Genomic DNA, 57671 nt, shown 5'->3' with positions numbered 1-57671 from the left:
TTTACATGGGCCAGCACGTTCAGGTTGAAGGCGGCGGTGACGCCGGCCGCGTCGTCGTAGGCGGCCTCCAGCACCTCCACGTCCTTGCGCAGGTCCACGCCGACCAGCAGGCCGCCGTCGGCATCCACCAGCGAACGCAGGTTCGCCAGCAGCTGCCGCGCCTGGAGCGGGTCGAAGTTGCCGATGGACGAGCCCGGGTAGAACACCAGGCGCTTCGCGCGAGGGATGTCCAGCGGCAGCACGATGGGCCGGGTGATGTCGCCGGCAACCGCCTGCGCCTGCAGGCCGGGCATGGCCGCACCCAGACGGGCCACGCCTTCGCGCAGGAAGTCTGCCGAGATGTCCAGGCCCACGAAGCGCTCGGGCCGCAGCAGCTCGCAGAGCCGGCGCGCCTTCTCGCAGTTGCCGGCGCCGGGCTCGATCACGGTGGAACAGGTGGCAATGGCACGCGCGATCTCCTCGCCGTGCGTCTGCATCAGCGCGGACTCGGTGCGGGTGGGGTAGTACTCCGGCAGGCGCGTGATCTCCTCGAACAGGCGCGAGCCGCGCTGGTCGTAGAAATACTTGGGCGAAATGCTTGCGGGGTGGCGCGCCAGCCCCTGGATGATGTCGAGATGCAAGGGGTAGTGCATGGTGGCAGGAGCTGGTTGCGGCAGGCGGGCCTGCGGTATGCGGCGGCGCGCAAGTCACCGGGCCGCCACGGATGAATCATCAGTGCAGAGGGACCAAGCCCACGCCGCCCGAGAATTGCAGAGTGGCCGTGCCGCAGCTGTAGGACGGGCCCGCGAACCGCCCGCGCGTGGCGCCCAAAGCACGAATGGCGAGCCATGGCACGCGGGCGCGCCGCAGCCCTCTGGTATGTTGGCCGCATGGATTCACTCACGCAGATCGCCCTGGGCTCGGCCGTATCGATCGCCGCCCTGGGGCGCCGCACCGCCGTGTGGAAGGCGGCCCTCTGGGGCGCGGTCGCCGGCACGCTGCCCGACCTGGACACCTTCATCGACCACGGCGACGCCATCGCCAACATGGTGCTGCACCGCGCCGAAAGCCATTCCCTGCTCTACCTGAGCCTGCTCTCGCTGCCGCTGGGCGGCCTGGTGGCGCGGCTGCACGGCGAGACGGCCCTCTGGCGCCGCTGGTGGCTGGCGATGTGGCTGGCGCTGGTCACCCACCCCCTGCTGGACTGGATGACGGTCTATGGCACGCAGCTGCTGCGGCCCTTCGACGACACGCCGCTGGGCGTGGGCAGCATCTTCATCATCGATCCGCTCTACACCCTGCCGCTGCTGGCCGGCGTGCTGCTGGCGCTGCTGCTGCGCGGCGGCCGGGGGCTGCGCTGGAACGGCTGGGCGCTGGGCGTGAGCACCGCCTACCTGGCCTGGAGCTTCGCGGCGCAGCAGTCCGTGGCCGGCGTGGCGCGCACGGCCCTGGCCGCACGCGGCGTGCAGGCCGAGCGGGTGCTGTTGACGCCCACGCCGCTCAACACCCTGCTCTGGCGCGTGGTGGCCGTCACGCCCACGCAGTACCTCGAAGGCTTCTACGCCCTGGCCGACGGCGGCCGGCCGATGCAGTGGACCGAGCACCCGCGCGGGGCCGAGCTGATCGCCCGCTACGGCCAGCACCCGCAGGTGCAGCGCGTGGCCCATTTCAGCCGGGGCTTCTGGCGGCTCTGGCAGGACGATGCGGGCCACATCCACGTGACCGACCTGCGCATGGGGCAGGAGCCGGCCTACAGCTTCGACTTCGACCTGGGGCCGGCCGCTGCCGTGGCCCAGGGCGGCGGCAGCGTGGTGCAGCAGCCCATGCGCATCGACGTGGCCACCGCCCTGCCCGCGCTGGGGCGGCGCCTGCTCGGCCATGGCGGCGGCAGCGGGCCCTTCGGCGCGCAGCCCGCGCCCTGAACTTCAAGGCATTTTGGCCGCTGGCGCGCTCCCTGCCTGCGCAATCAGCTATATTTTCGATAGCAAAAGAAAAAGGCCGGCGCAGGGGCCGGCCTCGTTGTCTGCCTCCACCGCCCGCAGGCGGCGGCGCGCGTCAGAAGCGCCAGCCCAGGCCCACGCCGGCCAGCACCGGATTGATCTTGAGCGTGCCGACCTTGTTGCCGGCCGAGAACACGTCGGTCTCGATGAACACCTTCTTCACGTCGAAGTTCAGGTAGAGGTTCTTGGACAGGGGAATGTCCACGCCCACCTGCAGCGCGGCGCCCCAGCTGCTCTTGTCGATGGTGGGGCTGAGCGCGGCCTGCACGGCCGGGTTGAAGCGCACGCTGGAAAAGCGTGTGTAGTTGATGCCGGCGCCCACGTAGGGCTTGAAGCCGTTGAACTGGGTGAAGTGGTACTGCGCCAGCAGGGCCGGCGGCAGGTGCTTGAGCGTGCCGATCTTGCCCAGGCCGTCGGCGCGGATGTCCTGCTTCTGCGGCACGGTCAGGATCAGTTCGGCCGCGATGTTGGGGCTGAAGAAGTAGGTGAAGTCCACCTCGGGCAGCACCTTGTCGTTGATCGACAGGCCCAGGCCCGTGGAATCCTTGTTCACGCTGTCCAGATGCACGGCGCGCGCACGCACCATCCAGCGGCCTTCGGCAGCGTCTTGCGCGAATGCGGCGCTCGAAGCCAGGGAACACAGAACGGCCAGGGCCAGCCAGGTTTTTTTCATACGGAACTCGTTGCGGTTGACCGGGGACGACCCCCGTGAACGCATTGGGCCCCTGCGGCGGCACGCCCGCCTTGCCGCACATCAAATCGGCGCACCCTGCCCCGGCGCGCACCGGGCGAATCCATGATCCAGCGCAAACTTCGGCGCAACCTCTCGTCCGAATGCGCCGTGCCGCCGTCAGTGCTTCGCGGTCTGCCCGCCGCCCCGCAGGCGCTGCACGCCGCTGACCACCCCCAGCACGATGGCACCCGCCACGACGCCCACCAGCGCGTTGAGCACGTGGCTGGCCAGGAAGGCCCACACGCCGCCCGCAGCGCCCTGCTCCAGGCCGGCCGCCCAGCCCTCGATGGCATGGGCAAGCGCCGGCACGCCATGCACCAAGATGCCGCCGCCCACCAGGAACATGGCGGCCGTGCCCGCGACCGACAGGCCCTTCATCAGCCAGGGCGCCGCCGCCACGATGCCGCGCCCCACGGCCTGCGCCGCGCTGCTGGCCTTGCGGCTGAGCCAGAGGCCCAGGTCGTCGAGCTTGACGATGCCGGCCACCACGCCATAGACGCCCAGCGTCATCACCACGGCGATGCCGACCATGACCGCCACCTGCGTCATGAACGGCGCGCCGCTGACCGTGCCCAGGGTGATGGCGATGATCTCGGCCGACAGGATGAAGTCGGTCCGCACAGCGCCCTTGACCTTCTGCTTCTCGAACGCGGCGATGTCCGTGGGCCCCGCGCCTGCGGCCGGTATGGCGGGCGCGGCCGGCGCAGGCGCGCTCTCGGCCTTCGCCGCGTCCTTCTCGGGCTCGCCGCGGTGCAGGAACTTGTGGGCCAGCTTCTCGAAGCCCTCATAGCAGAGGAAGGCGCCGCCCACCATCAAGAGCGGCGTGACGGCCCAGGGCGCGAAGGCGCTGATGAGCAGCGCCGCGGGCACCAGGATGGCCTTGTTCACCAGCGAGCCCTTGGCCACAGCCCACACCACGGGCAGCTCGCGGTCGGCGCGCACGCCGGTCACCTGCTGGGCGTTGAGCGCCAGATCGTCGCCCAGCACGCCGGCCGTCTTCTGCGCGGCGACCTTGGTCATGACGGACACATCATCGGCCATGGCCACGCTCTTGCGCGCCGCCACCTTGGTCATCAGGGCCACGTCGTCGAGCACGGTGGCGATATCGTCAAGCAGGGTGATGAGGCTGGCACCGGCCATGGCTACGCTCCGAAAGAAAGGGAAAGAGCCCGGGATTGTGAAGGCCCTTCCGGATAGCCTCTGACTGCCTGTCCCCCGAGTCCTTGCAGGACAAAACCCTGCGTGCGGGGGGACAATCGGAGGGCCGATGCACTTCGTCACGCTAGGTTACATTGCAAGCATGAACGGGGGCTCTTGGTCGTCTCCGTGCCATTCCCATCCCCTTTTCTATGTCCAACTCCAGATATTCTGAAGCGGAGCGACTTGCCACACTGAGGGCCACGGGCCTGCTGGACTCCCCGCCCTCGGAGGAGTTCGACCGCATCACACGGCTGGTCTGCAAGACCTTCGATGCGCCGATGGCCATCATCGGCTTCATCGACGCGGACCGTCAGTGGTTCAAGTCCGAGATCGGCATGGGCGTGCGCGAGACCTGCCGCGAGGATGCGTTCTGCAACCACACCATCCGCCAGCAAGGCGTGATGGTGGTGGAAGACTCGCTCAAGGACCCCCGCTTCGCCAACAACCCGCTGGTCACCGGCGCACCGCACATCCGCTTCTATGCGGGCGCGCCGCTGCGCCTGCTCAACGGCCACACCCTGGGCGCGCTGTGCGTGCTCGACCACCGCCCCCGCCACTTCAGCGACGAGGATGTCCGCCAGCTGACGGACCTGGCGGCCATGGTGGTCACGCAGATCAACCTGCAGTGCTCGCTCGCGCGGCTGGACGAAGCCACCCTGCTGCCCAACCGCAACCAGCTGCTGGCCGACCTGGCGGGCCTGTGCGTGAGCGAGCCCGGCGGCGAGCGCACGCTGGCGCTGGTGGAGCTGATGTCCACCGAGGTGCTGATGGACGTGCGGCGCGCCGTGGGCACGGATTCGATCGAGCGGCTCTACCACCAGGCCGGCCGCCAGATCGCCCAGTGGGTGGGCGACACCACGCGCGTGTACCGCACCGATTCCAGCCATCTGGCGCTGGTGCTCAAGGGCAGTCCCGCCACGGAGACCCGCGCCTTCGCGGAGACGCTGCTCTCCAGCCTCGACCAGACCCTGATGGACCTGGGCGACGGCAAGCACCCCGTCATCCACCAGCGCCGGCGCATCGGCCTGGTGCCGCTCAGGCTGGAGCCGGCAGACGCGGGCGACGCGCTGCGGCGCGCCAGCGTGGCGCTGTTCCATGCCAGCGGGGCCATCGACGACATCACCGTCTATGACGCCGCGGCCGACGTGCGCCATCAGCACGCCTACGAACTGCTGGCCCGCGTGCCCCGCGCGCTGGAAGCGGGCGAATTCCGGCTGGTCTATCAGCCCCAGTTCGAGCGCGCCTCCATGCAATACACCAGCGTCGAAGCCCTGCTGCGCTGGGACCACCCGATGCTGGGCCCCGTGTCGCCGGGCGACTTCATCCCGCTGCTGGAAAAGACCACCTACATCCAGCCGGTGACGCACTGGGTGATGGACACGGCCCTCGCGCAGATCCGCGCCTGGGAGGACGAAGGCGTGCGCGTGAACGTCGCGATCAACGTCTCGCCGCGCAACCTGGAGCAGCCCGGCTTCATGGACCGGCTGCGCGCCAGCTGCGAGCGCCACGGCCTGGAGCCCTCGCGCCTGGAGATCGAGTGCACCGAGAACGCCGTGCTGACCGAAGGCCCCACGCTGGACGCGGTGCGCGCCCTGCGGGCCCTGGGCGTGCGCGTGGCGCTGGACGACTTCGGCACCGGCTACTGCAACTTCGGCTGCCTCTACGGCCTGCAGGCCGAGGTGCTCAAGCTCGACCAATCGCTGATCCGCCCCATCGGCACCGACGCCCGCGCACTCGACGTGGTGCGCGCCATGGTGCATCTGGGCCACACGCTGGGCTACCGCCTGCTGGCCGAAGGGGTGGAGACGGCCGAGGTGTTCGACCAGCTGCTGGAGATCGGCTGCGACCAGGCCCAGGGCTACTACCTGAGCCGGCCCCAGCCGCCGGTCGAAGCCTTCGACTTCATCCGGCGCTGGAACGGCCTGATGGCGCCGAACTGAGCACCCTCAGGCAAGCGCTGCGCAGCCCGTGGCAGGGCCGGCAGCAGGTGCCGCACAGAACCGGCGCACAGCGGCCACAGCGCCGCACGCACGGCCCTTCGTGCGTGAGCGCCAGGGCCCTGCCGGCCCCGGGGCGGGCGATCAGCCCACCCAGCGGCGGGCGTTGCGCCAGATGCGCAGCCAGGGGCTGGCCGCGCTCACGTCGCCGCTGGTCCAGCTCATCTGCACGTTGCGGAACACGCGCTCGGGGTGCGGCATCATGGCCGTGAAGCGGCCGTCGGCCGTGGTCACGGCGGTGAGGCCGCCCGCGCTGCCGTTGGGGTTCAGCGGGTACTGCTCGGTGGCCGCGCCGTGGTGGTCCACGAAGCGCATCGCGGCGATGGCCTGGGCCGCGTTGCCGCGGCGGCTGAAATTGGCATAGCCCTCGCCGTGCGCCACGGCGATCGGCAGGCGGCTGCCCGCCATGCCGGCGAAGAACAGGCTGGGCGATTCCAGCACTTCCACCTGCGAGAGGCGCGCCTCGAAGCGCTCGCTCTGGTTGGTGGTGAAGCGCGGCCAGGCTTCGGCGCCCGGGATGATGTCGGCCAGCTCGGCGAACATCTGGCAGCCGTTGCACACGCCCAGGCCGAAGGTGTCGCCCCGGCCGAAGAAGCCCTGGAACTGCGCCGACAGGCGATCGTTGAAGGTGATGGAGCGTGCCCAGCCGATGCCGGCGCCCAGCGTGTCGCCGTAGCTGAAGCCGCCGCAGGCGACCACGCCCTGGAAGGCGGCGAGGTCGGCCCGGCCCGATTGCAGATCGGTCATGTGGACGTCGAAGGCCTCGAAGCCAGCTTCGGTGAAGGCGTAGGCCATTTCCACATGCGAATTGACGCCCTGCTCGCGCAGGATGGCGACCTTGGGACGGGCCAGGTTCAGGAACGGCGCGGCCACGTCCTCGGCCGGGTCGAAGGTCAGCGCCACGTGCAGGCCCGGGTCGGCGGCCTCGCCGGCGGCGGCATGCTCGGCATCGGCGCAGGCGGGGTTGTCGCGCTGCTGGCAGATCTTCCAGCTCACCGCGTCCCAGACCTGGTGCAGGTCGGACAGCGTGGCGCTGAACACGTTCTTGGCATCGCGCCAGACCTGCAGCTCGCCCTTGCCCACGTCCATGGCGGACGACTGCGGGCGGGTCTTGCCCACGAAGTGGCTGAACCTGGAGAGGCCGTGCTCGCGCAGGGTCTGCATGACCTCGTTGCGCTCGGCCGTGCGCACCTGCAGCACCACGCCCAGCTCTTCGTTGAACAGGGCCTTGAGCGTCAGCTCTTCGCGGCGCGCGCTCACCTGCTGCGCCCAGTTCTTGGCGTCGCCGGTTTCCATGCGGCTGTCGCTGATGCCGTCGCCTTCGGTGACGAGCAGATCGACGTTGAGCGCCACGCCCACATGGCCGGCGAAGGCCATCTCGGCCACGGCCGCCAGCAGGCCGCCGTCGCTGCGGTCGTGGTAGGCCAGGATGCGGCCCTGCGCGCGCAGCGCGTTCACGGCGTTCACCAGGTTGACCAGATCCTTCGCATCGTCGAGGTCAGGGGCGGCGTCGCCGCTCTGGCCCAGCACCTGGCCCAGGATGGAGCCGCCCATGCGGTTCTGGCCCCGGCCCAGGTCCACCAGCACCAGGGTGGTGTCGTCTTCGGTGGCGTTCAGCTGCGGCGTGAGGGTGCCGCGCACGTCGGCCAGCGTGGCGAAGGCGCTCACGATCAGGCTGACGGGCGAGGTGACTTTCCGGGCGGCGCCGGATTCGTCCTTCCACTGCGTGCGCATGGACAGGCTGTCCTTGCCCACCGGAATGCTGATGCCCAGCTGCGGGCACAGCTCCATGCCCACGGCCTTGACGGTGGCGTAGAGGTCGGCGTCTTCGCCGGGCTCGCCGCAGGCGGCCATCCAGTTGGCCGAGAGCTTCACGCGCGGCAGATCGATGGGCGCGGCCAGCAGGTTGGTGATGGCTTCGGCCACGGCCATGCGGCCCGAGGCGGGCGCGTCGATGGCGGCGAGCGGCGTGCGCTCGCCCATGCTCATCGCCTCGCCGGCGAAGCCACGATAGTCGGCCAGCGTCACGGCGCAGTCCGCCACCGGCACCTGCCAGGGGCCGACCATCTGGTCGCGGTGCGAGAGGCCGCCCACCGTGCGGTCGCCGATGGTGATGAGGAAGCGCTTGGAGGCCACCGTGGGGTGGGCCAGCACGTCGATCACGGCCTTTTGCAGCGGCACGCCGGTGAGGTCGATGGGGGCGAGTTCGCGGCGCACGGTCTTCACGTCGCGGTGCATCTTGGGCGGCTTGCCCAGCAGCACTTCCATGGGCATGTCGACCGGGAACTTCTGGTCGCCCGCCCCCACGGCCGTGTCTTCCAGCACCAGCTGGCGCTGCTCGGTCGCGGTGCCGATCACGGCGAAGGGGCAGCGCTCGCGTTCGCAGAAGGCGCGGAACTGCTCCAGCGATTCGGGCGCGATGGCCAGCACGTAGCGTTCCTGGCTTTCGTTGGACCAGATTTCCTTGGGCGCCAGGCCGGATTCCTCCAGCTGCACGGCGCGCAGGTCGAAACGCGCGCCCCGGCCGGCGTCGTTGGTCAGCTCGGGGAAGGCATTGGAGAGGCCGCCCGCGCCCACGTCGTGGATGGCGAGGATGGGGTTGGCCGCGCCTTGCGCCCAGCAGTGGTTGATGACCTCCTGCGCGCGGCGCTCGATCTCGGGGTTGCCGCGCTGCACGGAGTCGAAGTCCAGCTCGGCCGCGTTGGCGCCGGTGGCCATTGAGCTGGCGGCGCCGCCGCCCATGCCGATGCGCATGCCCGGGCCGCCCAGCTGGATCAGCAGCGCGCCGGCGGGGAATTCGATCTTCTGCGTCAGGCCCGCGTCGATGATGCCCAGGCCGCCCGCGATCATGATGGGCTTGTGGTAGCCGCGATCGACGCCGCCCACGGTCTGCTCGTATTCGCGGAAGTAGCCCAGCAGGTTGGGCCGGCCGAATTCGTTGTTGAAGGCCGCGCCGCCCAGCGGGCCCTCGACCATGATCTGCAGCGGGCTGGCGATGTGCTCGGGCTTGCCGAACTCGCCGCCCCAGAGCTTGGAGACGGTGAAGCCCGTCATGCCCGCCTTGGGCTTGGAGCCCCGGCCCGTGGCGCCCTCGTCGCGGATCTCGCCGCCCGCGCCGGTCGATGCGCCCGGGAAGGGCGAGATCGCCGTGGGGTGGTTGTGGGTTTCCACCTTCATCAGCACGTGGTTCAGGGCGCTACTCTTTTCATAGCTGCTCACGCCCGCCGTGCCTGCGCTGGCGGGCATCTTGGCGATGAAGCGCTCGACCTGGGAGCCTTCCATGACCGAGGCGTTGTCCGAATACGCCACCACCGTGTGCTGGGGCGCCAGCTGGTGAGTGTTGCGGATCATGGCGAAGAGGCTCTTGTCCTGTGCCTGGCCGTCGATGGTGAACTGCGCGTTGAAGATCTTGTGGCGGCAGTGCTCGCTGTTGGCCTGCGCGAACATCATCAGCTCCACGTCGGTGGGGTTGCGCGCCAGGCCCTTGAAGGCGTTGACCAGGTAGTCGATCTCGTCGTCCGCCAGGGCCAGGCCCCATTGCGTGTTGGCGGCTTCGAGCGCGGCGCGGCCGCCGCCCAGCACATCGACGAACTCCATGGGCGCGGCGGGCAGCTCGGTGAAGAGCGCGGCGGCGCCGGCCAGATCGGGCACCACCGATTCGGTCATGCGGTCGTGCAGCAGCGCGGCGATCTGCTGCAGCTGCTCGGGCGACAGCTCGGGCGTGCCGCCCAGCAGGCCGGACTTGAGCAGCAGGCGGTATTCGGTCACGCGCTCGACGCGGCGGATCGCCAGGCCGCAGTTGCGTGCGATGTCGGTGGCCTTGGAGGCCCAGGGCGAGACGGTGCCCAGGCGCGGGGTGACGATGATGGTCGGGCCGTCGGCCGGGCCGGCGTAGGCGTCGCCGTAGGTCAGCAGCGCGGCCAGGCGGCCGCGCTCGGCCGGCGTGGGCGCGGTGTCGGTGGCCACCAGATGCACGAAACGCGCTGCAATGCCGGTGATCTTGGGGTGGATGGCCTGGAGGGCGGGCTGCAGTTGCTGGGCGCGGAAGGTGCTGAGAGCGTTGCCGCCCTCCAGCTGGGTCATGTGCAAGGTCACGGTGGCGGCCTGTGTGATGGGGGAAGGGGGTGCAAGAAGGCGTCGGTCGGCGGCCGCTGAATGGGGCCGGTGGGCCGGATGCCTTCGGGAAACCCGGCATTTTAACGGTGCCGCGAGGGCGGAGACCGCGGCAACGGCAAGCGCGGGGGCCGGGTGGGATAATTGCCCCCATGAGCATCACCATCAAAGACGCGGCCGGCATCGCCGGCATGCGAGAGGCCTGCCGCCTGGCCTCCGAAGTGCTGGACTACATCACGCCCCACATCCGCCCCGGCATCACCACGGCCGAGATCGATCGCCTGGGTGCGGAGTGCATGGCCAGCCAGGGCACGGTATCGGCCACCATCGGCTACCAGCCACCGGGCTACCCGCCCTACCCGGGCCACCTCTGCACCTCGGTCAACCACGTGGTCTGCCACGGCATCCCGAACGACAAGCCGCTCAAGAAAGGCGACATCGTCAACGTCGATGTCACCGTCATCACCAAGGACGGCTGGTTCGGCGACAACAGCCGCATGTACCTGATCGGCGAATGCTCCATCGCCGCCAAGCGGCTGTGCAGCCTGACCTTCGAAGCCATGTGGCTGGGCATCCAGCAGGTCAAGCCCGGCGCGCGCCTGGGCGACGTGGGCCATGCGATCCAGAAGTTCGCCGAAGGCCATGGCCTGTCGGTGGTGCGCGAGTTCTGCGGCCATGGCATCGGCCAGAAGTTCCACGAAGAGCCCCAGGTGCTGCACTACGGCCGCCCCGGCACGCTCGAAGAGCTGGTGCCCGGCATGATCTTCACCATCGAGCCCATGCTGAACGCCGGCCGCCGCGAGATCAAGGAACTGGGCAACGATGGCTGGACCATCATCACCAAGGACCGCAGCCTCTCCGCGCAGTGGGAACACACCGTGCTGGTGACCGAGACCGGCTACGAGGTGATGACGCTGTCGGCCGGCTCGCCGCCGCTGCCCAGCTTCGTCACGGCCACCAAGACCTGATCCGGCCGCCCCGGGCCACCGGCACGCAGCCCACGGCACGGGCGGTCTCGTATGGAATTTGCTTGACCGCCTGACCGCGCACACCCCTCACCTCCTGCACGCCCATGCCCGCCCCAGCCGCCCTCACGACCGCCCCCTCGCCCGCCGCCGACCTGCCCCAGCTGCGCGACGCCTATCGCCAGGACAAGGCGGCCCTGCTCGCCACGCTGCGCGAAGGCGGCAGCACCACGACGCGCAACATCCGCGGGCTGCTGCACAAGCTCTCCTCGCTGGCCGACGGCCTGCTGGAACGCCTCTGGCAGCGCGCAGGCCTGCCGCATGAGATGGCGCTGGTGGCGGTGGGCGGCTACGGGCGCGCGCAGCTTTTTCCCGCCTCCGACGTGGACGTGCTGGTGCTGCTGCCCGACGGCCTGTGCCCGGACCGCGGCGAGAGCGAGCACGAGTGCGCCGAGGCGCGCCAGCTGCGCGCCGCGCTCGAATCCTTCATCGGCAGCTGCTGGGATGCGGGCCTGGAGATCGGCTCCAGCGTGCGCACCGTGGCCGAATGCCTGAGCGAAGCGGCCGGCGACGTGACGGTGCAGACCTCGCTGCTGGAATCGCGCCTCATCTGCGGCCACGCCGCGCTCTTCACCGAATTCCGCCGCCGCTACCTGGCGCAGATGGACCCGTCCGCCTTCCTCGTCGCCAAGACGCTGGAGATGCAGCAGCGCCACACCAAGTACGAGAACACGCCCTACGCGCTGGAGCCCAACTGCAAGGAATCGCCCGGCGGCCTGCGCGACCTGCAGATGATCACCTGGGTGGCCCGCGCGGCCGGCCTGGGCAGCACCTGGCGCGAACTGGCCGCCAGCGGCCTGGCCACGCCCTTCGAGGTGCGCCAGATCGAGCGCAACGAGGCGCTGCTCTTTCTCATCCGCGCCCGCCTGCACCTGCTGGCCGGCCGGCATGAAGACCGGCTGGTGTTCGACCTGCAGACCGCCGTGGCCGAATCCTTCGGCTACCGCACCACCTCGCCCGACGGCAAGCGCCTGGCCATGCGCGCCAGCGAGACGCTGATGCGCCGCTACTACTGGGCGGCCAAGGCCGTGTCGCAGCTCAGCCAGATCCTGCTGCTCAACATCGAGGAGCGGCTCTCGCCCTCCACGCACGAGCTGCGGCCCATCAACGAGCGCTTCTACGAAAAGGCCGGCCTCATCGAGGTGGCGAGCGACGACCTCTACCAGCGCGAGCCGCACGCCATCCTGGAGACCTTCCTGCTCTACGAGACCACGGGCGGGCTGAAGGATCTTTCGGTGCGCACCCTGCGCGCGCTCTACAACGCCCGCGGCGTGATGGACGGGCGCTTCCGCCGCGACCCGGTCAACCGCGCCACCTTCATGCAGATCATGAAGCAGCCCGCCGGCATCACGCATGCCATGCGGCTGATGAACCAGACCTCGGTGCTGGGCCGCTACCTCTGGCCCTTCCGCCGCATCGTGGGGCAGATGCAGCACGACCTGTTCCACGTCTATACGGTGGACCAGCACATCCTGATGGTGCTGCGCAACGTGCGCCGCTTCTTCATGCCCGAGCACGCGCACGAATACCCGGGCTGCTCGCAGCTCGCGGGCGGCTGGGACAAGCCCTGGCTGCTCTACCTGGCCGCGCTGTTCCACGACATCGGCAAGGGCCGGGGCGGCGACCACTCCCAGATCGGCGCGGAGGAAGTGCGCCACTTCTGCCGCCTGCACGACGTGGACAAGGCCGATGCCGAGCTGGTCGAATTCCTGGTGCGCGAGCACCTGGCCATGAGCCAGGTCGCGCAGAAGCAGGATCTCTCCGACCCCGACGTGATCGCCGCCTTCGCCCAGCGCGTGGGCAACGAGCGCAACCTCACCGCGCTCTACCTGCTCACCGTGGCCGACATCCGCGGCACCAGCCCCAAGGTGTGGAACGCCTGGAAGGGCAAGCTGCTGGAAGACCTCTATCGCGCCACGCTGCGCACCCTGGGCGGCCGCGCGCCCGATGCCGCGGCCGAGGTGGAGGCCCGCAAGCGCGAGGCGCTGGTGCTGCTGGCGCTCAGCGCCCAGCCCGCCGACGGCCACCTCAAGCTCTGGGACACGCTGGACGTGAGCTACTTCATGCGCCACGAGGCCGCCGACATCGCCTGGCACACGCGGCACCTGGCGCGGCTGGTGGGCTCCGAGCAGCCCGTGGTGCGCGCCCGCCAGTCGCTGGTGGGCGAAGGCCTGCAGGTGATGGTCTATGCGGCCGACCAGCCCGACCTGTTCGCGCGCATCTGCGGCTACTTCGACCGGGCGGGCTTCAGCATCCTCGACGCCCGCGTGCACACGGCGCGCAACGGCTTCGCGCTGGACACCTTCCAGGTCGTCGCATCGACCCAGGCGGGCCACTACCGCGAACTCACCCACATGGTCGAAAGCGATCTGCTGCGCACCATCGCCGAAGGCGGTGCGCTGCCCGAGCCGGCGCGCAAGCGCGTCTCGCGCCGGGTCAAGAGCTTTCCCGTGGCGCCGCGCGTCACGCTGCGGCCCGACGACAAGGCCCAGCGCTGGCTGATCTCGATCTCCGCCAGCGACCGGGCCGGCCTGCTCTATCTGGTGGCGCGGGTGCTGTCGCAGCACCAGCTCAGCGTGCAGCTCGCCAAGGTCAGCACGCTGGGCGAGCGGGTGGAAGACACCTTCCTGGTCCAGGGCAGCGAGCTGCAGAACAACGCCCGGCAGATCCGCATCGAGACCGAGCTGCTGCAGGCGCTGTCGGACGGCTGAGGCCAGCCCAGCCCCTTTGCTATTTATTCAATAGCGCAGTGCGCTCATAAAACAAGGGCCGGGGCCCTGTTCGGGCCTGATTGCGCTCAATCGTCCTCGGCCGCGTCGATCTCGGGAAACAGCACCTCGGTGTAGCCGAAGCGGCTGAAGTCGCGCACCCGCATCGGGTAGAGCTTGCCGATCAGGTGGTCGCACTCGTGCTGCACCACCCGCGCATGGAAGCCCTCGGCCACGCGGTCGATGGGCTGGCCTTCCGGGTCGAAGCCGGTGTAGCGGATGCGCGACCAGCGCGGCACCACGCCGCGCAGGCCGGGCACGGAAAGGCAGCCTTCCCAGTCTTCTTCCTCCTCATCGCCCAGCGGCGTGATGACCGGGTTGACCAGCGTGGTCTGCGGCACCAGCGGGCGGTCCGGGTAGCGCGGATTGCGCTGGTCCGAACCGAAGATCACCACCTGCAGATCGACGCCGATCTGCGGCGCCGCCAGGCCCGCGCCGTTCACCGCCCGCATGGTCTCGCGCAGGTCGCGCACGAGGGTGTGCAAGGCTTCGGTGCCGAAGGCGGTCACGGGCTGGGCGACGCGCAGGAGGCGCGGATCGCCCATCTTCAGGATGGTGTGGATGGTCATGGGGCAGGAATCGAATGAGACGAGACGAGACGAGACGGGACGAAACGGAACGGACCGGAAAACCGGGCTCCAGCGAAGCAGCGCGGCAGCATAAGGCAAGGCCGCCCCGGGCGTGGCGTGCGCGCCGGCAAGGGCCGGCCGGCGGCGCGGCGCAGGCACAATCCCGCCATGCCCGTTCCGCCCGCCTCGCCCGAAGAGCCGCCACTGCCCCCGCCCCCCGTGCATGCCCCTCTGCCGCTGCCCGTGCGCTGGCTGCTGCTGGCCTTCGCCGCGTGCAGCCTGACGCTGGGCGTGATCGGCATCTTCGTGCCCGGCCTGCCCACCACCGTCTTCGTGCTGATGGCCGGCTGGGCGGCCGCACGCAGTTCGCCGCGCCTGCACGCCTGGCTATGGCGGCACCCGCTCTTCGGATCGATGCTGCGCAACTGGGCCAACGGCGGCTGCGTGAGCCGCCGCGCCAAGTGGAGCGCCACGGCGCTGATGGGCCTGTGCGCCGTGGTGCTGGCCTTCAGCAGCGCGCCCCGCTGGGTGGCGGTGGGCGCCAGCGCCTGCATGGCGTGCGTGCTCGCCTGGCTGTGGTGCCGGCCCGAACCCACGGCCTGAAGCGATCGCAGATCGACGAAATCGCGATCGGCCTTTTTTTTGTGTATATAATCTAAGTCTTGTTCCTCGATAGCTCAGTCGGTAGAGCGCCGGACTGTTAATCCGTAGGTCCCTGGTTCGAGCCCAGGTCGAGGAGCCAAGCTTATTCAAGCTGCACCGTGCAATCGCATGCGGTGCATGCAGCGTTAGTTGTCAGTGATACCGAACATTCCTCGATAGCTCAGTCGGTAGAGCGCCGGACTGTTAATCCGTAGGTCCCTGGTTCGAGCCCAGGTCGAGGAGCCAACACAGGAAGCGTCGCAAGACCTTCCCTCCAAGCCCGACATGCCCCGCATGCCGGGCTTTTTCTTTGGCCGCGAGCCAGCGACAAGCTCTCGGCACCTGCCGCCTCGGCAGCCCCCTGCGCTCGGCCCGTACAGGCCAGCGCCCCTCCCCCATCACCAGCCCCGCCGGGCACCTCGCGGCCCGATCGCCGACGTCGCAGCACGCCCCAGGCAGAGCATCCACCGGCACTGAGAACGTGTTCACGATCTCCCAGGGGTCGCGCAGCGGTGTGGGCGGGATGGGATGCAAGGCGCGGTGCGCAGTGGATAGCACGGCTATCCACAAGCGCCGCAATGCCGCAGACCGCCCGCCCACACCGCTGCCCTTCGGGTTGGAGCGAAATCGGGCGATTGGAGGCCCCGGCTGCTTGCATGGGCATGAGCCCATGCGGCGCATCCGAAGCGTCCACTCATCCCGATTGCGCTCCAACGCGATCCCCTGCGAGATCGTGAACACGTTCTTAGGCTTGCGCGCCACGCCCTCGCATCGAGTGCTAACAAAGTGACACGGGTGGGTACAGAATGCGGCCTGCATTTTTCTAAACAGAACGCAGAGTCGATAGGGCTGATTAATGGACCGCAGAACCACCCTCAAGAGCCTGGGCTTGCTGGCCGCGGGCGCGCCGCTGGCAGCGCAGGCGAAATTGCCGCAGCGCGATTACTCGGGCATCGTGCCCGAGGTCTATGCGCCGGTGCCGCGCCCGCCGGCCTACACCGACACCATCATCATCGGCTCGGGCTTCGGCGGCGCCGTGTCGGCCCTGCGCCTGGCGCAGGCCGGCATCCAGACCACGGTGCTGGAGCGCGGCTTCCAATGGCCGCGCTCGCCCAGCCGCGACATCTTCACGCAGGACACGCTGCCCGACGGGCGCGGCTTCTGGTTCCGGGATGCGAGCAAGACGGTGTTCGGCCTGCCGGGCCTGCCCATCGATTCCTTCGGCGGGGTCATGGACGTGACGGAATACGACCACATCGACGTCTGGCGCAGCGCCTGCGTGGGCGGCGGTTCGGTGGTGTTCACCGGCGCCATGCCGCAGCCGCCGCGCGGCTATTTCGACGCCATCTTCGAAGGCCGCGTGAACTACGACGAGATGCACGCGCTGTACTACCCGCGCGTGCGGCAGATGCTGCGCCTGAGCCCCATGCCGGCCGACATCTACAACAGCGCGCCCTTCGGCCATTCGCGGCGCTGGGATGCCTCGGCCCGCCGCGCCGGCTACGCGCCGCGCCCGGTGGACGGCATCTGGAACTGGGACGTGGTGCGCGCCGAGCTGCGCGGCACCTCGCGCGCTTCCTGCACCGTGGGCCGCAGCAACCTGGGCAACAGCAACGGCGCGAAGTTCGACCTGAACCAGAACTACCTGCTGCAGGCCAAGGCGACGGGCAAGTCGCAGATCTACCCCGGCCATGAGGTGAAGGGCATCTATTTCGACGGCTCCCGCTACGTGGTGGACACTATCAAGCGCCACCCGAGCGGCGCGGTGCTGGACCGCTACACCATCACCGCGGACCGGCTCATCCTGGCGGCGGGATCGGTGGGCACGTCGGAGCTGCTGGTGCGTGCGCGCGCCAACGGCGACATGCGCAACCTGAACGAATTCGTGGGTGCCGGCTGGGGCACCAACGGCGACACGTCCACCTCGCGCAGCTTCGCGTTCTCCAGCGGCGCCACGCTGGGCGCGGCCTGCGCCTCCATGATCCAGGACACCGTGCAGGGCATGCCGGTGACCATGGAGAACTGGTATGCCCCGGGCGTGCCGATCAACATCGGCCTGGATGCCAGCCTGGGCATGGCGCTGGATCTGAAGAGCCGCGCGCGCTTCGTCCATGACGCCTCCACCGACCGCGTGAAGCTGATGTGGCCGGCCAACGGCAACGATGCGGCCATCGCGGCGACGCGCGAGATCAACAGCCGCATCGCCGCAGCCAACTTCAGCGTGCCGGGCGTGCCTTTCGTGGTCAAGGACGTGTTCGGCGGCTTCACGGCCCACCCGCTGGGCGGCGCGGTGCTGGGCAAGGCCACCGACAACTTCGGCAGGGTCCAGGGCTACAAGGGCCTCTACGTGATGGACGGTGCGGCCATTCCGGGCAGCACCGGCACGGTGAATCCGGCGCTGACCATCTCGGCACTGGCGGAACGCAACATCGCGGCGATCATCGCGGCGGGCGGCTGAGGACAGCGACGATCCTCCGGGGGTGTCGCCCCGTTCGGCCGGAGGCAGGCCGAGTCGCGGGGCACGGCCAGCCCGGGAATGCGAAGATCGCCCCTTTGCCTGATTAGCCTGATTCGCCCGTTCCGTCTTCGCCCATGCCCGCAGCCCCTTCGCACGCCACGCCCACCCCGCTTAGCCTCACGTCAGGCCACCGCCGCCACTGGCTGCAGCAGGCCGCAGCCTGCGCCGCCGCCAGCGCCCTGCCCGCCTGGGCGGCCGCCCCCGAAGGCCGGGTGCAGCCCACCGTCTGGCCGCGCGCGCTGGCCGTGCCGGGTGGCGTGGCGCGCCTGTCGCTGGGCCCGGCAGCCGAGCGGCCCGTGGCGCATGCGGACGGCGTTCCCGTGCTGGTGCTGGGCGATGCCATCGAATGGACGGCCATCGTGGGCATCCCGCTTTCGGCGCCGGTGGGCACGGCCCGCATCGCCGTGCGCAAGGCCGGCGCGCCGGAATATGCGCTGGAGTACGCCGTGGCGCCGCACCAGTACCGCGAACAGCGCCTGACGGTGGCGCCGCGCACCGTCGATCTCTCGCCCGAGGACAACGCCCGCTACGAGCGCGAACGCGATCACCAGCGGCAGGTGATGGCGGCCTTCTCCACCCCGCTCCCGCGCGCGCAGGACCTGCGCATGCAGGTGCCCGTGCCCGGACGCCGCTCCAGCTCGTTCGGGCTGCGGCGCGTATTCAACGGCCAGGCACGCAATCCGCACAGCGGCATGGACATCGCCGCGCCCGTGGGCACGCCCGTGGTGGCGCCGCTGCCGGGCAAGGTGATCGACACGGGCGACTATTTCTTCAACGGCGGCACGGTGTGGCTGGACCACGGCGGCGGCCTGCTGACCATGGCCTGCCACCTGAGCGGCATCGACGTGCGCGTGGGCGACGTGGTGGCCACCGGCCAGCCCTATTGCCGCGTGGGCGCCACCGGCCGCGTCACCGGCCCGCACCTGCACTGGGGCGTGATGCTCAACCGCACCATGGTCAATCCGGCGCTGTTCCTGCCGGCTTAGAACGCGCGGCTCACGGAGCCCTTCCGGCGTCGTTGCCGGCCCTGTATAGCCTTCGACGCGGCAGCTCGCCAGAGCCGCTTCACCGGGTTGTGTGAGCCGTTCCTGGCGGCTGGGCGCCATCGCCATCGCCCGCAGGATCGCCGTCACCACGCGCTCAGCGCAGCGCGCCCATGAAGCCGGTGATGATGACCGCGTTGAGCGCGGCTTCTACGCAGGGCCGCGCAGCGAGCCGCCACAATCCCCCTTTTGCCGGCGCCGAATCGAACCGACCACTGCGCCGCTCCATGCCCCGCGCCCCATCCACCATGTCCACGCTCCGCCTTGCCCGGCCCGCCGCCGCCCGCCCCGATGCCCGCCCCGACCGGCCGATGGCAGGCCCGCCCCGGCTGATCCGCTTCAACAAGCCCTACGGCGTGCTCAGCCAGTTCACGCCCGAGGGCCGCTGGCGCGGGCTCAAGGACTTCATTGACCTGCCAGGCGTCTATGTGGCCGGGCGCCTGGATGCCGACAGCGAGGGCCTGCTGCTCCTGACCAGCGACGGCCGGCTGCAGGCGCGCATCGCCGATCCGCGCTTCAAGATGGAAAAGACCTACTGGGTGCAGGTGGAGGACGAGCCGGACGACGCCGCCCTGGCCGCGCTGCGCGCCGGCGTGCAGCTGAACGACGGCCCCACCCTGCCCGCCCGCGCCGAGCGCATCGATGCGCCCCCCGGCCTCTGGGAGCGCGAGCCGCCCATCCGCGTGCGGCTGAACCGCCCCACGGCCTGGATCGCGCTCACCATCCGCGAAGGGCGCAACCGCCAGGTGCGGCGCATGACCGCTGCCGTGGGCCACCCCACGCTGCGGCTGGTGCGCGCGGCCATCGGCCCCTATACGCTGGACGGGCTGGCGCAGGGCCAGTGGGCGGAGCAGGCTTGCGTGCTCTGACCCGCCGCCCAACCGATTGCTCTCAATTTCATAGCTGCATACCCAGCTGCTACCTGGGCTACAGCCCCGAAAGCTCTGGATCACACCCGGCCCGCACGCCCCGCGCCACCGGGCGCCCACCGCCGTCTCCACGTATGTGACAACCGCGTGAAGTTATGCCCGCTGCCTGTGGGCCGAACTGTGGACAACTGGGGGGACAAAAGCCGCAAAGCCGCGCCAGTATTGGGCTCCAGCGGATTGCCCTTTTTTTGGGCAGCGCGTGCCCCCGGCGGCCGAACCATCGCGGCGCCGCCCCGCCTGCGGGTGGGCCGGGGCACCGGCGTATAGTGCTTCGGCCCCGTTCTCCGCCCCGTTTTCTGGACGCTGCAGCCTTGTCCGCCACCCTCGCCACCCTGTTCTGCCTGGTCGTTGCCGTCAGCGATGGCGACAGCCTCACCGTGCACTGCGGCACGGCCGGCCCCCAGGCCACGCAGCGCGTGCGCATCGTCTCCATCGACGCGCCCGAAAGCCGGCAGGCCTTCGGCCAGCGCTCGCGCCAGCACCTCGCAGCGCTCTGCCTGCGCCGAGAGGCCATGCTGCGAACCCAGGGGCACGACGCCTACGGCCGCCTGCTCGCGCACGTGCACTGCGGCGGGCAGGACGTGGCCGCGCAGCAGGTGGGCTCCGGGCTGGCCTGGGTCTATGCCCCGCTCGCCGGGCGCTATCCCGAACTGGCTGCGCTGCAGCGACAGGCCCGCGCCAGCCGCACGGGCCTGTGGTCGCAAAGGCGCCCGCAGGCGCCCTGGGAGTACCGCCGCCGCCATCCGCGCTGACACGGTGATGCACTGAGGCGCTGAGGCGAAGATTCCGCCCGTCGGCGCGCTGCGGCCACGGCGGCGTTGCAGGTGCCGCTAGCATTTCCGAACCGCCCTCCGGGCGAGTGCCTCGTTTCCCTTCCCGCCCCCGCCCCCCGCACCATGCCCGCCAACGCTTCAGCCACTCCTTCCGCGGAGCCCCGCGCCGTCTATCGCCAGACCGGTTTCCTGGCCTTCCTGCTGTCGCGCCTCATGGCGGTGTTCGCCACCCAGGTGCAGGCCGTGGTCGTGGCCTGGCAGGTCTATGACCTGACGCGCGAGCCGCTGGCGCTGGCCTTCGTGGGGCTGGCGCAGTTCCTGCCCATGCTCTGCCTGCTGCTGCCGGCGGGCGATCTGATCGACCGCTTCAGCCGCAAGCGCATCCTGGGCGTGAGCTGGTCGGTGGGCGCGCTCTGCAGCGGGCTCTTGTGGTGGCTTTCGGGCCACGGCGCGGCGGGCGTGGCGGGCATCTACGCGGTGCTGGTGCTGTTCGGCTGCTCGCGCGCCTTTTCGGCGCCGACGCTGCAGAGCCTGCTGCCGCAGATCGTGCCGCGCGCCCAGCTGGCCCAGGCCATGGCCGCCAACACCATGCTGATGCGCCTGGCCACCATCGGCGGGCCGCTGCTGGGCGGGCTGCTGTATGCGGCGGGCGGCGGCGCGCTCACCTACCCGATCTGCCTGGCCTGCTTCACGCTGGGTGCCGTGCTGCTGCAGCGGGTGACGGTGGCCTACGCCGCGCCACAGGCCGCAGCGCAGGGCCGCATGGTGCAGCGCTTCGGCGACGGCATCCGCTTCATCCGCTCGCGGCCCATCATCCTGGGCACGATTTCGCTGGACCTCTTCGCCGTGCTGCTGGGCGGCGTGGTGGCGCTGCTGCCCATCTACGCGCACGAGGTACTGCACGTGGGCCCGCAGGGCCTGGGCGCGCTGCGCAGCGCCATGGCGGTGGGCGAGGTAGGAGCGGGCCTGTACCTGAGCATGCGGCCCTTCAACCGCTACGTGGGGCGCACCATGTTCGTCGCGGTGGCGATCTTCGGCGCGGCCAATCTGGTGTTCTCGCTTTCCACCACGTTCTGGATCTCGTGCGCGGCGCTGATGGTGGCCGGCGCGGCGGACATGGTGAGCATCTACATCCGCGGCGCGCTGGTGCAGTTCTCCACGCCCGACGCCATGCGCGGGCGGGTGTCGGCCGTCAACATGCTGTTCGTAGGCTCGTCCAACGAGCTGGGCGAATTCCGCGCTGGCACCAGCGCGGCCTGGCTGGGCGCGGTGCCTGCCGCGGTGCTCGGGGGCCTGTGCACCCTGGGCGTGGTGGGCGTCTGGGCCTGGAAGTTCGCGCCGCTGCGGCGCGTGGACCGCTTCGAGGAAGCCTCGCCGCGCTGAGAACGTGAACACGTTCTGAGATCGTGAACACGTTCTGAGGCCTGGGTTGACGCGCCCGCACTGTTGGCGTATCCGCGCGACACATGCGCGTTCTATCAAGTTAATTTTTGATATTTATCAATTCCATCACCTACACTCGTTTCGCCCGATGCCGTTACATCCTGAAATGGATCAATATACGGCCCACCCCGCTGTTCCCCGAGATGAAAAGAAGAGGCTTTGCATGACGAATGAAATGAAGGTGCGCACGCAGCTCATGGTGGCCTTCGCGACCATGGTGGCACTGATTCTCTTCATGTCGGTATTCGGACTGAGTGCGCTGAACGACGCCACGGAACGCTTCAACGGCTATGTCCACGGCATCAGCGCGCGCACGGCCGTCACGGCGCAGATGCGCTCGGCCATCGACGCGCGCGCCATCGCGGCCCGCAACATCGTGCTGGCCACGTCGCCCGCCGAGGTGCAGGCCGAGAAGACGCGCGGCGAGGAAGCGCACGCCCTGGTCCAGAAGAGCATGGCCAAGCTCAAGCAGCTCATAGCCGAGGCGACCGACACCTCCGACACCGCGCGCACGCTGGTCGCGGAAATGGACCGGATCGAGCAGAGCTACGCGCCCATCGCACTGGGGATCATCGACCTGGCCGCGCGGGGCGAGCGCGATGCGGCCATCATGAAGCTGAACAAGGAATGCCGTCCCCTGCTGGACAAGATGGCCGCGACCACGAACGCATACAGCCAGCTGTCCGCACGCCGGGCGGGCGAGCTGACCGACGAAGCCGCACAGCGGCTGCGGTTCGACCGCGGAGCGCTGATCGCCGCCGCCGTGCTGGCCCTGGTGATCGCCGTCGCGGCGGGCATCGTCATCACGCGCCGGCTCACCAAGGCGCTGGGCGGCGAGCCGGCCGAGCTGCGCCAGATCGCCGAGCAAGTGGCGAGCGGCGACCTCTCGCCCATGCAGCGCCAGGGCGCCATCGCCACCGGCAGCGTGATGGCGTCGCTGGCCCGCATGCATGCCACGCTGGCGGCCATCGTGACCGATGTGCGCTTCGCGTCCGACTCGATCTCCACCGGCTCCAGCGAGATCGCGGCCGGCAACGCCGACCTGAGCCGGCGCACCGAGCTGCAGGCCAGCGCGCTGGAAGAGACGGCCTCGGCCATGGAGCAGCTCAGCGCCACCGTACGCCACAACGCCGACAACGCCCGCGCCGCCAGCCAGCTGGCGACCGGCGCCACCACCGTGGCCGGCCGTGGCGGCCAGATCGTCGAGCAGGTGGTGGACACCATGCAGGAGATCAGCACCAGCTCGCACGAAATCACCGAGATCACCAGCGTGATCGACAGCATCGCCTTCCAGACCAACATCCTGGCGCTGAACGCGGCCGTGGAAGCCGCCCGCGCCGGCGAGCAGGGCCGGGGCTTCGCCGTGGTGGCGGCCGAGGTGCGCACGCTGGCGCAGCGCAGCGCCCAGGCGGCCAAGGAGATCCGCGCGCTCATCACCGGCAGCGTGGCCAAGGTGGACCGCGGCGCGCGCCTGGTGGCCGAAGCGGGCACGACCATGACGGAGATCGTGACCGAGATCCGCCGCGTGAGCGAGATCGTCGGCGAGATCAGCGTGGCGAGCGAAGAGCAGAGCAACGGCGTGGCGCAGGTGGGCCAGGCCGTCGCGCAGATGGACCAGGCCACGCAGCAGAACGCGGCGCTGGTCGAAGAAGGAGCCGCCGCTGCGGCCAGCCTGCGCGACCAGGCGCAGCGGCTCGACCAGTCCGTGTCGGTCTTCCGCATTCCGGGCTCGGCCGGCGGCGCGGGCGCGCTGCCCTTCCAGCCCCTGGCCCTGCAGTGAAGCGTGGCGGGGACGCCACCCGCATACGCTACCAAAACCATAGCGCACAGCCCTTGATCCGCAAGGGCTAACGCCTCTTTACGCACGGGACACGCGGGGAAGGCGGCGATACATCTGTGTCCGCTGGGTAAAACCCGGCGGCGCCTCTTGCAGGCCACCGCGCCGCGGCGCACCATCCGCGCCACAGCCACTTCGCCACCTGCACCATGCCGTCTTCCGTGAACGCCGCCGACCGCGCCGCAATCACCGGGCCCCACCCCGAAGACCCCCCTTTGCACGACGCGCGCACCGCGCCGGCCCTGGGGCGCCGCCAGTGGCTGGCCACCGCCGCCGCGGGCCTGTACGGCGCGGCGGCGCTGCCGCTCGTGCCGCTCGTGCCGCTGGCCTCGGTGCTGGCGCCGCGCCAGGCGCGTGCCGCCGAAGGGCCATCGCCCGAAGCGGCCATGCCCGTGGCGGCGGAACACGTCCGGCTGCTGGACCGCCTGACCTGGGGCGCCAACGCCGCCGCGCTGGGCCAGCTGCAGCGCAGCGGCGTGCAGGCCACCGTGGCCGCGCTGCTGCGCCCCGCGCCACAGGCGCCGCTGCCGCCCGAGGCGCAGGCGCAGATCGACGCCATGGACATCACCCGCGCGCCCATGGAGACCCTGGCCATCGACCTGCAGACGCGCCAGCAGGCCATCAAGAACGAGCCCACCGAAGACGCCCGCAAGGCCGCGCAGGAGGCCTACCAGAAGGACATGCGGGCGCTGCAGCGCCAGGCCGAGCGGCGCTTCGTGCTGCGCGCCGTCTATTCGCCCGCGCAGCTGCAGGAGAAGCTGACCTGGTTCTGGATGAACCACTTCAGCGTCTTCGCGGGCAAGGCCGACATCCGCGCCATGGTGGCCGACTACGAAGACCGCGCCATCCGCCCGCATGCGCTGGGGCGCTTCCGCGACCTGCTGGGCGCCACCGTGCGCCACCCGGCCATGCTGCGCTACCTGGACAACGCGCAGAACGCGGCCAACCGCATCAACGAGAACTACGCCCGCGAGCTGATGGAGCTGCACACGCTGGGCGTGGACGGCGGCTACAGCCAGCACGATGTGCAGGAGATGGCGCGCGTGCTCACCGGCCACGGCGTGTCGCTGCGCCCGCTGAACGAGCCGCCCCCAAAGCTCAAGCCCGAATGGGCGCGCCTCTACGTGCGCCACGGGCTCTATGAATTCAACCCCCAGCGCCACGACTGGAACCCCAAGGAGCTGCTGGGCCAGCCGCTGCAGGGCCAGGGCATGGCCGAGCTGGACGAGGCGCTGGACCGCCTGGCACGCGCCCCGGCCACGGCCCGCTTCGTCACGCGCAAGCTGGCCGCCTACCTGGTGGGCGATGCGCCGCCGCCCGCGCTGCTGCAGGCGCTGGCCGAGCGCTTCCGGCAGACCGACGGCCACATCGGCGCGGTGCTGCAGACGCTGATCGCCAGCGACAGCTTCCAGGCCTCGCTGGGCAAGCGCCTGCGCGACCCCGTGCAATACGTGATGGCCGGCCTGCGGCTGGGCTATTCGGACCGGGTGCTCGCCAACCCCGACCCGGCCCTGGGCTGGCTGCAGCGCCTCGCCGAGCCGCTCTACGGCCGGGCCACGCCCGACGGCTACCCGCTCGATGCCGCGGCCTGGAGCAGTTCCGGCCAGATGGCCGTGCGCTTCGAAGTCGCACGCGCCCTGGGCGGCGCCGGCACCAACGCGCTCTACCGCGCCGAGGGCGCACCGCCGCCGAAGATGCCACCGCCCGCCATCGCCCAGAGCGCCGCCTTCCACGCCCTGGAGCCGTTGCTGGCCCCGGCCACCCGCGTGGCCCTGGCCCGCGCCACATCGCCGGCGGAATGGAACACCTTCCTGCTGTCGGCCCCCGAATTCATGTACGCCTGAGCCACCCCGCTCCCCTGCGGCGCCCGCGCCCGGAAAGGTTCGCCATGCCCTCCTCCCCCCTCTTCCCGCACCAGCCCACATCCACCGGCCACGGCCCCAGCCGCCGGCAGTGCCTGCAGGCGCTCGCCGCCCTGGCCGCGCCCGGCATGGCGATGAAGGCCAGCCTGGCCGCCACGCCGCGCGGCGCGACCGATGCGCGCTTCCTGCTGGTCTTCCTGCGCGGCGGCTACGACTGCGCCAGCCTGCTGGTGCCCGTCGCCAGCGACTACTACTACGAGACGCGGCCCAACATCGCCATCGGCCGGCCGGGCACGGCAGGCGGCGCGCTGCCGCTGACCGCCGACTGGGGCCTGCACCCGGCGCTGGCGGGCTCGCTGCGGCCGCTCTACGACAAGCGGCAGGTGGCCTTCGTGCCGTTCTCGGGCACCGAAGACCTGACGCGCAGCCACTTCGACACGCAGGACAGCATCGAGCTGGGCCAGCCCGTCGCCGCACGGCGCGACTACCGCTCGGGCTTCCTGAACCGGCTGGCGCTGGAGCTGGGCGCGCAGCCGCAATGGCAGGGCCACCTGGCGCCCATGGCCTTCACCGACACCCTGCCCCTGGTGCTGCGCGGCGGCTACGACGTGCCCAACACCGCGCTGGCTGCGGCCGGCGTGGGCAAGCCGGGCATCGACGACCGGCAGGCCGGGCTGATCGCCTCGATGTACCAGGGCACGCCGCTGGCCGGCCCGGTGGCCGAAGGCTTCCAGACGCGGGACGAGGTGGCGCGCACCATGCAGGGCGAGATGGACGCCGCCAGCCGCAACGCGCTGAGCACCAAGGGCTTCGAAGGCACGGCGCGGCGCATGGCGCGCCTCATGCAGTCGCGCTACGACCTGGGCTTCGTCGATGTGGGCGGCTGGGACACGCACGTCGGCCAGGGCAATGCCACGGGCGCATTGGCCAACCGATTCGAGGAACTGGGCCGAGGCCTGGCCGCCTTCGCCGACGAGATGGGGCCGGCCTGGGACCGCACCACGGTGGTCGTCATCAGCGAATTCGGCCGCACCTTCCGCGAGAACGGCAACCGCGGCACCGACCACGGCCACGGCAGCGTGATGTGGGTGCTGGGCGGCGGCATCGCCGGAGGCCGCATCGCGGGCGAGCAGCAGGCGCTCACCGCCACCACGCTGTTCCAGAACCGCGACTACCCCGTGTTGAACGACTACCGCAGCGTGCTGGGCGGCGTGTTCGCGCGCATGTACGGTCTGCGGCCCGCCGCACTGGCGCGGGTGTTTCCGCAGGCAAAGCCGCTGGATCTGCGGCTGGCCTAGCCCGCAGACCGGGGCCGCAAGTCAGGCCGCTCGTCAGGCCGTGAACTGCCCGCTCAGCAGTTCAGGCAGGCGATCGGCCCCCATGCGGAAGCCGCAGGCCTGGGCATGCCCGCCGCCGCCCATGGCCACGGCCAGCACGGAGCAGTCGTAGCCGCGCTGCGAGCGCAGCCCCACCTTGACCTTGCCGTCCTTGCCCACCGTCCACATCAGCGCGAAGGTGCCGCTTTGCGCCGACAGCAATTCGCCCACCAGGCTGTGGAAGGCGCCGGGCGCATTCACCATCAGCCCCGCCTCGCCGTTGAAGACCAGCGGCTGGGCGCCGCCCGCCACGTCCTGCGCGAGGTTGCGGAATTTCTCGTCCATCGCCTGGCCCCGGGCCACGAAGGCAGCGGTCTCTTCCGGCGTGAATGCGGCGAGCTGCTGCCAGCGGGCGAAGTCGAAGGGCTCCATGTCCAGCGCGGCGACGTAGCCGGCCGTCTCGGGGTACTTCCACGCCCAGAGGTCGCGGTCCTCGATGAAGCGCACCAGATCGGGCAGCGGCGCTTCGGGGTGGAAGAAGTCCCAGGCCAGGCGGGCGCCCGAGCGCGTCATGTCGAAATGCACCACGCCGCAGCGGCAGGCGAAGCCCGTCAGCTGCTCGGCCGCGCTCTTGTGGTGGTCCAGCAGCACCAGCTTGGCGGCCTGCTGGTCGATGGCGCCGAGCAGCTCGGGCGCGAAGGCGAAGTCGAGGATATAGACGGCGCGGCCCTGCACGGGCGGGAGGTCGTCCAGCGTCGATGCCTGCCCGTGCGAGAGGCCCACGCATTCGACGGCGCCGCCGTAGTAGTTCCACGCGGCCAGTGCCGCGCCGAAGCCGTCGGCGCAGCGGCCGTGATAGAGCACCAGGGGCGCGGGATCGTTCAGGTCGGGGGCCACCAGCAGCTGGCGCGGCAGCAGCGTGGCGCGCGACGAAGACAGGGTGGCGGAAGCGGACGGGGATGCGGGTGGGGTTGCGGTGATGCTCATGCCCTGGATTGTCGGGCAGCACGGGCACAGGGCGGCGCACGGCGGCTTCGCGGCCCGCTCCTACAGGCACGGCGCCCCAGGCCTTCCAAGGATTGGCGCATGCCTTTTGCCGCCATCCACGGCACGCCCGTGCTCGCAGGAGCGGATGGATGATCCGTTCACCCGATCCCGCTCCGCGCGCCTCCCGCCTTGCGCTGGCCGCCTTCAGGCGCTGCGCAGCGCCGCTGGCTGCGGCGGCCCTGCTTTGGCTGGCGCCGGCCATGGGCGAAGCCCGGAAAGAGCCCGGGCAGCCGCTGGCGGCCCACGACCGGGCGTTTCTGGACAGCGCAGCACGGGCCAGCCACGCCATGGCACAAGCCGCGCAGCTCGCCATGGGCCAGGCCCGGAACCCGCCCGTGCGCGCGTTCGCAACGCAGATGCAGAGCGGGCATCGCAGCCTGATCCAGGAGCTGGGCCGGATCGCGACCGCCAAGAGCCATGCCCTGCCACGCGCACCAAGCGCGGCGCAGCAGGCGCGGATCGAGGCACTGGGCGCGCTGCCTGCGGCGGACTTCGACCTGCGCTACGTCGAGGCCATGGGCGTCGAGGCCCAGGCGGTGGCGCTGGGCACCTACGAGGCGGCATCGCAGGGCTCCGAGGACCGCGACGTGCAGGACTTCGCCCTGAGAACGTGTTTACGATCTCCCAGGGGTCGCGCAGCGGTGTGGGCGGGATGGGATGCAAGGCGCGGTGCGCAGTGGATAGCACGGCTATCCACAAGCGCCGCAACGCCGCAGACCGCCCGCCCACACCGCTGCCCTTCGGGTTGGAGCGAAATCGGGCGATTGGACGCCCCGGCTGCTTGCATGGGCATGAGCCCATGCGGTGCACCCGAAGCATCCACTCATCCCGATTGCGCTCCAACGCGATCCCCTGCGAGATCGTAAACACGTTCTGAGCAACCTCCCCGTGCTGCGCGGCTCGCTGGACATGGCGTATCGGCTGCGGCAGGAGCTGCGCTGAGTACGGCGATTCCACGGGGCAGCAAAGCGCGTGGGGGCGTGAAAGGTCGTACGGCTACAATTTGGTACAGATAGAGCCCTCTGCCATTCCTCCACCACTCACGACAGCTCCCAATGTCCTTCGATCCCGCGCAACCGCTGCCCAGAGAAACTTCTGAAGCAGCGCCCGGTGGAACGAAGGAGCAAAAGAGCTCTGTGGCTGCAGGCCAAGCTCTGAACCCAGCCCCCGGCGAGAGGCTTGGCTCCGCCGAAGAGGCGGCAGAACCCGAGCGCATCGAAGACTTGCGCGCCACCGTGGCCACCCTGCGCAAGGAGATCGAGAACCGCAAGCTCGATCAAGAACGCATCTACTGGCTGGCCCACTACGACGCGCTGACGGGCCTGCCCAACCGCATGCTGATGGCCGAGCGCAGCCAGCAGGCGATACGCCTGGCCCAGCAGAACGGCACGCCGCTGGCGGTGATGTTCATCGACCTGGACCATTTCAAGCACGTCAACGATTCGCTGGGCCACCGCGTGGGCGACGACCTGCTGGTGGAGATCGCCAAGCGCCTGCGCGCCATCGTGCGCGACCGCGACACCGTGGCCCGTCTGGGCGGCGACGAATTCCTGCTCCTGCTGCAGGGCGCCAACGCCCAGGGTGCCACGCGCGTGGCCAGCAAGCTGCAGGAGGCCGGCCGGCAGCCCTACCAGATCGGCCACCACGAGCTGACGATGGCGCCCTCGATGGGCATCGCCCTCTTCCCGCAGGACGGCGAGGACTTCGACACGCTGACGCAGGCGGCCGACACCGCGATGTACCGGGCCAAGGCCGACGGGCGCAACACCTACCGCTTCTTCACGCCCGAGATGCACGCGCAGTCGATGCGCGCGCTGCGCCTGGAGAACGCCCTGCGCCGGGCGCTGGAGCGCAACCAGTTGGAACTGCACTACCAGCCGCAGGTGACCATCGAGACCGGCGCCATCCGCAGCGTGGAGGCGCTGCTGCGCTGGAACCACCCGGACCTGGGCGCCGTGTCACCGGCCGAATTCATCCCCATCGCGGAAGACACCGGCCAGATCCTGCAGATCGGCGAGTGGGTGCTGCGCACGGCCCTGGCGCAGCTGCGCGCCTGGCATGCGCAGGGCCTGACCGAACTGACGGTCGCGGTGAACCTGTCGGCCGTGCAGTTCCGCCAGCCGCAGCTGCCCGAACTGGTGAGCCGCATCCTGGACGAAAGCATCACGCCGGCCAGCCAGCTGGAGCTGGAGCTGACCGAAGGCGTGGCCGTGAACGACCCGCGCTCGGCCATCGTCACCATGGACCAGCTGCATGCGCGCGGCGTGCGCCTGTCGATGGACGACTTCGGCACCGGCTATTCATCGCTGAGCCACCTCAAGCGGTTCCAGATCTACAAGCTGAAGATCGACCAGTCCTTCGTGCGCGACCTGGGGCATGACCCGAACGACCGCGCGATCGTGAGCGCGATCATCCGCATGGCCCAGGCCCTGGGCATGCGCACCACCGCCGAAGGCGTCGAGACGGCCGAACAGCTGGCCTACCTGCGCGAACAGGGCTGCGACGAGGCCCAGGGCTATTTCCTGAGCCGCCCCATGCCCGCCGAGCAGATCACGGCCCTGCTGCGCAAAGGGCTGCGATTGATGCCGGAGCCGGCGGAAGCAATGCAGCAGACGTAGCGAGCCCCAGCCCTCACCCGTCCTCACCGGCAGGCTGAAGGGCTGCGGCAGCGATACCTGCCCGCGCGAACTGCGGCAGGACCTTCGCTACCTCAAGGGAGGCAGCGGGCCGACACGGGCTCGGCCGGGGCTTTCAAGCCGACCGGATCGTATCCGCGAGATATTGCGCGGACCGGTTGGCCAGTTCCTCGTCTGCTGCCTCCACCATCACCCGGACCAGAGGCTCCGTGCCGCTGGCCCGGATCAGCACGCGGCCGGCGTCGCCGAGTTCGGCCTCGACCGCCGTCACGCCCTCGGCCAGCCTGGGGTTGCTCTTCCAGTCCTGGCCCGGCAACAGACGCACGTTGATCAGCACCTGCGGAAAGAGCGTCACGTCGGCCAGCAGCTCGGACAGCGTACGGCCGCTGCGCACGCAGGCCTCCAGCACCTGCAGCGCACTCACCATCCCGTCGCCGGTGGTATGGCGGTCCAGCGCCAACAGATGGCCGGAGCCCTCTCCGCCCAGCATCCAGCCGTGGCGCGCCAGTTCCTCCAGCACGTAGCGGTCGCCGACCTTGGCGCGCACGAACTGCACGCCGCGGGCGCGCAAGGCCACCTCGATGGCCATGTTGGTCATCAAGGTGCCGACGACGCCGGGAACGCTCAGGTTGCGGTCCAGCCGGTCGATGGCCATGAGGTAGAGCAGTTCGTCGCCGTTGTAGAGCCGGCCCTGGCCGTCCACGATCTGCAGGCGGTCCGCATCGCCGTCCAGCGCGATGCCGTAGTGCGCGTGGTTGGCGCGCACCGCGCGCACCAGCGCCTCGGGGTGGGTGGCGCCCACTTCGTGGTTGATGTTCAGCCCGTCGGGCGAGCAGCCGATCGCCAGCACCTCGGCGCCCAACTCATGGAACACCTTGGGCGCGATGTGATAGGCCGCGCCATGGGCCGCATCGACCGCGATGGTCAGCCCGCGCAGGGTGAGGTTTTGCGCGAAGGTGCTCTTGCAGAATTCGATGTAGCGGCCCGCGGCGTCATCCAGGCGGCGCGTCTTGCCCAGCGAAGCCGAATCGGCCCACACGGGCTCCTGCTGCAGCGCCTCTTCCACCGACTGCTCCCAGGCATCCGGAAACTTCGACCCGGAAGCGTTGAAGAACTTGATGCCGTTGTCGGGATAGGCGTTGTGGCTGGCGCTGATGACCACCCCCAGGCTCGCGCGCTGCGTCCGGGTGAGATAGGCCACACCGGGCGTGGGCAGAGGCCCCAGCAGCACCACATCGACACCCGCGGAATTGAAGCCCGACTCCAGCGCGCTTTCGAGCATGTAGCCTGAAATGCGCGTGTCCTTGCCGATCAGCACCGTGGGGCGTGCCTCGGTCTGCCGCAGCACGCGGCCGACCGCATGGGCCAGCCGTAGCACGAAGTCAGGGGTGATGGGCGCCTGGCCCACAGTGCCGCGAATGCCGTCGGTGCCGAAATACTTTCTCGTCATAGCTGTCTTTCTCACACGAAGAAGTTGTTTTTTATTCAGGAATCATCTTGGGCAGCACAAAGCAAACGCCCTCACCCTCTCAGCCTAGCGGACGCGCGGCCTGCCAGACCTTGATCGCCGCCACGGTATCACGCACATCGTGCACCCGGACGATGTGCGCGCCCCTTTCCACCGACAGCAGGGCCGCCGCCACACTGGCCCCCAGGCGCTCGTTCACCGGCAATCCGGTGACGGCTCCCAGCGATGACTTGCGGGACCAGCCCGCCAGCCAGGGATAAGGCGCTGCAAGCAGCTCCTGCTGGCGCGTCAGCAGCGCGAAGTTCTGCTCGACGGTCTTGCCGAAGCCGATGCCCGCATCCAGCACGATACGGGCCTTTTCGACGCCGAGCGCTTGTATTTCCTGCGCAGTGCGCTCCAGAAAAGAGAGCACCTCGGGCACCACGTCATCCCCCTGCATGGGCGTCTGCTGCATGGTCTGGGGATCGCGGTGCATGTGCATCAGGCACACGCCGCACGACGGGTGGCCCGCCACGACCTGGGCTGCGCCCGGCTGCCGCAGCGCCCAGATGTCGTTCACGATGTCGGCGCCCAGATCGAGCACCGCCTGCATGACCTGGGGCTTGTAGGTATCGACGGAGACCGGCACGCCGAGCCGCACGGCCTCCCGCACCACGGGCAGCACGCGGGCGAGCTCTTCGTCCAGCGGCACGGCCGGGCTTCCCGGCCGGGTGGACTCGCCGCCGATGTCGAGGATGTCCGCCCCCTCGGCCAGCAGCTGTTCGCAATGCGCCAGAGCGCTGCCCGACTCGCCCCCATGGCGCCCTCCGTCGGAGAAGGAGTCGGGCGTCACGTTGACGATGCCCATGACCTGCGGGCGCGACAGATCGATATCGAACCGCGCCGTGCGCCAGAAAGAAGAGGCTGGTGAAGAGGCCATCGTTGCGTCGAATTCAGAACGGGGATGGAGGGCGCAAGCACGCTGCTGTATGAAGGCGAGAGCCTGCGGCCTTCGGGAACTGGCCCGGGAAAAGACAACGGGGCCGAAGCCCCGTGTGGTCGATGAAACGGCCCTGGTGCCGATCAGGCAGCCGTCGGAGCCGGATCGGTCGTGACCGCAGGCGTGCCGCCGCCCGGGTTGTCGCCGCCGGAAGACGGCGTGCGCGGCGTCCAGTCCTTGGGCGGCCGTGGCGGGCGGCCGGCCATGATGTCGTCGAGCTGCTCGCTGTCGATGGTTTCCCACTCCAGCATGGCCTTGGCCATGGCGTGCATCTTGTCCTGGTTCTCTTCGATCAGGCGGCGCGCCAGGGCGTACTGCTCGTCGATGATGCGGCGCACCTCACTGTCCACCTTCTCCATGGTCTGTTCGCTCATGTTGGTGGTCTTGGTGACCGAGCGGCCCAGGAAGACTTCGCCTTCGTTCTCCGCATAGACCATCGGCCCCAGGGCTTCGGTCATGCCGTAGCGCGTGACCATGTCGCGGGCGATGGAGGTGGCGCGCTCGAAGTCGTTGCTCGCGCCGGTGGTCATCTGGTTCATGAACACCTCTTCCGCGATACGGCCGCCGAACAGCATGCTGATCTGGTTGAGCATGTACTCGCGGTCGTAGCTGTAGCGGTCCTTCTCGGGCAGGCTCATGGTCACGCCCAGGGCTCGGCCACGCGGGATGATCGTCACCTTGTGGACGGGATCGCACTTGGGCAGCAGCTTGCCGATCAGCGCGTGGCCGGCCTCGTGGTAGGCCGTGTTGCGGCGCTCTTCCTCGGGCATCACCATGCTCTTGCGCTCGGGGCCCATGATGATCTTGTCCTTGGCCTTCTCGAAGTCCTGCATCTCCACGGTGCGGGCGTTGCGGCGCGCGGCCATCAGGGCGGCTTCGTTGCACAGGTTGGCCAGGTCGGCGCCGGACATGCCGGGCGTGCCGCGGGCGATGATGCTCGGGTTCACGTCCTGCCCCACGGGGATCTTGCGCATGTGGACGTTCAGGATCTGCTCGCGGCCACGGATGTCGGGCAGCGTCACATAGACCTGGCGATCGAAACGGCCAGGGCGCAGCAGTGCGGCATCCAGGATGTCGGGGCGGTTGGTGGCAGCCACCACGATCACGCCCAGGTTGGTCTCGAAGCCGTCCATCTCGACCAGCATCTGGTTCAGGGTCTGTTCGCGCTCGTCGTTGCCGCCGCCCAGGCCTGCGCCACGCTGGCGGCCGACCGCGTCGATTTCATCCACGAAGATGATGCAGGGCGCATTCTTCTTCGCGTTCTCGAACATGTCGCGCACACGGGCAGCGCCCACGCCGACGAACATTTCGACGAAGTCGGAGCCGGAGATGCTGAAGAAAGGCACCTTGGCTTCGCCGGCGATGGACTTGGCCAGCAGCGTCTTGCCGGTACCGGGAGGACCCACCAGCAGCAGGCCGCGCGGGATGCGCCCGCCCAGCTTCTGGAACTTCTGCGGGTCCTTCAGGAAGTCCACGACTTCCTTGACCTCTTCCTTGGCTTCGTCGCAGCCCGCCACGTCGGCGAAGGTGACCTGGTTGCTGTTCTCGTCGAGCATGCGGGCCTTGCTCTTGCCGAAGCTGAAGGCACCGCCCTTGCCGCCGCCCTGCATCTGGCGCATGAAGTACACCCACACGCCGATCAGCAGCAGCATCGGGCCCCAGCTAACCAGCAGGGTCATCAGGAGCGAGCCTTCCTCGCGCGGCTTGACGTCGAACTTGACGTTGTTGTTGATCAGATCGCCGACCAGGCCACGGTCGAGATAGGTGGCCGTCGTGCGGATCTTGCGGTCATCGTTGGTGGTGGCGACGATCTCGGTACCGCCCTGCCCCTCCTGGATGGTGGCGCTCTTGATGCGATTGCTGCGCACCTCGTCCAGAAACTCGGAATAACCCACCGTTCCTGCGCCCGCGCCGGTGCGGGTGTCAAATTGTTTGAACACCGTAAACAGCACCATGGCGATGACGAGCCACACTGCGATTTTCGAAAACCACTGATTGTTCAAGCGGAACTCCAGATTGAGAAGGGTTGGACGGCCATGACCATGTCATGGACCATCTCGACGCATTTGCGGCACATTTTAGGCGTTTCAAGCCACGGCCTATACCCGCCCTACCTTGACAAGGGCTATGACCGGCATAGCGTGCGCCTTGGGAGGGGCCTGGGCCTACATCATTTCAAGCCGATGCCCACCAGAAAAGTCTCCGCGGAACGGTCGCGCGACGCCTTGGGCTTGAACGGCTTGACGGTCTTGAAATGCTGCTTGAACAGTTGCACCAACTCAGCATAACCGCTGCCGTGAAAAAGTTTCACGACCAGTGTTCCATCGGGCTTCAGATGGGCCCGGGCGAAGTCCACAGCCAGCTCGATCAGGTGCGATATGCGGGCCGCATCGGCCGATGCGATGCCCGAGAGGTTCGGTGCCATGTCGGACACCACCACATCCACCGGCCGCCCCTGGACGGCCTCCTGCAGCTGTTCCAGCACGGATTCCTCGCGGAAGTCGCCCTGCAGAAAGGTCACGCCCTCGATGGGCTCCATGGGCAGGATGTCCAGCGAGATGATCGTGCCGTTCAGGGTGCCCGCTGCGGCGCCTTCGGGCGACAGCCGGCGCCTGACGTACTGGCTCCACGCCCCCGGCGCAGATCCCAGGTCCACCACGATGTGCCCGGGGCGGATCAGGCCGAGCTGTTCATCGATTTCCTTGAGCTTGTACGCTGCACGCGCGCGGTAGCCGTCCTTCTGTGCCTGTTTGACGTAAGGGTCGTTCACATGGTCGTGCAGCCACGCCTTGTTGACCTTCTTGGGTTTGTTGTTGCTGGCTTTCATCTGTTTTCCGCTGAGTGCAATCGCCTGCCGGGAAAGCCGCTTGCCGGCCCGAACCCGGCGCATTGAGATAATACGTCCATGCCCCTTATTCAATTGACTCCCGCCGAGCGCCGGGAACACCGCGCCGAAGCCCACCACCTGGACCCCGTCGTCCTGATCGGTGGAGACGGCCTGACGCCCGCCGTGCAAAAAGAGATCAACGCTGCGCTCAACGCGCACGGTCTCATCAAGGTGCGCGTCTTCAACGACGACCGCGTCGCGCGCGAGCAGATCTACCAGCAACTGGCCAACGACCTGAACGCCGCGCCGATCCAGCACATCGGCAAGCTGCTGGTACTGTGGCGCCCCATCCCCCCGAAGGAAAAGACCGTCGACGAAGACCGCATGCCCGGCCCGCGCGACGTGAAGGTGCTGAAGTTCAGCAAGCGCGGCGGCCAGCGCCCCGAGGTCAAGCAGCTGCGCGTGCTGGGCAACCAGCGCCTCACCTCGGGCGGCCAGATTAAGCGGGCCAAGCCCAAGCAGAAGTCCGTCAAGAAGCGGCAGGCTGACTGATGCCGGGCGCCGCGGCGCCCGAGCGCCACGTCATCTGCATGAAATGGGGCACGAAGTACGGCCCCGAATACGTCAACCGGCTCTATGCTATGGTGCGCCGCCACCTGAGCGGCGATTTCCAGTTCGTCTGCCTGACCGATGACGCCACGGGCATACGGCCCGAGGTGCGCTGCCTGCCCATTCCGCCGCTCGACCTGCCCCCAGGCATTCCCGAGCGCGGCTGGACCAAGCTCGCCACCTTCAGCGCCGACCTGCACGGCCTGCGCGGCACCGCCCTCTTCCTGGACGTGGACGTGGTCGTCACGGGCAGCCTGGATGGGTTCTTCACCCAGCCGGGCCGCTTCGTCATCATCCACGACTACAAGCGCCCGTGGCGCATCACCGGCAACTCGTCGGTGTACCGCTTCGAGCTGGGCGCCCACCCTGACGTGCTGGAATACTTCCGCGGCCATGTGGAAGAGGTGCGCCAGCGCTTTCGCAACGAGCAGGCCTATCTGTCGGACTTCATGCACCGCCAGGGCCACCTCTCGTACTGGCCCAAGGCCTGGTGCCCGAGCTTCAAGTACCACAGCATTCCGCCCTGGCCCACCAACTACTGGAAACCGCCCGTGGTGCCGGAAGACGCACGCATCGTGATCTTCCATGGGGAATGCAATCCGCCCGACGCGCTGGCAGGCCGGCGCAACCGGCGCTTTCGCCATATCGAGCCGGCCACCTGGGTGGCGGAGCACTGGCGGGAGTGATTGGGTTCACGCCCGAGTCGAGCCGGCAGCCAAGGCATGCCGCTCGACGGCTGGGGGACTGAACTGAACCGACCCGCCCTGCCCGCCTGCTTCGGCAAGGCAGATCGGCGGGTCTATCGGCGATTCAACGCTTGGCGGTGCGCCACAGCACCACGAGCGCGCACACCCACTGCAGGGCATACATCACAGTGCCCATCGAGTGCCAGAGCTTGAGGTTCTGCCGCGCGACTATGCGCGGCGCCACGCCGTACTGCGCGAGCAAGGCCAGCAGCAGCCCGCCGATGATGAAGACCATGGCGGCCTGCGCCCAGGCCTCCTGCGTCTCGGCATGCCTGCGCCGTGAGATGACCAGCAGCAGCACGCCGCAGGCCATGGAGATGAAGGTCTGCGCCTCGAAGAGGCGCGCGGCCATGGCACCCGCTGCAGCGGGGCTGGGCAGGTGCGCGAACAGCATCGGCACCACCATGAATCCGACCGTGGAGAGGCTCCCCCACCACAGCGCGGCAGCCAGAACGGGCAGGCGATCTCGCATGGCGTCGGCGCCTCGGCCTGTCAGCGGTAGCTGACCGCCACGATCTCGTAGTGGCGCACGCCGCCCGGGGCCTGCACTTCGGCGGTATCGCCCTCGTCCTTGCCGATCAGCGCACGGGCGATCGGGCTGGAAACGTTGATCAGGCCCAGCTTCAGGTCGGCCTCGTCCTCACCCACGATCTGGTAGGTGACGGTATCGCCGCTGTCTTCGTCTTCCAGTTCGACCGTGGCGCCGAACACCACCTTGCCGCCTGCATCGAGCTGGCTCGGATCGATTATCTGCGCGGCCGACAGCTTGCCTTCGACCTCCTGGATGCGGCCTTCGATGAAGCCCTGGCGGTCCTTGGCGGCTTCGTATTCGGCGTTTTCGCTCAGGTCGCCCTGTGCGCGCGCTTCGGCGATCGCATTGATCACGGCGGGACGCTCGACGGTCTTCAGGCGGTGCAGCTCTTCCTTCAGCTTCTCTGCGCCGCGCTTGGTAATCGGAATGGTGGCCATGGGTGAATCTCTCCGTTCAACTCTCTTGCCGCGCACCGGGCGCGATCCTTTTTCGGCATGCCGGCATCGCTGCCCAGGGGCTGCTGCGATACCGCCAAAAGCAAACCGCCGCGCGTTGCCGCGCGGCGGTTTCAGTTCGTTCGTGTGCAGATTATGCCGCCGTTTGCAGCAGCCATCCACACCGAAGGCCTGCCGCCGCCATGGGCAGCGCGCAGGCCCTGGGCACTCAGGCCTTCAGCTGGGCGTGCAGTTCCTGCACCGAATACACCTCGAGGTTGTCGAGGTGCTTCATGCCTTCCACGGCCGCTTCCGCGCCGAAGATGGTGGTGAAGGTGGTCACGCGTGCCAGCAGCGAGCTGGTGCGGATCGCGCGCGAATCGGCAATGGCGTTGCGGCGCTCTTCCACCGTGTTGATGACCATGGCGATGTCGCCCATCTTGATCATGTCCACGATGTGCGGGCGGCCTTCCGTCACCTTGTTGACGACCGTCACCGGCACGCCGGCGTCGGCAATAGCCGCTGCCGTGCCCTTGGTGGCGACCAGCTCGAAGCCCATGGCGGCGAGATCGCGGGCGATCGACACGGCGCGGGCCTTGTCGCTGTTCTTCACCGTGAGGAACACCTTGCCAGAAGTCGGCAGGCGCGTGCCCGCACCCAGCTGGCTCTTCACGAAGGCTTCGCCGAAGGTCTTGCCCACGCCCATCACCTCGCCGGTGGACTTCATCTCGGGGCCGAGGATGGTGTCCACGCCGGGGAACTTGACGAAGGGGAACACGGCTTCCTTCACGCTGAAGTAAGGCGGCGTGACTTCTTCGGTGATGCCCTGCGATGCCAGGCTCTGGCCAGCCATGCAGCGCGCAGCCACCTTGGCCAGCTGGATGCCCGTGGCCTTGCTGACGAAGGGCACCGTGCGCGAGGCGCGCGGATTCACTTCGAGCACGTAGATGACGTCTTCGCCGTCCTTTTCCTGGATGGCGAACTGCACGTTCATCAGGCCCACCACGTTCAGGCCTTCGGCCATGGCCGCGGTCTGGCGCTTGAGCTCATCGACCGTGGCCTTGCTCAGGTAATACGGCGGCAGCGAACAGGCGGAGTCGCCCGAGTGCACGCCAGCCTGCTCGATGTGCTCCATCACGCCGCCGATGAACACCTTGCCTTCGGGGTCGCGCAAGCAGTCCACGTCGCACTCGATGGCATCGTTCAGGAAACGGTCCAGCAGCACGGGGGAGTCGTTGCTGACCTTGACGGCTTCGCGCATGTAGCGCTCCAGGTCGCGCTGCTCGTGCACGATCTCCATCGCGCGGCCGCCCAGCACGTAGCTGGGGCGCACCACGAGCGGATAGCCCAGGGCGGCAGCCTTTTCCAGCGCTTCGGGCTCGGTACGGGCCGTGGCGTTGGGCGGCTGACGCAGGCCGAGTTCGTTGAGCAGCTTCTGGAAGCGCTCGCGGTCCTCGGCAGCGTCGATCATGTCGGGGCTGGTGCCGATGATCGGCACGCCTTCGGCTTCCAGGCCCAGCGCCAGCTTCAGCGGGGTCTGGCCGCCGTACTGCACGATCACGCCGACCGGCTTTTCCTTGTCCACGATCTCCAGCACGTCTTCCAGCGTCAACGGCTCGAAGTAGAGGCGGTCGGAGGTGTCGTAGTCGGTGGAGACGGTCTCGGGGTTGCAGTTGACCATGATGGTTTCATAGCCGTCCTCGCGCATGGCGAGCGCGGCATGCACGCAGCAGTAGTCGAACTCGATGCCCTGGCCGATGCGGTTCGGGCCACCGCCCAGCACCATGATCTTCTTCTTGTCCGACGGGTCGGCCTCGCACTCGTCCTCGTAGGTCGAATACATGTAGGCGGTGTCGGTCGCGAATTCGGCGGCGCAGGTGTCCACGCGCTTGTAGACCGGGCGCACGTTCAGCGCGCGGCGCGCTTCGCGCACGGCCTTTTCCTGCGTCTTGAGCAGCTTGGCCAGGCGGCGGTCGGAAAAGCCCTTCTTCTTCAGGCTGCGCAGCGTGTCGGCATCCAGGCACGCCAGTGCGCCGTCGCCATGCTGCTCGGCCAGCTGGTCGAGTTCGAGTTCGATCTTCACGATCTCTTCGATCTGCACCAGGAACCACTTGTCGATCTTGGTGAGGTCATAGACCTCATCGACCGACAGGCCCATGGCGAAGGCATCGCCCACGTACCAGATGCGCTCGGGGCCGGGCTCGCCCAGTTCCTTTTCGAGCAGTTCGCGGTCCTGGGTCTTCTCGTTCATGCCGTCCACGCCCACCTCCAGGCCGCGCAGGGCCTTCTGGAAGGATTCCTGGAAGGTCCGGCCCATGGCCATGACTTCGCCGACCGACTTCATCTGCGTGGTCAGGCGGCTGTCGGCCGTGGGGAACTTCTCGAACGCGAAACGCGGGATCTTGGTGACCACGTAGTCGATCGAGGGTTCGAACGAGGCCGGCGTCGCGCCGCCCGTGATGTCGTTGCGCAGCTCGTCCAGCGTATAGCCCACGGCCAGCTTGGCCGCGACCTTGGCGATCGGGAAACCGGTGGCCTTGGAGGCCAGGGCCGACGACCGCGACACGCGGGGGTTCATCTCGATGACGACCATGCGGCCGTCCTTCGGGTTGATCGAGAACTGCACGTTGGAGCCGCCGGTATCCACGCCGATCTCGCGCAGCACGGCCAGAGAGGCGTTGCGCAGGATCTGGTATTCCTTGTCGGACAGCGTCTGCGCCGGGGCCACGGTGATCGAGTCGCCGGTGTGCACACCCATCGGGTCCAGGTTCTCGATGGAGCAGATGATGATGCAGTTGTCCGCCTTGTCGCGGACCACTTCCATCTCGTACTCCTTCCAGCCGAGCAGCGATTCTTCGATCAGCAGCTCGTTGGTGGGCGAGGCTTCCAGGCCGCGCTTGCAGATGGTCTCGAACTCTTCCGGGTTGTAGGCGATGCCGCCACCCGTGCCGCCCAGCGTGAAGCTGGGGCGGATCACCGTCGGGAAGCCGACGCTCTTTTGCACGGCCCAGGCTTCGTCCATCGAATGGGCGATGCCGGAGCGCGCCGAGCCCAGGCCGATGCGGGTCATCGCGTCCTTGAACTTCAGGCGGTCTTCGGCCTTGTCGATGGCTTCGGGCGTGGCGCCGATCAACTCGACCTTGTACTTGTGCAGCACGCCGTTGCGCCACAGGTCCAGCGCGCAGTTCAGCGCGGTCTGGCCGCCCATGGTGGGCAGGATGGCGTCGGGCCGCTCCTTGGCGATGATCTTCTCGACCGTCTGCCAGGTGATGGGCTCGATGTAGGTGACGTCGGCCGTGGCCGGGTCAGTCATGATCGTCGCAGGGTTGCTGTTGATCAGGATGACCTTGTAGCCTTCTTCGCGCAGGGCCTTGCAGGCCTGCACGCCGGAGTAGTCGAACTCGCAGGCCTGGCCGATGATGATCGGGCCGGCGCCGATGATGAGGATGGATTTGAGGTCTGTACGCTTAGGCATTCTTGGCCTCCGCCTTGTGCTTTTCCATGAGGGCCGTGAAGCGGTCGAACAAATAGCCGATGTCGTGCGGGCCGGGCGAGGCTTCCGGGTGGCCCTGGAAGCAGAACGCCGGGCGGTCGGTGCGGGCCAGGCCCTGCAGCGTGCCGTCGAACAGGCTGATGTGCGTCGCGCGCAGGTTGGCGGGCAGCGTCTTCTCGTCCACGGCGAAGCCGTGGTTCTGGCTGGTGATGCTGACGCGGCCGTTGTCCAGGTCCTTCACCGGATGGTTCGCGCCGTGGTGGCCGAACTTCATCTTGAAGGTCTTGGCGCCCGATGCGAGCGCCAGGATCTGGTGCCCCAGGCAGATGCCGAAGGTGGGGTAGCCGGCATCGACCAGTTCGCGCGTCGCGGCGATGGCGTAGTCGCAGGGCTCCGGGTCGCCAGGGCCGTTGGAGAGGAACACGCCGTCGGGCTGCAGGCGCTTGATCTCCGCGGCGGGCGTCTTGGCCGGCACCACGGTGACCTTGCAGCCGCGCTCGGCCAGCATGCGCAGGATGTTCTTCTTCACGCCGTAGTCGAAGGCGACCACGTGGAAGCGGGGCTTGTCCTGTGTGCCGTAGCCCTCGCCCAGCTGCCATTCGGTCTGCGTCCAGTCATAGGACTGGGCGGCAGAGACCACCTGCGCCAGATCGAGCCCGGCCATGGGCGGCGCCTTCTTGGCCGCGGCCACGGCCTCGTCGATGCGTGCCTGGGAAACGGTTTCACCGGCGGCCAGGCCCACGATGGCGCCGTTCTGCGCGCCCTTGGTACGCAGCAGGCGGGTGAGCTTGCGGGTGTCGATGTTGGCGATCGCCACCGTCTTTTCGCGCACGAGGTACTGCGAGAGCGTTTCGGTGCTGCGGAAGTTGCTGGCGATGAGCGGCAGGTCTTTGATGATGAGCCCTGCGGCATGGACCTTGTCGGCCTCGATGTCCTCTGCGTTGACGCCGTAGCTGCCGATGTGCGGATACGTCAGCGTGACGATCTGCTGGCAATAGCTGGGGTCGGTGAGGATTTCCTGGTAGCCGGTGAGCGAGGTGTTGAACACCACTTCGCCGACGGTGGTGCCGGTGGCACCGATCGAGTTGCCGATAAAGACCGTGCCGTCTGCGAGCGCCAGGATGGCGGGCGGGAAAGATCCCTTGAGAGACAAAAGCACTGGGTTCTCCGGATGGTTACGGGTCGCCCGGGAGCCCACCGGAAGATCACTTCCTGAGGACTGCTGCTTGTTGAGAAATTGCTTTGGGTGCGGCCGGGCGACTTTTTTGCGGGAAAGCCTCCAATTGTAGCCTGAGAGGCGAAGCCCACCAATTTGCCGGAGTCGAGACATCGGGGATTACCCCATATCCCACCACTGCTGGCCACATGCCGATCCGTGGCCGCAAAAGAAAAAAGCCGCAGTCCGAAGACTGCGGCTTTTCTTAGTAATGGTCGGCGTGGCGGGATTCGAACTCGCGACCCCTTGCACCCCATGCAAGTGCGCTACCAGGCTGCGCTACACGCCGACAAGACTCAAATTATATAGTGAATTTTCAGCCCAGGAAAAGAAGTTGGCGAATTTCGTTCAATTCTTTGCGCATGGCCTTCGAATCCAATGCGCAAGGTGCCGAAGGCACCCCCATGGATGCACCGCCGGAAGCCTCGGCCCCCATGGCGCCATCGGCATGCAGGTCGGCGGCGGCATCATGCCCATCGGGGTCATCCTGCAGACGGTTGCGAGCGCCGCTGATGGTGAAGCCCTGATCGTAGAGCAGATCCCGGATGCGCCGGATCATGAGCACTTCATGGTGCTGGTAGTAGCGCCGGTTGCCCCGGCGCTTCATCGGGCGCAGCTGCGTGAACTCCTGCTCCCAATAGCGCAGCACATGGGGCTTGACCCCGCACAGCTCCGCCACCTCGCCGATGGTGAAGTAGCGCTTGGCAGGAATGGAGGGCAGCGTTGTACTCATGGGACTTCGCGAACAGAACCGGTCAGCCGGCGAGCGTACCGCAGGGCTTGCGGGCGTGCCACCCTAAAACCCGGGGGATTCCGCAAGGATTCACGGCGCGGGCGCTGCGCCCTGGATCTGCTCCTTGAGCTTGCTGCTGGCGTGGAAGGTGACGACGCGGCGGGCTTCAATGGGAATCGACTCCCCTGTCCGCGGATTGCGCCCCGGCCGGGGCGCCTTCGTGCGGATCTGGAAATTGCCGAAACCCGACAGCTTCACATCATCGCCCTCGACCAGGCTTTGCGAGATCAGGTCGAAGAACGCATCGACCATGTCCTTGGACTCGCGCTTGTTCAACCCGATGTGGTCGAACAGCAGATCGGCCAGCTGCGCCTTGGTCAGCGCCGGCGTCTCCAGACTCTCCACCGCGAATTCCATCGCGCCTCCTTCGTGATCTTTCAACATGCTCACCGCAGCCGGGCGCCCGTGCGGCGCGACAGCTCCTGCAGGGCCGCCTGCACGGCGGACTCGATCTCGGCATCGGTCAAGGTCGCCTCGCCGCTGCCCAGGGTCAGGCGCACGGCCAGGCTCTTTTCGCCCGCGGCCAGCGCGCCGGCGGCAGGGACCTCGCCCTCGCGCAGCGGCTTGGGACGGAAGACGTCGAACAGCACGGCCGAGCGCAGCAGGCCCTGCGGCACGGCGGCCTCGATCGCCGCCATGACCTCGGCATGCGTCACGCGTTCGGCCACCACCACGGCGATGTCCCGCTCCACCGCCTGGTGCTTGGCCACCGGAGCGAACACGGGCACACGCCGGCGCAGCACGGCGTCGAGCTCCAGCTCGAACAGCACGGGCGCCATCGGCAGGCCCCAGGACTGGCGCCATTGCGGATGCAGTTCGCCCACATGGCCGATGCATTCGCCATCCAGCATCACGCGCGCACAGCGGCCCGGGTGCATGGCCGGATGGGTGCCCGGCTCATAGACGGCATCGAGAGGCGCCAGCAGCGCTTCGACGTCGCCCTTGATGTCGAAGAAATCGACCGCCTTGTCCTTGCCGCCCCACTGCAGCATGTCGCTGGCGCCATAGGCCAAACCGGCCACGCGCATGGGCTGATGCACACCCGCCACCGTGGTGTCGGAATCGACGACGGAACCATCGCGCAGGAAGACGCGGCCCAGCTCGAAAACGCGCACGCGCGGGGCCTTGCGGTCGAGGTTGAACTTGAGCACCTGCAGCAGCGAGCCCAGCAGCGACGAACGCATGACGCTCAGCTGGCTGGCGATGGGGTTGAGCAGCTGGATCGGCTGGGCATTGCCCGCCAGATCGCGCTCCCAGGCCGCTTCGACGAAGCTGAAGTTGATGGTTTCCTGATAGCCCAGCGCGGCCAGTTCGCGGCGCACGGCAAAGGGGCCGCGGCGCGACTCGGCACGCAGCTTGGGCGTGATCGGCGCGATGGGCGGCGTGGTGGGCAGATGCTCGTAGCCGACCATGCGGGCCACCTCTTCGATGAGGTCTTCCTCGATGGTCAGGTCGAACCGGTACGAAGGCGGCACCACGTGCAGCACGCCGTCTTCGGCGCGCACGGGCAGGCCCAGGCGCTGCAGCGCGTCTTCGCACTGGGCTTGCGTCAGCGGCATGCCGATGACCTTGGCAGCGCGGGCCACGCGCAGCGACACCGTGCGCGACTCGGGCATGCGGACCTGCTGGTCGTCCACCGGGCCGCAGACGGTTTCAGGCGTGCCGCAGATCTGCAGGATGAGCTGAGTGATGCGCTCGATGTGCTCCACGGTGCCTTGCGGATCGACGCCGCGCTCGAAGCGGTGTCCGGCGTCGGTCGAGAAGTTGTAGCGGCGCGAACGGCCCGCTACCGATTTGGGCCACCAGAAGGCCGCCTCGACGTAGATGTGGCGGGTGTCGTCCGACACGGCCGTCGCGTCGCCGCCCATGATGCCGGCCAGCGACTCCACGGCCTGGTCGTCGGCGATGACGCCCACGGCTTCATCGACGGTGATGGTGTTGCCGTTGAGCAGCTTGAGCTGTTCGCCGGGGCGGCCCCAGCGCACGTCCAGGCCGCCATGGATCTTGTCCAGATCGAAGATGTGCGAGGGCCGGCCCAGTTCGAACATCACATAGTTGGAGATGTCCACCAGCGGCGACACGCTGCGCTGGCCGCAGCGGGCCAGGCGGTCCACCATCCAGGCGGGCGTGGCGACGCGCGTGTTGACGTTGCGCACGATGCGGCCCGAGAAACGGCCGCACAGATCGGGGGCGGACACCTTGACCGGCAGGCGCTCGTCCAGCGCAGCGGCCACGGGCGGGAATTCCGGCGAGCGCAGGGGCGCGCTAGTCAGCGCCGACAGCTCGCGGGCGATGCCGTGCACGCTCAGGGCGTGCGCGAGGTTGGGCGTGAGCTTCAGGGTGAACAGCGTGTCGTCCAGGTTCAGCTGCTCGCGGATGTCGCGGCCCACCACGGCATCGCCAGCCAGCTCCAGCAGGCCGTCCTGATCTTCCGTCAGCTGCAGTTCGCGTGCGGAGCACAGCATGCCCTGGCTTTCCACGCCGCGCAGCTTGCCCAGCTTGATCTGGAAGGGCTTGCCATCGGCGCCCGGCGGCAGCTGGGCACCCACCAGGGCGCACGGCACCTTGATACCGACCCGCGCGTTGGGCGCGCCGCAGACGATGTTCAGCAGCGCTTCCTGCCCCACATCCACCTGGCAGATGCGCAGGCGGTCGGCGTTCGGGTGCTGCACGGCTTCCTTGATCTCACCCACCACGATCTTGCTGAAGGCGGGCGCGACGGGGCGGAGCTCTTCCACCTCGAGACCGGCCATGGTCAGGGTCTCCGCCAGCTCGGCGGTGGTCAGCGGCGGATTGCAGAACTCGCGCAGCCAGGATTCTGGAAATTGCATTTTCGGATTCTCGTGATTCGGTCGGTTGGGGGCACCGGCCGGCGATCCGCCGGTGCCATGGCCTGCCAGGGCCGCGTCTTCTCGTTCTTACTGGAACTGCGACAGGAAGCGGATGTCGCCGTCGAAGAAGAGGCGCAGGTCGTTGACCCCGTAGCGCAGCATCGTCAGCCGGTCAGGGCCCATGCCGAAGGCGAAGCCGATGTAGGTCTCCGGGTCCAGCCCCATGTTGCGCACCACGTTCGGATGCACCTGGCCGGAACCCGCCACTTCGAGCCAGCGGCCGGCGAGCGGGCCGGTCTGGAACTGGATGTCGATCTCTGCGCTGGGCTCGGTGAAGGGGAAGAAGCTGGGGCGGAAGCGCAGCACCAGATCGTCGCTCTCGAAGAAGGTGCGGCAGAAGTCGGTGAACACGACCTTCAGATCCTTGAAGCTCACGTTCTCGCCGATCCACAGGCCTTCGCACTGGTGGAACATCGGCGAATGGGTGGCATCGCTGTCCACGCGGTAGGTGCGGCCGGGCGCGATCACGCGGATCTCGGGCATGCCCTGCCCTGCATCGATCCGGGCGCGGTGGCGCTTGACGTGCTGCACGGCATGGCGCACCTGCATCGGGCTGGTGTGCGTGCGCAGCAGATGGGGCGCGGCCTCGGTGCCGCCTTCGACGTAGAAGGTGTCGTGCATCGAACGCGCGGGGTGGTCCTGCGGCGTGTTCAGTGCGGTGAAGTTGAACCAGTCGGTCTCGATCTCGGGGCCCTCGGCCACGTCGAAACCCATGGAGCCGAAGATCTGCTCGATCCGCTCCAGCGTGAGGGTGACGGGGTGCAGGCCACCCTGCCCGCGGCGGCGGCCCGGCAGGGAGACATCCAGCGCCTCGGCCTTGAGCTGCACCCGCAGCTCGGCATCGGCCAGCGCTTGGCGGCGCTCGGTCAGCGCGGCCTCGACCGCCTGCTTGGCCAGATTGATCGCAGCGCCACGCGATTTCTTTTCCTCGACCGACAGCTGCGCCATACCCTTCATCAGCTCGGTCAGACGACCGGACTTGCCCAGAAACTGCGCCTTGGCATTTTCCAGATCAGCAGGGGTTGCGGTTTGCGCGAAAAGCTGCCGCGCGCTTTCGACCAGGGAATCCAGCTCGTTCATATCGACTCTTGAAAATGAACAAGGGCTAGTGCCTTTTCAAGCTCTAGCCCTTGTTGTTACTGCGCAGAGCGCTATCAAGACGATAGCGCCCAACCGTGAAATCAAGCAGCCAGCTTGGCCTTGACCTGTTCCACGATGCTGCCGAAGGCAGCCTTGTCATGCACCGCGAGGTCGGCCAGCATCTTGCGGTCGATCTCGATGGAAGCCTTCTTCAGGCCGTTCGTGAACTGGCTGTAGGTCAGGCCCAGTTCGCGCGAAGCGGCGTTGATACGGGCGATCCACAGTTGGCGGAACACGCGCTTCTTGGTGCGGCGGTCACGGTAGGCATATTGCCCAGCCTTCATCACCGCCTGCTTGGCGATGCGGAAGACATTACCGCGGCGACCACGGAAACCCTTGGCGAGGGCTAGAACTTTCTTGTGACGGGCACGGGCCGTTACACCACGTTTGACGCGAGGCATGTGAGTACTCCTTGTTCGTCAGTTATTACAGGCCAGCGCTAGGCAGCATCTGTGCAATGGAGCCCATGTTGGTCTCATGCACGGCGACTGCACCACGCAGATGGCGCTTGTTCTTGGTGGTCTTCTTGGTCAAGATGTGACGCTTGAAGGCTTGACCGCGCTTGACGGTGCCACCGGGACGAACGCGGAAACGCTTTTTCGCGCTGCTCTTGGTCTTCATTTTGGGCATGTGAATGCTCCTTTTCTTTGTGCTCGTGAGGCGTTCGCGAACCGATTCACGAACTTGTTGGCCCCGAGCCACTTTTTCTGCAGCCGCATTGCTGCGCTGCACGACGGCGCGCATTGTGCACGCCATCTGTTGCATTGCGGGGCTTTTCAGCCCAGCAACACACATCTTTCAGGGCAGGCCATCGGCCCGCCCTACCCCATCACTCAAACCGCCGGAGTCGCAGAGCCAGCCGCTTCGCCCGCGGGCTTGGAAGCAGGCTTCTTGCGGCCAGGCGCGATCATCATGATCATCTGGCGGCCTTCGAGCTTGGGAAACTGCTCGACGAGGATCGAATCACCCAGGTCATCGCGGATGCGATTGAGCAAGGCCAGACCGAGTTCCTGGTGGGTGATCTCGCGACCACGGAACCGCAGGGTGATCTTGCACTTGTCGCCCTCCGCCAGGAAGCGGCGGATGTTGCGCATCTTGATGTTGTAGTCGCCGTCATCGGTACCGGGACGGAACTTCACTTCCTTGATTTCGATGACCGTCTGCTTGGCCTTGGCTTCTGCCGCGCGCTTTTGTTCAAGGTACTTGAACTTGCCGTAGTCCATCAGGCGGCACACGGGAGGGCTGGCCGTGGCGGCGATCTCCACCAGGTCCACATCCAACTCGCCCGCCATGCGGAGGGCTTCCATCAGACTCACCACGCCCAGAGGCTCATTGTCAGGACCCGAGAGGCGAACCTCAGGGGCCATGATTTCCCGATTCAGGCGATGCTTGCGCTCTTCGCGGTGACGACGATCACGAAATTCAGTAGCGATGACTATTTTCCTTCAATCAAAATGCTACAAAAATAGTAGCTGATGCCGCCCTGCCCACGCGAGCTAAAGCTGTTTCAATCCAGATCAGGCTTTAGAGGCGATGTCTTCTGCGATGAGCGCGACGAACGCTTCGAGGGACATCACACCGAGGTCTCGATTACCCCGGGCGCGCACTGCGACGGCGCCGGCCGCCTTTTCCTTCTCGCCAGCGACGAGGATGTAAGGCAGCTTTTGCAACGAATGCTCCCGTATTTTATACGTGATCTTTTCGTTACGCAGGTCGGTGATGACTCTAAGGTTTTGATGCGGCAATGCTTTTTGCAGTTTTGCGGCGATTTCGCGACAGTATTCGTCCTGCGCACCCGTGATGTTGAGCACCGCGACCTGCACCGGAGCCAGCCAGGTGGGCAGCGCGCCCGCGTGCTGCTCGATCAGGATGCCGATGAAACGCTCCAGGCTGCCCACGATGGCGCGGTGCAGCAGGATGGGCGTGTGCCGTGCGCCGTCCTCGCCCACGTATTCGGCGCCCAGGCGCGCCGGCATCGACGGATCGACCTGGATCGTGCCGCACTGCCAGTGGCGGCCGATGGCGTCGCGCAGCGTGTATTCGAGCTTGGGGCCGTAGAACGCACCGTCGCCGACGGCGATCTGGTATTCGCAGCCGGAGGCCTTCAGGCTTTCGATCAGCGCATGCTCCGCGCGATCCCAGCTCTCTTCCGAGCCGATTCGCTTTTCAGGCCGCGTGGCGACCTTGTAGATGATGTCGGTGAAGCCGAAGTCCTTGTAGACCTTCTGCAGCAGCGCCGTGAAGTTGATGCATTCCTGCTGGATCTGTTCTTCGGTGCAGAAGATGTGGCCGTCGTCCTGCGTGAAGGCGCGCACGCGCATGATGCCGTGCAGGCCGCCCGTGGGCTCGTTGCGGTGGCATTGGCCGAACTCACCGAAACGCAGCGGCAGGTCGCGGTAGCTCTTCACGCCCTGGTTGAAGATCAGGATGTGGCCGGGGCAGTTCATCGGCTTGAGCGCGTAGTCGTGCTTCTCGCTCTCCGTCGTGAACATGTTCTCGCGGTACTTGTCCCAGTGGCCGGTCTTTTCCCAGAGGTGCTTGTCGAGGATCTGCGGGCCCTTGACCTCCTGGTAGCCGTTGTCGCGATAGACCTGGCGCATGTACTGCTCCACGCCCTGCCACACCGTCCAGCCCTTGGGGTGCCAGAACACCGTGCCGGGGGAATGCTCGTCGATGTGGAACAGGTCCAGCTCGCGGCCGAGCCTGCGGTGGTCGCGCTTTTCGGCTTCCTCGATGCGCTGGATGTAGGCGTCCAGATCCTTCTTGTCGGCCCAGGCCGTGCCGTAGATGCGCTGCAACTGCTCGTTCTTCGCATCGCCACGCCAGTAGGCGCCCGAGACGCGCGTGAGCTTGAACGCCTTCAGGAAGCGCGTGTTGGGCACGTGCGGGCCGCGGCACATGTCCACGTATTCCTGGTGGTAGTAGAGGCCCATGGCGGTCTCGTCCGGCATGTCCTCGATCAGGCGCAGCTTGTACTCTTCGCCGCGCGACTTGAAGACCTCGATCACCTCGGCGCGGGGCGTCATCTTCTTGATGACGTCGTAGTCCTGGGCGATCAGCTCCTTCATGCGCTTTTCGATGGCGGCGATGTCATCGGGCGTGAACGGGCGCTCGAAGGCGATGTCGTAATAGAAGCCTTCTTCGATCACCGGGCCGATCACCATCCGGGCCGTGGGATAGAGCTGCTTGACGGCATGCCCCACCAGGTGGGCGCACGAGTGGCGGATGATCTCCACGCCTTCCTGGTCGCGCGGGGTGATGATCTGCAGGCGCGCGTCGTGGTCGATGAGGTCGCTGGCATCCACCAGGCGGCCGTCCACCTTGCCGGCCACCGTGATCTTGGCCAGGCCCGGGCCGATGGCGCGCGCCACGTCGGACACCGAGACCGGGCCGGGGAATTCGCGCTGGGAATTGTCGGGAAGCGTGATCTGAATCATGGAGAAAAAATCCTGTGGGTCAATCGATCGAATGAGAGCCCGCGCAGCGCCCAAAAAACAAAAGCGCGGAACGATGTCCGCGCTTTTGGAGGGAAGGTGCAAATCAGGTGTGCAGGCGCGAACGTCCAGCCTCTAGCGGCCGGTGGATTGCTCCGAAGTAGTTCGCGGTGTCATAACCAGATTGCCTTTCTCGCTCTTGCTGATTGAAGTAGCCGCAGATTTTACCCCCGCACTCACAAGCGCGTGGCAAGGCCCGGCGCGCCGGCACGAAAAAGCCCGGGTGGCGATGCGCCAACCGGGCTTGGAGCGAGGCGTTCGCCCGGGCCTCACGCCCGGACAGCTTCAATCGATCAATGGAACTGCTCTTCCTCGGTGGAGCCCGTCAGCGCCTTCACGCTGGAGGTGCCGCCTTGGATCACGGTGGTCACGTCGTCAAAGTAGCCTGCGCCCACTTCCTGCTGGTGCGACACGAAGGTGTAGCCCTTTTCGCGCGCGGCGAATTCGGGTTCCTGCACTTGCTCCACGTAGTGCTTCATGCCTTCGCCGCGGGCATAGGCGTGGGCGAACTGGAAGGTGTTGTACCAGTTGATGTGGATGCCTGCCAGCGTGATGAACTGGTACTTGTAGCCCAGCGCGGACAGCTCTTCCTGGAACGAGGCGATCTGCTTGTCGTTGAGGTTCTTCTTCCAGTTGAAGGAAGGAGAGCAGTTGTACGAGAGCAGCTTGCCGGGGCAGGCGGCATGCACGGCCTGGGCGAATTCGCGGGCGAAGCCGATGTCCGGCACGCCGGTTTCGCACCACACCAGATCGGCGTAGGGCGCGTAGGCCACGCCGCGGCTGATGGCTTGCTCCAGGCCGTTCTTCACGCGGTAGAAGCCCTCCTGCGTGCGCTCGCCCGTCAGGAAGGGCTTGTCGTTCGCATCATGGTCGGACGTGATGAGGTTCGCGGCTTCGGCATCGGTGCGGGCCAGGATGATGGTCGGCACGCCCATGGTATCGGCGGCGAAGCGGGCGGCCAGCAGCTTCTCGACAGCCTCCTGAGTAGGCACCAGCACCTTGCCGCCCATGTGGCCGCACTTCTTCACGGCGGCGAGCTGGTCTTCGAAGTGAACGCCGGCGGCACCCGCGGCGATCATGTTCTTCATCAGCTCGAAGGCGTTGAGCACGCCGCCGAAGCCGGCTTCCGCATCCGCCACGATGGGCAGGAAGTAGTCGATGAACTCCTTGTCGCCGGGGTTGATGCCGCGGCCCCACTGGATCTCGTCGGCGCGCTTGAAGGTGTTGTTGATGCGGCGGACCATGGTGGGCACCGAGTCATACGCATAGAGCGACTGGTCGGGATACATGGTTTCCGACGTGTTGCCGTCGGCCGCCACCTGCCAGCCCGACAGGTACACAGCTTCCAGGCCCGCCTTGGCCTGCTGCATGGCCTGGCCGGCGGAGATGGCGCCGAAAGCGTTCACGTAGCCCTTCTTGGCGCCGCCGTTGACCTTGTCCCAGAGCTTTTCCGCACCGCGCTGCGCCAGCGTGTGCTGGGGCTGCAGGCTGCCGCGCAGGCGCACCACATCCGCGGCCGAGTAGTTGCGCTTGACGCCCTTCCAGCGCGGGTTCTGCGCCCAGTCGAGTTCGAGGGCGGCGATCTGTTGTTCACGACTCAGTTGGGCATTCAGCGATTGCGGCATGGTTCACTCCTGTTGAGGTCTTCGGATCATCGGGCGGGGCTGCCCTTGGGAACAACTTTAAGTCTTCTATAAGACCCACGCAACATCTTATGTCTTATATAAGAGATAAATTTTCTCTTTTAAAATCAAAGACATAACAATGACATTTCTCCATGCAAAAAAACATTTCTCATATCGAGAAATTTTTGTGCAGCGCCACATTTTTGCATGCCACATCGTGAAAACAAATTTCTGCATGGAGGAAAGCCCGCGATGCCGCCTTCGTCCTACAGCGGCGGCGCCACCCGGAACCAGTCGCCGTGCAGCAGTCGGGCATCGGATGTGGCGTAGCGCGGATGGATCACGTACATGAAACAAGCCAGCGGCCTCCCCTCCACGTCCACCACCACGTCTCGCTTGGCGTATTCGTCCGCGTCCGTAGCGGCCCCGTCGGGATCGAGGCCTTCGATCAGGTCCAGCTGGCGCTCCAGCGCCGGCGTGACGGCATAGACCTCGCCGACCACCGGAGGGTCTTGCTCGCCATGGCCGTCGAGCCGCATGCCGGGATAAGGCCCCAGGCTGTAGAGCGCGCCACGCAGGCAGGCCGGGCCCACCCACACCGGGGCGGGGCTCAGCCGCGTGATGTCGTTGCTGCCGCCGCGCCGCAGCGTTCCATAGACAAAGACGTGGCGCGCCGGCTGCGCGGCGCCAAGGGTGGTTTCGTGGGGCATGATTCAGAGACTCCAATTTCCTTGGCCCCAGTCTAGTGAATACGCCCAGCCGCCCCGTTGCTTATTTATGTCTGGCTCTCAGCATGTCGCTGGTCGGCAGCTATGTGGCGCTGTCCAAGCCGCTGGCGGCCACGTTTCCCGTTTTCCTGCTGGCCTGGCTGCGCTTCGGCATCGGCGGCGTCGCCATGCTGCACTGGCTGAAGAAGCCCGCCACGGAGCCGGCACTGAGCCGCGGCACGGTGGGGCTGCTCTTCCTGCAGTCGCTGATGGGCAACTTCCTGTTCACCGTGTTCATGATCTATGGCGTCAGCCTGACCAGCGCCACGTCAGCCGGGGTCATCATGGCCTCCATCCCGGCGGCGGTGGCCGTCATGAGCTGGCTCTTCCTGCGCGAGCAAGTGGCACCGCGCACCTGGTTCTCGGTGGTGCTGGCCGTGGCCGGAATCCTGCTCTTCGCGCTGTCCAAGCCCGGCGCCCATGGTGCTGTGGATGCCGCGCCGGGCGCTCACGAGCCGGCCCATGCCGCCTGGATCGGCTACCTGCTGCTGCTCGCTGCCTCCATCTGCGAAGCGGCCTATTCGGTGATCGGCAAGAAGCTGACCGGCACGCTGGGCCCCAGGCGCATCACTTCGCTCATCAATCTGTGGGGGTTCGCGCTGGCGACGCCCCTGGGCCTCTACACCGCCTGGAGCTTCGACTTCAAGGCCGTCGGGCCCGGCACCTGGCTGCTGCTGCTGTTCTATGCGCTGGCGGCCTGCGTGTGGACGGTCTGGCTCTGGATGACCGGGCTCAAGGCCGTGCCAGCGGCCCAGGGCGGCATCTTCACGGTGCTGCTGCCCGTCAGTGCTGCGCTGATGGGCGTGCTGGTGCTGGGTGAACGCTTCACGGGAATGCAGGTGCTGGCCTTCTGCATCGCCCTGGCCAGCGTGGTGCTGGCCACGCTTCCGTCGAGGACATCACGCTCTGCTGCGGGCGGCACGAAACGCTGACGCCACCTTCACTGGGTGTTTTCTGTGGCCTGCGGCTGCGCAGGCCTGCCGGCAGCGTGCCCGCACAGGCTGGCTGCACCGCAACAACTGGAGGCAAAAAATCACTTTCTTCCCTTGGAAACGCGTTTTTTTGCCATTAGCATCTGCGGGCCAGTGGAGAAGCAGGTTTTCGCTGGTCCCGTATTTCACTTCCAACAAGGAAAACCCAACATGGCAACTGCAAAAAAAGCGCCCGCCTCCGAGGCCAAGGCCGCAGCTCCCGCTAAGAAGCGCACCCCCAACGCCGCCTTCATGAAGGCCCTGACCCCCAGCCCCGCACTGGCTGCCGTGGTCGGCGCAGCTCCGCTGCCGCGTACCGAAATCATCAGCAAGCTGTGGGTCTACATCAAGGCGAACAACCTGCAGGATGCATCCAACAAGCGCATGATCAACGCCGACGCCAAGCTCAAGGAAGTCTTCGGCAAGCCCCAGGTCTCGATGTTCGAGATGGCTGGCCTGATCGGCAAGCACGTCAAGTGATGAAGCGTCCCGCATAGCGCGGCCGCCCTCAAGAAACCGGCCCGCGTGCCGGTTTTTTTTCGTCTCCGGCATGCCCGCTTCGCCATAGGTTGACCCTACTTCGAGGATAGAAATTGCAAATGCGATGAATTCGCATTTATAATGATCCATCTTCAACAGCCAGCCACCACTGCCTGCCCCATGATCGTCTGTGTCTGCCACCGGGTATCGGACCGCGAAATTGCTCGCCATGCGCATGCCGGCATGAGTTTCGACGAGATCCAGTTCGAGCTGGGCGTAGCGACGCAATGCGGCCGCTGCGAGGACTGTGCCCGTGCCGTCGTGGAGCGCTGCAGCGTGTCGCACCCCATGGCTGCGCTGCACAAGGAGACGCCCACGCAGACGATCCAGCTCGCCACGTCCATTCTGGAGAGCAAAGCATGGAACTCCTCTCGACACTCGCTGGCAGCCTGATCCTGATGGTGGGTTCGGTCTGGTGGATTCTCCGTAAGTAACACAACCTCTGCCGTTCAGGCTGTCTGCGCCCGCCTTCATCAGGCAGGCCGTTTCCATTCCATATGTCCCAGTTCGATAGATACGGCGCCTCCTCCGGGGGCCTGAGCCGCAATGCCGTCATCGCCGGCTCGGTGGTGCTGCTGCACGTGGCCGGGCTCTGGGCGCTGCAATCCGGCCTGCTGCGCCGTGCCGCGGAAGTGATCGTTCCAGCCGAAGTGCTGAGCGAATTCGTCACGCCGCCCGCACCGCCGCGCCCACCGGTGCCGCCGCCCCCCAAGCCCGCCCCTCCCCCTCCGCCCAAGCCGGCACCCCGCGCACCCGCGCCGCGCCCGGCCCCCATGCCCGTGGCCACGCCGGATCGGACGCCCGCCCCCAATGCGCCCACGGGCGTAGTGGAGCCGCAACCGCCGGCGCCGCCCATCCAGGCCCCGGCCGCGCCACCCGCCCCGGCTCCGGCGCCCCCTGCCCCACCGGCACCGCCGAAGATCGACCTGCCGTCCAGCGACGCCGCCTACCTGAACAACCCCAAGCCGACCTATCCGGCGATCAGCAAGCGGCTGGGTGAACAGGGCAAGGTGGTGCTGCGGGTGCTGATCGGCACTGATGGCCTTCCGCAGAAGGTGGAAATCAGCAAGTCCAGCGGCTTCGACCGGCTGGACCGGCAAGCGCAGGAAGCCGTGATGCGGTGGCGCTTCGTGCCCGGCAAGCGCAACGGTGTGCCCGAGACCATGTGGAACCTCGTCCCCGTCAATTTTGTTCTCGAATAAATCAATCAGGAGTTTTCATGGAATCGCATTTCGGCATTGCCAACGTCTGGATTCAGGGCGACTTCGTCACGCGCGCCGTGGCGGTGTTGCTGCTGGGCATGTCGCTGGCCTCGTGGATCGTCATCGTCATCAAGGCGCTGGACATCATCAAGTTCAAGAAGCATGCGCGCGCCGCTCGTGACTTCTGGCACAGCGAAGACTTCGCGGCCGGCCTGGGCAAGCTCGGCGACGACCCGACCAACCCCTTCCGCCACCTGGCGCTCGAAGGCCGGGAAGCCACGGCCCACCACCGCAACACCAAGGCCCATCTGCACGACAGCCTGGACGTGAGCGACTGGGTGACCCGCAGCCTGCGCAACTGCATCGACGAATTCACCGCGCGCCTGCAGGCAGGCCTGGCCATCCTGGCATCGGTGGGCTCCACCGCGCCGTTCATCGGGCTCTTCGGCACGGTGTGGGGCATCTATCACGCGCTGGTGGCGATCGGCACCTCCGGCCAGTCCACCATCGACAAGGTGGCGGGCCCCATCGGCGAGGCGCTCATCATGACGGCGCTGGGCCTGGCGGTGGCCATTCCGGCGGTGCTGGGCTACAACGCGCTGGTGCGCGGCAACAAGTCGATCCTGAACGCGCTCAACAGCTTCGCGCACGATCTGCACGCCTACTTCGTCACCGGTGCACGCGTCAGCGCACCCGGCGAGCAGGCCAAGGTGCTGCCGATCAAGAAGGGTTGACAAGCCATGGCTTTCGGAACGCAAGACGACGCCGATGAGGTGATGAACGAGATCAACATGACGCCGCTGGTGGACGTCATGCTGGTGCTGCTCATCATCTTCATCATCACCGTGCCGGTCATGAAACATGCCGTGCCGGTGGATCTGCCCCGCGCCTCCAACCAGCGGGAAGACATCAAGCCGGAAACCATCCGGCTGTCCATCACGGCCGACGGCAAGTACCACTGGAACGAGAGCGACATCTCCGACGACGAGTTGGAGCCCCGCCTGAAGGCCGAAGCCGCCAAGGACCCGCAGCCGGACCTGCACATCCGCGGCGACAAGGACGTGCGCTACGAGCGCGTGGCGCAGGCCATGTCGGCCGCCCAGCGCGCCGGGGTGCGCAAGATCGGCTTCGTGACCGATCCCAAGCCTTGAACGACTGAAAGACACCGCGCTCACCTCTAAGAGCCTGTTTACGATCTTTTCAGAGCCGACAATTGCTTGGTGAAAAGAAAGCCCTACCCAAGCGACATGAGCAGAGAGAAGTTCGCCGAGATCGAGCCCTTGTTGCGCAGCGTTCGGCGCAGTACCAAGCCCATAGAGCTGGATCTCTACGAGGTGTTCTGCGCGGTGCTCTACCTACTGCGCACAGGCTGTCAGTGGAGGTTTCTCCCGCCGGAGTTTCCCAAGTGGCAGAACGTGTATGCGTACTGGCGCAAGTGGAGCGAGCCTGACCTGCACGGGATAAGCGTGCTGGAGCAGGCCCTCAAAAAATCAGGTTGGCGCGGCCCGCGAGAG

Annotated in this window: 48 protein-coding genes, 3 tRNA genes and 1 pseudogene (1 of these 52 running past the window's edge); 26 read left to right on the top strand and 26 right to left on the bottom strand. The window is 67.6% G+C overall.

The features are described from left to right. Nucleotides 1–632, bottom strand: partial view of an L-histidine N(alpha)-methyltransferase gene (gene egtD, locus BM070_RS07255; protein ID WP_092939000.1) — the 5' portion only. 286 nt of this gene lie to the left of the window's left edge; 632 of the gene's 918 nt are visible here — the first part of the coding sequence; its start codon is at nt 630–632; the stop codon falls past the left edge of the window. 237 nt (nt 633–869) lie between these two features. Between egtD and BM070_RS07250 the strand changes: the two genes are divergently transcribed. Beyond that, on the top strand, nt 870–1901 hold the full coding sequence (locus tag BM070_RS07250; RefSeq protein WP_092938999.1) for a metal-dependent hydrolase: 1032 nt from the start codon (nt 870–872) through the stop codon (nt 1899–1901). A 133-nt stretch (nt 1902–2034) separates the two neighbouring features. Here the strand turns inward: BM070_RS07250 and BM070_RS07245 are convergent, their stop codons facing one another. Together BM070_RS07245 and BM070_RS07240 are read right to left on the bottom strand one after the other, a co-directional pair. Continuing rightward, entirely contained in the window at nt 2035–2652 is a 618-nt protein-coding gene (locus BM070_RS07245; RefSeq protein WP_092938998.1) for an OmpW/AlkL family protein, read from the bottom strand. Between the two features lie 177 nt (nt 2653–2829). Further along, entirely contained in the window at nt 2830–3852 is a 1023-nt protein-coding gene (locus tag BM070_RS07240; RefSeq protein ID WP_092938997.1) for a DUF808 domain-containing protein, read from the bottom strand. Nucleotides 3853–4061: 209 nt separating this feature from the next. Here BM070_RS07240 and BM070_RS07235 point away from each other — a divergent pair, with 209 nt between their 5' ends. After that, nucleotides 4062–5852: a sensor domain-containing phosphodiesterase gene (locus tag BM070_RS07235; RefSeq protein WP_092938996.1), complete on the top strand. Its 1791-nt coding sequence runs from the start codon at nt 4062–4064 to the stop codon at nt 5850–5852. 141 nt (nt 5853–5993) lie between these two features. On the opposite strand, the gene purL is transcribed toward BM070_RS07235, so the two are convergent. Beyond that, a complete protein-coding gene (gene purL / locus BM070_RS07230; RefSeq protein WP_092938995.1) occupies nt 5994–10004 on the bottom strand; it encodes a phosphoribosylformylglycinamidine synthase in 4011 nt (1336 codons plus the stop codon). A 170-nt stretch (nt 10005–10174) separates the two neighbouring features. Here purL and map point away from each other — a divergent pair, with 170 nt between their 5' ends. Further along, on the top strand, nt 10175–10990 hold the full coding sequence (gene map / locus BM070_RS07225) for a type I methionyl aminopeptidase (RefSeq protein ID WP_092938994.1): 816 nt from the start codon (nt 10175–10177) through the stop codon (nt 10988–10990). 104 nt (nt 10991–11094) lie between these two features. Next, complete coding sequence (locus BM070_RS07220; protein ID WP_092938993.1) at nt 11095–13758, top strand: [protein-PII] uridylyltransferase; 2664 nt, start codon at nt 11095–11097, stop codon at nt 13756–13758. Between the two features lie 86 nt (nt 13759–13844). Here BM070_RS07220 and def read toward each other — a convergent pair whose 3' ends face one another. After that, on the bottom strand, nt 13845–14384 hold the full coding sequence (gene def, locus BM070_RS07215) for a peptide deformylase (protein ID WP_092938992.1): 540 nt from the start codon (nt 14382–14384) through the stop codon (nt 13845–13847). Between the two features lie 168 nt (nt 14385–14552). Between def and BM070_RS07210 the strand changes: the two genes are divergently transcribed. The 5 genes from BM070_RS07210 (at nt 14553) to BM070_RS07185 (ending at nt 18530) form a co-directional block, all read left to right on the top strand. After that, nucleotides 14553–14987: a YbaN family protein gene (locus BM070_RS07210; RefSeq protein ID WP_092938991.1), complete on the top strand. Its 435-nt coding sequence runs from the start codon at nt 14553–14555 to the stop codon at nt 14985–14987. Nucleotides 14988–15050: 63 nt separating this feature from the next. Further along, nucleotides 15051–15126: transfer RNA gene (locus tag BM070_RS07205), tRNA-Asn, on the top strand. A gap of 70 nt (nt 15127–15196) precedes the next feature. Next, a tRNA-Asn gene (locus BM070_RS07200) sits at nt 15197–15272 on the top strand. Nucleotides 15273–15882: 610 nt separating this feature from the next. Next, nucleotides 15883–17484 carry a GMC oxidoreductase gene (locus BM070_RS07190; RefSeq protein WP_092938989.1) on the top strand — a complete coding sequence of 534 codons (1602 nt, stop codon included), beginning with the start codon at nt 15883–15885 and terminating at the stop codon, nt 17482–17484. A gap of 134 nt (nt 17485–17618) precedes the next feature. After that, nucleotides 17619–18530 (top strand): M23 family metallopeptidase, encoded by a 912-nt coding sequence (locus tag BM070_RS07185; RefSeq protein ID WP_092938988.1) that lies wholly within the window; start codon nt 17619–17621, stop codon nt 18528–18530. A gap of 154 nt (nt 18531–18684) precedes the next feature. Here the strand turns inward: BM070_RS07185 and BM070_RS24760 are convergent, their stop codons facing one another. Then, the gene (locus tag BM070_RS24760; RefSeq protein WP_175518450.1) at nt 18685–18843 is read right to left on the bottom strand and encodes a hypothetical protein; all 159 of its coding nucleotides are present in this window, start codon (nt 18841–18843) and stop codon (nt 18685–18687) included. Between BM070_RS24760 and BM070_RS07180 the strand changes: the two genes are divergently transcribed. The 6 genes from BM070_RS07180 to BM070_RS07155 all read left to right on the top strand — a co-directional run bounded on the left by BM070_RS07180 (nt 18836) and on the right by BM070_RS07155 (nt 26729). Further along, the gene (locus BM070_RS07180) at nt 18836–19456 is read left to right on the top strand and encodes a pseudouridine synthase (RefSeq protein WP_092938987.1); all 621 of its coding nucleotides are present in this window, start codon (nt 18836–18838) and stop codon (nt 19454–19456) included. The genes BM070_RS24760 and BM070_RS07180 overlap by 8 nt on opposite strands. Nucleotides 19457–19827: 371 nt before the next feature. Next, nucleotides 19828–20268 carry a thermonuclease family protein gene (locus BM070_RS07175; protein WP_092938986.1) on the top strand — a complete coding sequence of 147 codons (441 nt, stop codon included), beginning with the start codon at nt 19828–19830 and terminating at the stop codon, nt 20266–20268. Nucleotides 20269–20412: 144 nt separating this feature from the next. After that, nucleotides 20413–21672 carry an MFS transporter gene (locus tag BM070_RS07170; RefSeq protein ID WP_092938985.1) on the top strand — a complete coding sequence of 420 codons (1260 nt, stop codon included), beginning with the start codon at nt 20413–20415 and terminating at the stop codon, nt 21670–21672. Between the two features lie 223 nt (nt 21673–21895). Then, nucleotides 21896–23512: a methyl-accepting chemotaxis protein gene (locus BM070_RS07165; protein WP_092938984.1), complete on the top strand. Its 1617-nt coding sequence runs from the start codon at nt 21896–21898 to the stop codon at nt 23510–23512. 206 nt (nt 23513–23718) lie between these two features. Further along, a complete protein-coding gene (locus BM070_RS07160; protein WP_092938983.1) occupies nt 23719–25413 on the top strand; it encodes a DUF1800 domain-containing protein in 1695 nt (564 codons plus the stop codon). 44 nt (nt 25414–25457) lie between these two features. After that, the gene (locus BM070_RS07155) at nt 25458–26729 is read left to right on the top strand and encodes a DUF1501 domain-containing protein (protein ID WP_245785139.1); all 1272 of its coding nucleotides are present in this window, start codon (nt 25458–25460) and stop codon (nt 26727–26729) included. A gap of 33 nt (nt 26730–26762) precedes the next feature. Here the strand turns inward: BM070_RS07155 and BM070_RS07150 are convergent, their stop codons facing one another. After that, nucleotides 26763–27734, bottom strand: coding sequence for a DHH family phosphoesterase (locus BM070_RS07150; protein WP_092938982.1), 972 nt, complete (start codon nt 27732–27734; stop codon nt 26763–26765). A 149-nt stretch (nt 27735–27883) separates the two neighbouring features. Between BM070_RS07150 and BM070_RS07145 the strand changes: the two genes are divergently transcribed. After that, complete coding sequence (locus BM070_RS07145) at nt 27884–28660, top strand: DUF4142 domain-containing protein (protein ID WP_092938981.1); 777 nt, start codon at nt 27884–27886, stop codon at nt 28658–28660. A gap of 342 nt (nt 28661–29002) precedes the next feature. Next, nucleotides 29003–30412, top strand: a pseudogene (locus BM070_RS07140) (putative bifunctional diguanylate cyclase/phosphodiesterase); the annotation flags it as partial. Between the two features lie 133 nt (nt 30413–30545). Here the strand turns inward: BM070_RS07140 and glmM are convergent. The 4 genes from glmM to BM070_RS07120 all read right to left on the bottom strand — a co-directional run bounded on the left by glmM (nt 30546) and on the right by BM070_RS07120 (nt 35704). Continuing rightward, nucleotides 30546–31880: a phosphoglucosamine mutase gene (gene glmM, locus BM070_RS07135; protein ID WP_092938980.1), complete on the bottom strand. Its 1335-nt coding sequence runs from the start codon at nt 31878–31880 to the stop codon at nt 30546–30548. Nucleotides 31881–31959: 79 nt separating this feature from the next. Beyond that, nucleotides 31960–32817, bottom strand: a complete 858-nt coding sequence (gene folP, locus BM070_RS07130) for a dihydropteroate synthase (RefSeq protein WP_092938979.1) — start codon at nt 32815–32817, stop codon at nt 31960–31962. A 143-nt stretch (nt 32818–32960) separates the two neighbouring features. Next, on the bottom strand, nt 32961–34880 hold the full coding sequence (ftsH, locus tag BM070_RS07125) for an ATP-dependent zinc metalloprotease FtsH (RefSeq protein ID WP_092938978.1): 1920 nt from the start codon (nt 34878–34880) through the stop codon (nt 32961–32963). Between the two features lie 167 nt (nt 34881–35047). Beyond that, nucleotides 35048–35704, bottom strand: a complete 657-nt coding sequence (locus BM070_RS07120; RefSeq protein ID WP_092938977.1) for an RlmE family RNA methyltransferase — start codon at nt 35702–35704, stop codon at nt 35048–35050. Nucleotides 35705–35782: 78 nt separating this feature from the next. Here BM070_RS07120 and BM070_RS07115 point away from each other — a divergent pair, with 78 nt between their 5' ends. Further along, nucleotides 35783–36256, top strand: coding sequence for a YhbY family RNA-binding protein (locus BM070_RS07115; protein WP_092938976.1), 474 nt, complete (start codon nt 35783–35785; stop codon nt 36254–36256). Next, complete coding sequence (locus tag BM070_RS07110) at nt 36256–36999, top strand: glycosyltransferase (protein WP_092938975.1); 744 nt, start codon at nt 36256–36258, stop codon at nt 36997–36999. The genes BM070_RS07115 and BM070_RS07110 overlap by 1 nt, the downstream gene beginning before the upstream one ends. A 124-nt stretch (nt 37000–37123) precedes the next feature. Here the strand turns inward: BM070_RS07110 and BM070_RS07105 are convergent, their stop codons facing one another. The 15 genes from BM070_RS07105 to BM070_RS07035 all read right to left on the bottom strand — a co-directional run bounded on the left by BM070_RS07105 (nt 37124) and on the right by BM070_RS07035 (nt 53387). Next, on the bottom strand, nt 37124–37531 hold the full coding sequence (locus BM070_RS07105) for a DUF4149 domain-containing protein (RefSeq protein ID WP_092938974.1): 408 nt from the start codon (nt 37529–37531) through the stop codon (nt 37124–37126). A gap of 20 nt (nt 37532–37551) precedes the next feature. Next, a complete protein-coding gene (gene greA / locus BM070_RS07100; RefSeq protein ID WP_092938973.1) occupies nt 37552–38028 on the bottom strand; it encodes a transcription elongation factor GreA in 477 nt (158 codons plus the stop codon). A 226-nt stretch (nt 38029–38254) separates the two neighbouring features. Further along, complete coding sequence (gene carB / locus BM070_RS07095) at nt 38255–41500, bottom strand: carbamoyl-phosphate synthase large subunit (RefSeq protein ID WP_092938972.1); 3246 nt, start codon at nt 41498–41500, stop codon at nt 38255–38257. After that, nucleotides 41493–42677 carry a glutamine-hydrolyzing carbamoyl-phosphate synthase small subunit gene (carA, locus tag BM070_RS07090; protein WP_092938971.1) on the bottom strand — a complete coding sequence of 395 codons (1185 nt, stop codon included), beginning with the start codon at nt 42675–42677 and terminating at the stop codon, nt 41493–41495. Before carA ends, carB begins: the two co-directional genes overlap by 8 nt. Nucleotides 42678–42946: 269 nt before the next feature. Next, nucleotides 42947–43023 (bottom strand) — tRNA-Pro (locus tag BM070_RS07085). A 27-nt stretch (nt 43024–43050) separates the two neighbouring features. Continuing rightward, entirely contained in the window at nt 43051–43467 is a 417-nt protein-coding gene (locus BM070_RS07080; RefSeq protein ID WP_092938970.1) for a MerR family transcriptional regulator, read from the bottom strand. Nucleotides 43468–43557: 90 nt separating this feature from the next. Next, entirely contained in the window at nt 43558–43884 is a 327-nt protein-coding gene (locus BM070_RS07075; RefSeq protein ID WP_245785138.1) for an integration host factor subunit alpha, read from the bottom strand. A gap of 29 nt (nt 43885–43913) precedes the next feature. Beyond that, nucleotides 43914–46358, bottom strand: a complete 2445-nt coding sequence (gene pheT, locus BM070_RS07070) for a phenylalanine--tRNA ligase subunit beta (RefSeq protein ID WP_092938968.1) — start codon at nt 46356–46358, stop codon at nt 43914–43916. A gap of 87 nt (nt 46359–46445) precedes the next feature. Continuing rightward, the gene (gene pheS, locus BM070_RS07065; protein ID WP_092938967.1) at nt 46446–47498 is read right to left on the bottom strand and encodes a phenylalanine--tRNA ligase subunit alpha; all 1053 of its coding nucleotides are present in this window, start codon (nt 47496–47498) and stop codon (nt 46446–46448) included. A gap of 101 nt (nt 47499–47599) precedes the next feature. Next, nucleotides 47600–47959, bottom strand: a complete 360-nt coding sequence (gene rplT / locus BM070_RS07060; RefSeq protein WP_056667373.1) for a 50S ribosomal protein L20 — start codon at nt 47957–47959, stop codon at nt 47600–47602. A gap of 25 nt (nt 47960–47984) precedes the next feature. Then, nucleotides 47985–48188, bottom strand: coding sequence for a 50S ribosomal protein L35 (gene rpmI / locus BM070_RS07055; RefSeq protein WP_055402683.1), 204 nt, complete (start codon nt 48186–48188; stop codon nt 47985–47987). 203 nt (nt 48189–48391) lie between these two features. Next, complete coding sequence (gene infC, locus BM070_RS07050) at nt 48392–48991, bottom strand: translation initiation factor IF-3 (RefSeq protein WP_175518459.1); 600 nt, start codon at nt 48989–48991, stop codon at nt 48392–48394. Between the two features lie 84 nt (nt 48992–49075). Further along, nucleotides 49076–50995, bottom strand: a complete 1920-nt coding sequence (thrS, locus tag BM070_RS07045) for a threonine--tRNA ligase (protein WP_092938965.1) — start codon at nt 50993–50995, stop codon at nt 49076–49078. Nucleotides 50996–51345: 350 nt separating this feature from the next. Beyond that, the gene (gene aceA / locus BM070_RS07040; protein WP_092938964.1) at nt 51346–52677 is read right to left on the bottom strand and encodes an isocitrate lyase; all 1332 of its coding nucleotides are present in this window, start codon (nt 52675–52677) and stop codon (nt 51346–51348) included. A gap of 266 nt (nt 52678–52943) precedes the next feature. Next, the gene (locus BM070_RS07035; RefSeq protein WP_092938963.1) at nt 52944–53387 is read right to left on the bottom strand and encodes a gamma-glutamylcyclotransferase family protein; all 444 of its coding nucleotides are present in this window, start codon (nt 53385–53387) and stop codon (nt 52944–52946) included. A gap of 35 nt (nt 53388–53422) precedes the next feature. Here BM070_RS07035 and BM070_RS07030 point away from each other — a divergent pair, with 35 nt between their 5' ends. From BM070_RS07030 to BM070_RS07000, 7 genes are all read left to right on the top strand, one after another. Further along, entirely contained in the window at nt 53423–54376 is a 954-nt protein-coding gene (locus BM070_RS07030; RefSeq protein ID WP_092938962.1) for a DMT family transporter, read from the top strand. 210 nt (nt 54377–54586) lie between these two features. Further along, nucleotides 54587–54895: an SWIB/MDM2 domain-containing protein gene (locus BM070_RS07025; protein ID WP_092938961.1), complete on the top strand. Its 309-nt coding sequence runs from the start codon at nt 54587–54589 to the stop codon at nt 54893–54895. Between the two features lie 180 nt (nt 54896–55075). Then, on the top strand, nt 55076–55348 hold the full coding sequence (locus tag BM070_RS07020) for a (2Fe-2S)-binding protein (protein WP_092938960.1): 273 nt from the start codon (nt 55076–55078) through the stop codon (nt 55346–55348). Between the two features lie 104 nt (nt 55349–55452). Then, nucleotides 55453–56157 carry an energy transducer TonB gene (locus BM070_RS07015; protein WP_092938959.1) on the top strand — a complete coding sequence of 235 codons (705 nt, stop codon included), beginning with the start codon at nt 55453–55455 and terminating at the stop codon, nt 56155–56157. 17 nt (nt 56158–56174) lie between these two features. Beyond that, nucleotides 56175–56891 carry a MotA/TolQ/ExbB proton channel family protein gene (locus tag BM070_RS07010; protein WP_092938958.1) on the top strand — a complete coding sequence of 239 codons (717 nt, stop codon included), beginning with the start codon at nt 56175–56177 and terminating at the stop codon, nt 56889–56891. 6 nt (nt 56892–56897) lie between these two features. Further along, the gene (locus BM070_RS07005; RefSeq protein ID WP_092938957.1) at nt 56898–57308 is read left to right on the top strand and encodes an ExbD/TolR family protein; all 411 of its coding nucleotides are present in this window, start codon (nt 56898–56900) and stop codon (nt 57306–57308) included. Between the two features lie 66 nt (nt 57309–57374). Continuing rightward, the coding region (locus BM070_RS07000; RefSeq protein WP_434803173.1) for a transposase at nt 57375–57671 on the top strand (297 nt) is incomplete at its 3' end.

It is taken from the genome of Paracidovorax wautersii (assembly GCF_900113035.1).
GTDB classification, from domain to species: Bacteria; Pseudomonadota; Gammaproteobacteria; order Burkholderiales; family Burkholderiaceae_C; genus Paracidovorax; species Paracidovorax wautersii.
The sequence above is the reverse complement of the archived record's forward strand: the minus strand, read 5'-3'. Positions and strand labels throughout refer to the sequence as shown.

Excerpts from the sequence above, each read along its gene's own strand:
- BM070_RS07075 (WP_245785138.1), bottom strand. The coding sequence starts at position 43,884 with ATGGAATTCGCGGTGGAGAGTCTGGAGACGCCGGCGCTGACCAAGGCG.
- BM070_RS07240 (WP_092938997.1), bottom strand. The coding sequence starts at position 3,852 with ATGGCCGGTGCCAGCCTCATCACCCTGCTTGACGATATCGCCACCGTG.
- pheS (WP_092938967.1), bottom strand. The coding sequence starts at position 47,498 with ATGAACGAGCTGGATTCCCTGGTCGAAAGCGCGCGGCAGCTTTTCGCG.
- rplT (WP_056667373.1), bottom strand. The coding sequence starts at position 47,959 with ATGCCTCGCGTCAAACGTGGTGTAACGGCCCGTGCCCGTCACAAGAAA.
- BM070_RS07105 (WP_092938974.1), bottom strand. The coding sequence starts at position 37,531 with ATGCGAGATCGCCTGCCCGTTCTGGCTGCCGCGCTGTGGTGGGGGAGC.
- thrS (WP_092938965.1), bottom strand. The coding sequence starts at position 50,995 with ATGATTCAGATCACGCTTCCCGACAATTCCCAGCGCGAATTCCCCGGC.
- BM070_RS07235 (WP_092938996.1), top strand. The coding sequence starts at position 4,062 with ATGTCCAACTCCAGATATTCTGAAGCGGAGCGACTTGCCACACTGAGG.
- rpmI (WP_055402683.1), bottom strand. The coding sequence starts at position 48,188 with ATGCCCAAAATGAAGACCAAGAGCAGCGCGAAAAAGCGTTTCCGCGTT.
- BM070_RS07005 (WP_092938957.1), top strand. The coding sequence starts at position 56,898 with ATGGCTTTCGGAACGCAAGACGACGCCGATGAGGTGATGAACGAGATC.
- BM070_RS07210 (WP_092938991.1), top strand. The coding sequence starts at position 14,553 with ATGCCCGTTCCGCCCGCCTCGCCCGAAGAGCCGCCACTGCCCCCGCCC.
- BM070_RS07145 (WP_092938981.1), top strand. The coding sequence starts at position 27,884 with ATGATCCGTTCACCCGATCCCGCTCCGCGCGCCTCCCGCCTTGCGCTG.
- BM070_RS07035 (WP_092938963.1), bottom strand. The coding sequence starts at position 53,387 with ATGCCCCACGAAACCACCCTTGGCGCCGCGCAGCCGGCGCGCCACGTC.
- BM070_RS07155 (WP_245785139.1), top strand. The coding sequence starts at position 25,458 with ATGCCCTCCTCCCCCCTCTTCCCGCACCAGCCCACATCCACCGGCCAC.
- BM070_RS07220 (WP_092938993.1), top strand. The coding sequence starts at position 11,095 with ATGCCCGCCCCAGCCGCCCTCACGACCGCCCCCTCGCCCGCCGCCGAC.
- BM070_RS07025 (WP_092938961.1), top strand. The coding sequence starts at position 54,587 with ATGGCAACTGCAAAAAAAGCGCCCGCCTCCGAGGCCAAGGCCGCAGCT.
- BM070_RS07110 (WP_092938975.1), top strand. The coding sequence starts at position 36,256 with ATGCCGGGCGCCGCGGCGCCCGAGCGCCACGTCATCTGCATGAAATGG.
- BM070_RS07080 (WP_092938970.1), bottom strand. The coding sequence starts at position 43,467 with ATGAGTACAACGCTGCCCTCCATTCCTGCCAAGCGCTACTTCACCATC.
- def (WP_092938992.1), bottom strand. The coding sequence starts at position 14,384 with ATGACCATCCACACCATCCTGAAGATGGGCGATCCGCGCCTCCTGCGC.
- BM070_RS07115 (WP_092938976.1), top strand. The coding sequence starts at position 35,783 with ATGCCCCTTATTCAATTGACTCCCGCCGAGCGCCGGGAACACCGCGCC.
- BM070_RS07160 (WP_092938983.1), top strand. The coding sequence starts at position 23,719 with ATGCCGTCTTCCGTGAACGCCGCCGACCGCGCCGCAATCACCGGGCCC.
- glmM (WP_092938980.1), bottom strand. The coding sequence starts at position 31,880 with ATGACGAGAAAGTATTTCGGCACCGACGGCATTCGCGGCACTGTGGGC.
- carB (WP_092938972.1), bottom strand. The coding sequence starts at position 41,500 with ATGCCTAAGCGTACAGACCTCAAATCCATCCTCATCATCGGCGCCGGC.
- BM070_RS07180 (WP_092938987.1), top strand. The coding sequence starts at position 18,836 with ATGTCCACGCTCCGCCTTGCCCGGCCCGCCGCCGCCCGCCCCGATGCC.
- aceA (WP_092938964.1), bottom strand. The coding sequence starts at position 52,677 with ATGCCGCAATCGCTGAATGCCCAACTGAGTCGTGAACAACAGATCGCC.
- BM070_RS07165 (WP_092938984.1), top strand. The coding sequence starts at position 21,896 with ATGACGAATGAAATGAAGGTGCGCACGCAGCTCATGGTGGCCTTCGCG.
- BM070_RS07010 (WP_092938958.1), top strand. The coding sequence starts at position 56,175 with ATGGAATCGCATTTCGGCATTGCCAACGTCTGGATTCAGGGCGACTTC.
- greA (WP_092938973.1), bottom strand. The coding sequence starts at position 38,028 with ATGGCCACCATTCCGATTACCAAGCGCGGCGCAGAGAAGCTGAAGGAA.
- pheT (WP_092938968.1), bottom strand. The coding sequence starts at position 46,358 with ATGCAATTTCCAGAATCCTGGCTGCGCGAGTTCTGCAATCCGCCGCTG.
- folP (WP_092938979.1), bottom strand. The coding sequence starts at position 32,817 with ATGGCCTCTTCACCAGCCTCTTCTTTCTGGCGCACGGCGCGGTTCGAT.
- BM070_RS07170 (WP_092938985.1), top strand. The coding sequence starts at position 20,413 with ATGCCCGCCAACGCTTCAGCCACTCCTTCCGCGGAGCCCCGCGCCGTC.
- map (WP_092938994.1), top strand. The coding sequence starts at position 10,175 with ATGAGCATCACCATCAAAGACGCGGCCGGCATCGCCGGCATGCGAGAG.
- BM070_RS07245 (WP_092938998.1), bottom strand. The coding sequence starts at position 2,652 with ATGAAAAAAACCTGGCTGGCCCTGGCCGTTCTGTGTTCCCTGGCTTCG.
- BM070_RS07190 (WP_092938989.1), top strand. The coding sequence starts at position 15,883 with ATGGACCGCAGAACCACCCTCAAGAGCCTGGGCTTGCTGGCCGCGGGC.
- BM070_RS07150 (WP_092938982.1), bottom strand. The coding sequence starts at position 27,734 with ATGAGCATCACCGCAACCCCACCCGCATCCCCGTCCGCTTCCGCCACC.
- BM070_RS07185 (WP_092938988.1), top strand. The coding sequence starts at position 17,619 with ATGCCCGCAGCCCCTTCGCACGCCACGCCCACCCCGCTTAGCCTCACG.
- BM070_RS07015 (WP_092938959.1), top strand. The coding sequence starts at position 55,453 with ATGTCCCAGTTCGATAGATACGGCGCCTCCTCCGGGGGCCTGAGCCGC.
- BM070_RS07250 (WP_092938999.1), top strand. The coding sequence starts at position 870 with ATGGATTCACTCACGCAGATCGCCCTGGGCTCGGCCGTATCGATCGCC.
- BM070_RS07020 (WP_092938960.1), top strand. The coding sequence starts at position 55,076 with ATGATCGTCTGTGTCTGCCACCGGGTATCGGACCGCGAAATTGCTCGC.
- BM070_RS07120 (WP_092938977.1), bottom strand. The coding sequence starts at position 35,704 with ATGAAAGCCAGCAACAACAAACCCAAGAAGGTCAACAAGGCGTGGCTG.